This window comes from Streptosporangium fragile, assembly GCF_039534445.1.
GTDB classification, from domain to species: Bacteria; Actinomycetota; Actinomycetes; order Streptosporangiales; family Streptosporangiaceae; genus Streptosporangium; species Streptosporangium fragile.
The window spans coordinates 55,836-111,837 of the sequence record NZ_BAAAVI010000025.1; the positions used below are offsets into that span (position 1 = coordinate 55,836).

General features: G+C 72.6%; 52 protein-coding genes and 1 pseudogene. 20 read left to right on the forward strand and 33 right to left on the reverse strand.

Translation table 11 applies throughout. From position 1 onward, the window contains the following. Positions 1–445: 445 nt before the first annotated feature. From ABD841_RS18560 to ABD841_RS18575, 4 genes are all read left to right on the forward strand, one after another. A complete protein-coding gene (locus ABD841_RS18560; RefSeq protein WP_344973067.1) occupies positions 446–1,192 on the forward strand; it encodes an IclR family transcriptional regulator in 747 nt (248 codons plus the stop codon). Between the two features lie 192 nt (positions 1,193–1,384). Continuing rightward, complete coding sequence (locus ABD841_RS18565) at positions 1,385–2,563, forward strand: 4-hydroxybenzoate 3-monooxygenase (RefSeq protein ID WP_344973069.1); 1,179 nt, start codon at positions 1,385–1,387, stop codon at positions 2,561–2,563. Further along, positions 2,556–3,233: a protocatechuate 3,4-dioxygenase subunit beta gene (gene pcaH, locus ABD841_RS18570; protein ID WP_344973071.1), complete on the forward strand. Its 678-nt coding sequence runs from the start codon at positions 2,556–2,558 to the stop codon at positions 3,231–3,233. Before ABD841_RS18565 ends, pcaH begins: the two co-directional genes overlap by 8 nt. After that, positions 3,233–3,673, forward strand: coding sequence for a peptidase associated/transthyretin-like domain-containing protein (locus ABD841_RS18575; RefSeq protein WP_425582002.1), 441 nt, complete (start codon positions 3,233–3,235; stop codon positions 3,671–3,673). Before pcaH ends, ABD841_RS18575 begins: the two co-directional genes overlap by 1 nt. An 88-nt stretch (positions 3,674–3,761) precedes the next feature. On the opposite strand, the gene ABD841_RS18580 is transcribed toward ABD841_RS18575, so the two are convergent. From ABD841_RS18580 to ABD841_RS18590, 3 genes are all read right to left on the reverse strand, one after another. Beyond that, positions 3,762–4,949: a sensor histidine kinase gene (locus tag ABD841_RS18580; RefSeq protein WP_344973074.1), complete on the reverse strand. Its 1,188-nt coding sequence runs from the start codon at positions 4,947–4,949 to the stop codon at positions 3,762–3,764. Positions 4,950–5,032: 83 nt separating this feature from the next. Next, positions 5,033–6,013 carry an aldo/keto reductase gene (locus ABD841_RS18585; protein WP_344973076.1) on the reverse strand — a complete coding sequence of 327 codons (981 nt, stop codon included), beginning with the start codon at positions 6,011–6,013 and terminating at the stop codon, positions 5,033–5,035. Next, positions 6,010–6,372 (reverse strand): MerR family transcriptional regulator, encoded by a 363-nt coding sequence (locus ABD841_RS18590; protein ID WP_344973078.1) that lies wholly within the window; start codon positions 6,370–6,372, stop codon positions 6,010–6,012. Before ABD841_RS18590 ends, ABD841_RS18585 begins: the two co-directional genes overlap by 4 nt. 238 nt (positions 6,373–6,610) lie before the next feature. Here ABD841_RS18590 and ABD841_RS18595 point away from each other — a divergent pair, with 238 nt between their 5' ends. Then, the gene (locus ABD841_RS18595) at positions 6,611–7,309 is read left to right on the forward strand and encodes a DUF998 domain-containing protein (protein WP_344973080.1); all 699 of its coding nucleotides are present in this window, start codon (positions 6,611–6,613) and stop codon (positions 7,307–7,309) included. Between the two features lie 111 nt (positions 7,310–7,420). Continuing rightward, the gene (locus tag ABD841_RS18600) at positions 7,421–8,857 is read left to right on the forward strand and encodes a WGR domain-containing protein (protein WP_344973082.1); all 1,437 of its coding nucleotides are present in this window, start codon (positions 7,421–7,423) and stop codon (positions 8,855–8,857) included. Positions 8,858–8,930: 73 nt separating this feature from the next. On the opposite strand, the gene ABD841_RS18605 is transcribed toward ABD841_RS18600, so the two are convergent. Next, entirely contained in the window at positions 8,931–11,276 is a 2,346-nt protein-coding gene (locus ABD841_RS18605) for a Tex family protein (protein ID WP_344973084.1), read from the reverse strand. Positions 11,277–11,504: 228 nt separating this feature from the next. Here ABD841_RS18605 and ABD841_RS18610 point away from each other — a divergent pair, with 228 nt between their 5' ends. Next, entirely contained in the window at positions 11,505–12,413 is a 909-nt protein-coding gene (locus tag ABD841_RS18610; RefSeq protein ID WP_344973085.1) for a hypothetical protein, read from the forward strand. Positions 12,414–12,586: 173 nt separating this feature from the next. Then, positions 12,587–14,629 carry a protein kinase domain-containing protein gene (locus tag ABD841_RS18615; protein WP_344973087.1) on the forward strand — a complete coding sequence of 681 codons (2,043 nt, stop codon included), beginning with the start codon at positions 12,587–12,589 and terminating at the stop codon, positions 14,627–14,629. A 14-nt stretch (positions 14,630–14,643) separates the two neighbouring features. Here the strand turns inward: ABD841_RS18615 and ABD841_RS18620 are convergent, their stop codons facing one another. Together ABD841_RS18620 and ABD841_RS18625 are read right to left on the reverse strand one after the other, a co-directional pair. After that, entirely contained in the window at positions 14,644–16,404 is a 1,761-nt protein-coding gene (locus ABD841_RS18620; RefSeq protein WP_344973089.1) for a sialidase family protein, read from the reverse strand. A gap of 125 nt (positions 16,405–16,529) precedes the next feature. Further along, positions 16,530–17,678, reverse strand: a complete 1,149-nt coding sequence (locus tag ABD841_RS18625) for a CobW family GTP-binding protein (RefSeq protein ID WP_344973091.1) — start codon at positions 17,676–17,678, stop codon at positions 16,530–16,532. 83 nt (positions 17,679–17,761) lie between these two features. On the opposite strand from ABD841_RS18625, the gene rpmG reads away from it, so the two are divergent. Beyond that, complete coding sequence (gene rpmG, locus ABD841_RS18630; protein ID WP_344973092.1) at positions 17,762–17,926, forward strand: 50S ribosomal protein L33; 165 nt, start codon at positions 17,762–17,764, stop codon at positions 17,924–17,926. 3 nt (positions 17,927–17,929) lie between these two features. Continuing rightward, entirely contained in the window at positions 17,930–18,175 is a 246-nt protein-coding gene (locus ABD841_RS18635) for a type B 50S ribosomal protein L31 (RefSeq protein WP_344973094.1), read from the forward strand. 96 nt (positions 18,176–18,271) lie between these two features. On the opposite strand, the gene ABD841_RS18640 is transcribed toward ABD841_RS18635, so the two are convergent. From ABD841_RS18640 to ABD841_RS18650, 3 genes are all read right to left on the reverse strand, one after another. Then, complete coding sequence (locus tag ABD841_RS18640) at positions 18,272–18,826, reverse strand: cellulose binding domain-containing protein (protein ID WP_344973096.1); 555 nt, start codon at positions 18,824–18,826, stop codon at positions 18,272–18,274. Between the two features lie 87 nt (positions 18,827–18,913). Next, positions 18,914–19,957, reverse strand: a complete 1,044-nt coding sequence (locus ABD841_RS18645) for a lytic polysaccharide monooxygenase auxiliary activity family 9 protein (protein WP_344973098.1) — start codon at positions 19,955–19,957, stop codon at positions 18,914–18,916. Positions 19,958–20,471: 514 nt separating this feature from the next. Beyond that, positions 20,472–20,984, reverse strand: a complete 513-nt coding sequence (locus ABD841_RS18650; protein WP_344973100.1) for a GNAT family N-acetyltransferase — start codon at positions 20,982–20,984, stop codon at positions 20,472–20,474. 155 nt (positions 20,985–21,139) lie between these two features. Here ABD841_RS18650 and ABD841_RS18655 point away from each other — a divergent pair, with 155 nt between their 5' ends. Continuing rightward, positions 21,140–21,358, forward strand: a complete 219-nt coding sequence (locus tag ABD841_RS18655; protein WP_344973101.1) for an EF-hand domain-containing protein — start codon at positions 21,140–21,142, stop codon at positions 21,356–21,358. Positions 21,359–21,368: 10 nt separating this feature from the next. On the opposite strand, the gene ABD841_RS18660 is transcribed toward ABD841_RS18655, so the two are convergent. Then, a complete protein-coding gene (locus ABD841_RS18660; protein ID WP_344973103.1) occupies positions 21,369–21,845 on the reverse strand; it encodes a SpoIIE family protein phosphatase in 477 nt (158 codons plus the stop codon). Positions 21,846–22,103: 258 nt separating this feature from the next. Here ABD841_RS18660 and ABD841_RS40865 point away from each other — a divergent pair. Next, positions 22,104–22,343: pseudogene (locus ABD841_RS40865) on the forward strand (STAS domain-containing protein); the annotation flags it as partial. A gap of 68 nt (positions 22,344–22,411) precedes the next feature. On the opposite strand, the gene ABD841_RS18665 reads toward ABD841_RS40865, so the two are convergent. From ABD841_RS18665 to ABD841_RS18675, 3 genes are all read right to left on the reverse strand, one after another. Beyond that, on the reverse strand, positions 22,412–22,777 hold the full coding sequence (locus tag ABD841_RS18665; RefSeq protein WP_344973105.1) for an STAS domain-containing protein: 366 nt from the start codon (positions 22,775–22,777) through the stop codon (positions 22,412–22,414). Between the two features lie 149 nt (positions 22,778–22,926). Continuing rightward, positions 22,927–23,679 (reverse strand): hypothetical protein, encoded by a 753-nt coding sequence (locus tag ABD841_RS18670; RefSeq protein WP_344973107.1) that lies wholly within the window; start codon positions 23,677–23,679, stop codon positions 22,927–22,929. Positions 23,680–23,684: 5 nt separating this feature from the next. Beyond that, positions 23,685–25,268 carry an FAD-dependent oxidoreductase gene (locus ABD841_RS18675; protein ID WP_344973109.1) on the reverse strand — a complete coding sequence of 528 codons (1,584 nt, stop codon included), beginning with the start codon at positions 25,266–25,268 and terminating at the stop codon, positions 23,685–23,687. A 219-nt stretch (positions 25,269–25,487) separates the two neighbouring features. Between ABD841_RS18675 and ABD841_RS18680 the strand changes: the two genes are divergently transcribed. Continuing rightward, positions 25,488–25,970: a DUF6789 family protein gene (locus tag ABD841_RS18680; protein WP_344973111.1), complete on the forward strand. Its 483-nt coding sequence runs from the start codon at positions 25,488–25,490 to the stop codon at positions 25,968–25,970. Between the two features lie 48 nt (positions 25,971–26,018). On the opposite strand, the gene ABD841_RS18685 is transcribed toward ABD841_RS18680, so the two are convergent. Then, entirely contained in the window at positions 26,019–26,429 is a 411-nt protein-coding gene (locus ABD841_RS18685) for an isoamylase early set domain-containing protein (RefSeq protein WP_344973113.1), read from the reverse strand. Positions 26,430–26,741: 312 nt separating this feature from the next. On the opposite strand from ABD841_RS18685, the gene ABD841_RS18690 reads away from it, so the two are divergent. Continuing rightward, positions 26,742–27,371, forward strand: a complete 630-nt coding sequence (locus ABD841_RS18690; protein WP_344973115.1) for a nucleoside/nucleotide kinase family protein — start codon at positions 26,742–26,744, stop codon at positions 27,369–27,371. A gap of 187 nt (positions 27,372–27,558) precedes the next feature. Here ABD841_RS18690 and ABD841_RS18695 read toward each other — a convergent pair whose 3' ends face one another. From ABD841_RS18695 to ABD841_RS18750, 12 genes are all read right to left on the reverse strand, one after another. Further along, entirely contained in the window at positions 27,559–27,831 is a 273-nt protein-coding gene (locus ABD841_RS18695; RefSeq protein WP_344973117.1) for a hypothetical protein, read from the reverse strand. Between the two features lie 250 nt (positions 27,832–28,081). Then, complete coding sequence (locus tag ABD841_RS18700; protein ID WP_344973119.1) at positions 28,082–28,291, reverse strand: hypothetical protein; 210 nt, start codon at positions 28,289–28,291, stop codon at positions 28,082–28,084. Between the two features lie 126 nt (positions 28,292–28,417). Further along, entirely contained in the window at positions 28,418–28,930 is a 513-nt protein-coding gene (locus tag ABD841_RS18705) for a PepSY domain-containing protein (protein ID WP_344973121.1), read from the reverse strand. A 272-nt stretch (positions 28,931–29,202) separates the two neighbouring features. After that, positions 29,203–30,183: a sugar kinase gene (locus ABD841_RS18710; protein ID WP_344973123.1), complete on the reverse strand. Its 981-nt coding sequence runs from the start codon at positions 30,181–30,183 to the stop codon at positions 29,203–29,205. Positions 30,184–30,209: 26 nt separating this feature from the next. Continuing rightward, positions 30,210–30,866, reverse strand: a complete 657-nt coding sequence (locus ABD841_RS18715) for a bifunctional 4-hydroxy-2-oxoglutarate aldolase/2-dehydro-3-deoxy-phosphogluconate aldolase (protein ID WP_344973125.1) — start codon at positions 30,864–30,866, stop codon at positions 30,210–30,212. Positions 30,867–30,868: 2 nt separating this feature from the next. Next, entirely contained in the window at positions 30,869–32,014 is a 1,146-nt protein-coding gene (gene dgoD / locus ABD841_RS18720; protein WP_344973127.1) for a galactonate dehydratase, read from the reverse strand. Further along, positions 32,011–32,724 (reverse strand): FadR/GntR family transcriptional regulator, encoded by a 714-nt coding sequence (locus tag ABD841_RS18725; RefSeq protein WP_344973129.1) that lies wholly within the window; start codon positions 32,722–32,724, stop codon positions 32,011–32,013. Before ABD841_RS18725 ends, dgoD begins: the two co-directional genes overlap by 4 nt. Further along, positions 32,721–33,557, reverse strand: coding sequence for an SDR family NAD(P)-dependent oxidoreductase (locus ABD841_RS18730; protein ID WP_425582003.1), 837 nt, complete (start codon positions 33,555–33,557; stop codon positions 32,721–32,723). The genes ABD841_RS18725 and ABD841_RS18730 overlap by 4 nt, the downstream gene beginning before the upstream one ends. Further along, positions 33,554–35,587: a beta-galactosidase gene (locus ABD841_RS18735; protein WP_344973131.1), complete on the reverse strand. Its 2,034-nt coding sequence runs from the start codon at positions 35,585–35,587 to the stop codon at positions 33,554–33,556. Before ABD841_RS18735 ends, ABD841_RS18730 begins: the two co-directional genes overlap by 4 nt. Continuing rightward, positions 35,584–36,429 (reverse strand): carbohydrate ABC transporter permease, encoded by an 846-nt coding sequence (locus tag ABD841_RS18740; RefSeq protein ID WP_344973133.1) that lies wholly within the window; start codon positions 36,427–36,429, stop codon positions 35,584–35,586. The genes ABD841_RS18735 and ABD841_RS18740 overlap by 4 nt, the downstream gene beginning before the upstream one ends. Continuing rightward, positions 36,423–37,370: a carbohydrate ABC transporter permease gene (locus ABD841_RS18745; RefSeq protein ID WP_344973135.1), complete on the reverse strand. Its 948-nt coding sequence runs from the start codon at positions 37,368–37,370 to the stop codon at positions 36,423–36,425. Before ABD841_RS18745 ends, ABD841_RS18740 begins: the two co-directional genes overlap by 7 nt. A gap of 11 nt (positions 37,371–37,381) precedes the next feature. Then, on the reverse strand, positions 37,382–38,728 hold the full coding sequence (locus tag ABD841_RS18750) for an ABC transporter substrate-binding protein (protein WP_344973137.1): 1,347 nt from the start codon (positions 38,726–38,728) through the stop codon (positions 37,382–37,384). A 323-nt stretch (positions 38,729–39,051) separates the two neighbouring features. Here ABD841_RS18750 and ABD841_RS18755 point away from each other — a divergent pair, with 323 nt between their 5' ends. Further along, a complete protein-coding gene (locus ABD841_RS18755; RefSeq protein WP_344973139.1) occupies positions 39,052–40,545 on the forward strand; it encodes an Nramp family divalent metal transporter in 1,494 nt (497 codons plus the stop codon). Positions 40,546–40,592: 47 nt separating this feature from the next. On the opposite strand, the gene ABD841_RS18760 is transcribed toward ABD841_RS18755, so the two are convergent. Further along, positions 40,593–41,579: an alpha/beta fold hydrolase gene (locus ABD841_RS18760; protein WP_344973141.1), complete on the reverse strand. Its 987-nt coding sequence runs from the start codon at positions 41,577–41,579 to the stop codon at positions 40,593–40,595. A gap of 466 nt (positions 41,580–42,045) precedes the next feature. Here ABD841_RS18760 and ABD841_RS18765 point away from each other — a divergent pair, with 466 nt between their 5' ends. Next, on the forward strand, positions 42,046–42,918 hold the full coding sequence (locus ABD841_RS18765) for a helix-turn-helix domain-containing protein (RefSeq protein WP_344973176.1): 873 nt from the start codon (positions 42,046–42,048) through the stop codon (positions 42,916–42,918). Positions 42,919–43,197: 279 nt separating this feature from the next. Here ABD841_RS18765 and ABD841_RS18770 read toward each other — a convergent pair whose 3' ends face one another. After that, the gene (locus tag ABD841_RS18770) at positions 43,198–43,815 is read right to left on the reverse strand and encodes a TetR/AcrR family transcriptional regulator C-terminal domain-containing protein (protein ID WP_344973143.1); all 618 of its coding nucleotides are present in this window, start codon (positions 43,813–43,815) and stop codon (positions 43,198–43,200) included. Between the two features lie 75 nt (positions 43,816–43,890). Between ABD841_RS18770 and ABD841_RS18775 the strand changes: the two genes are divergently transcribed. Beyond that, a complete protein-coding gene (locus ABD841_RS18775) occupies positions 43,891–45,423 on the forward strand; it encodes an FAD-dependent monooxygenase (RefSeq protein ID WP_344973145.1) in 1,533 nt (510 codons plus the stop codon). Positions 45,424–45,659: 236 nt separating this feature from the next. Then, complete coding sequence (locus ABD841_RS18780) at positions 45,660–46,064, forward strand: RidA family protein (protein WP_344973147.1); 405 nt, start codon at positions 45,660–45,662, stop codon at positions 46,062–46,064. A gap of 27 nt (positions 46,065–46,091) precedes the next feature. Here the strand turns inward: ABD841_RS18780 and ABD841_RS18785 are convergent, their stop codons facing one another. Then, a complete protein-coding gene (locus ABD841_RS18785) occupies positions 46,092–46,724 on the reverse strand; it encodes a helix-turn-helix domain-containing protein (protein WP_344973149.1) in 633 nt (210 codons plus the stop codon). Between the two features lie 226 nt (positions 46,725–46,950). On the opposite strand from ABD841_RS18785, the gene ABD841_RS18790 reads away from it, so the two are divergent. Then, positions 46,951–47,757, forward strand: a complete 807-nt coding sequence (locus tag ABD841_RS18790; protein WP_344973151.1) for a class II aldolase/adducin family protein — start codon at positions 46,951–46,953, stop codon at positions 47,755–47,757. 225 nt (positions 47,758–47,982) lie between these two features. On the opposite strand, the gene ABD841_RS18795 is transcribed toward ABD841_RS18790, so the two are convergent. The 3 genes from ABD841_RS18795 to ABD841_RS18805 form a co-directional block, all read right to left on the reverse strand. Continuing rightward, positions 47,983–48,369 (reverse strand): DUF779 domain-containing protein, encoded by a 387-nt coding sequence (locus tag ABD841_RS18795; RefSeq protein WP_344973153.1) that lies wholly within the window; start codon positions 48,367–48,369, stop codon positions 47,983–47,985. A gap of 203 nt (positions 48,370–48,572) precedes the next feature. Next, positions 48,573–50,090, reverse strand: a complete 1,518-nt coding sequence (adh, locus tag ABD841_RS18800; protein ID WP_344973155.1) for an aldehyde dehydrogenase — start codon at positions 50,088–50,090, stop codon at positions 48,573–48,575. A 206-nt stretch (positions 50,091–50,296) separates the two neighbouring features. After that, on the reverse strand, positions 50,297–51,613 hold the full coding sequence (locus ABD841_RS18805; RefSeq protein WP_344973157.1) for a GAF domain-containing protein: 1,317 nt from the start codon (positions 51,611–51,613) through the stop codon (positions 50,297–50,299). A gap of 449 nt (positions 51,614–52,062) precedes the next feature. On the opposite strand from ABD841_RS18805, the gene ABD841_RS18810 reads away from it, so the two are divergent. Then, positions 52,063–54,093 (forward strand): hypothetical protein, encoded by a 2,031-nt coding sequence (locus tag ABD841_RS18810; protein ID WP_344973159.1) that lies wholly within the window; start codon positions 52,063–52,065, stop codon positions 54,091–54,093. 60 nt (positions 54,094–54,153) lie between these two features. Here ABD841_RS18810 and ABD841_RS18815 read toward each other — a convergent pair whose 3' ends face one another. Continuing rightward, complete coding sequence (locus ABD841_RS18815; RefSeq protein ID WP_344973161.1) at positions 54,154–55,476, reverse strand: carotenoid oxygenase family protein; 1,323 nt, start codon at positions 55,474–55,476, stop codon at positions 54,154–54,156. Positions 55,477–56,002 lie beyond the last annotated feature (526 nt).

The window sequence follows — 56,002 nt, forward strand, 5'->3', positions numbered from 1 at the left end:
GACCACGATCATGTCCAGCAGGATCTCGTTGTGGTTGAGGCTCAGACCGCGTTCCATGAGGTTCTCCCTGGGAAGCGGATCCGCGTGAGATGCGGAACCGGTTGGTTCGGACATGGCCATGCTGATTTCTCAATCTTGTGAAGCAATTGAGGCTATTTGTGACAGTCAATGGCGGCCCTTGCCGGTGCCGAGGGCGGCGTTGACGTCGTCAAGGACGGTCACGCAAAAATCGGTTCGACAGTTTCCCGTATATCGATCCGCCGATAACCGTCAAACAGTTCACAAGTGGCTCACAGGCGGCTCGCAAAACCGCTGGCCATCCTTGACCGAGGCCTTCGTACCCGGCATCGCCCGGTTGCGGGCGTGCGAGAGACACCATCCTGCGGATCCGAAGTCTCCGCCCTACTTGAGATCCGGACCTCGGACAAGCTCTAGGCTGGGACGGGTGAGGGCGCCCACGGTCACCGGGAAGGTCATGGCCATCCTGGGTGCCTTCCTGCCGGGAGACGTGCGACTGACGCTGACCGAGATCTGCCGCCGCGCCGAGCTGCCCCCCGCCACCGGCCACCGGCTCGTCGGAGAGCTGGTCGAGGGCGGGTTCCTGGAGCGGCTCCCCGGGGGGTCGTACCGGGTCGGGATGCGTCTGTGGCAGATCGGTGCCCAGGCGGCCGAGCCGCGGGAACTGCGTGAGCTCGCCCTGCCGTACATGGAGGACCTCTACGCCGCCACCCGGGAGAACGTGCAGCTCGCGGTCCTCCGCGGCGACCGGGCGCTGTATGTGGAGCGGTTGCGCGGGCCCACGTCCGTGCCGATCGTCTCGCGCGTGGCGGGGGAGCTGCCGCTGCACGCCACCGGGGTGGGCAAGGTTCTGCTGGCCTTCGCCGACCACGAGACCGTGGAGCGGGTGCTCGCCAAGGAGCTGCCCTCGTACACGCCGAACACGGTGGTCGATCCGGCGCGGCTCCGCGCCGAGCTGGCGGAGGTCCGCCGGACCGGCGTCGCCTGCACGCAGGAGGAGATGTCGGTGGGCACCTGCTCGGTCGCGGTGCCGGTACGGGGACGTGACGGCCGGGTGGCGGCGGCGCTGTCGCTGGTGGCCTGGCGGCACAACGCCGACCTGCGGCGGCTGGCGCCCGCCGTGCTCACCGCGGCCAGCGCCCTCTCCCGCGACCTCGCCGCGAGTCTGCGCTGATCTCCTGCGGCCCCACCGCGAGCCCTCACCGGTCGTCCCGCCCTCCGCGTCCTCCCGCCGGCTGTCCCGCGGTCTCGCCGGTTCCTTCTCCGGCCCTTCCGCGACCCTGCGCCGACCAACGCCGGAGCTGGACTTTTCCGCTGAACGGAAGATAGTGGCGCGGACGGGACGGCGGTGCGGAATGCTCGGTGCATGCGAACTCAGGTCGGGATCATCGGCGCCGGACCCGCCGGGCTACTCCTGTCTCACCTCCTTCACCTGCGCGGCATCGATTCAGTGGTCGTGGAGTCGCGCAGCAGGGAGTACGTCGAGCGGCGTGTGCGTGCCGGTGTGCTGGAACAGGGCACCGTGGACGTGCTCAACGAGGCGGGCGTCGGCGACCGCATGCGCAAGGAAGGGCTGCCGCACCACGGCATCGAGCTCCGGTACGGCGGGGCCGCGCACCGCATCCCCTTCGAGAAGCTCGTCCCGGGGCGGGCCATCACCGTCTACGGGCAGCAGGAGGTCGTCAAGGACCTCATCGCCCGGAGGCTGGCCGACGGAGGGAAGATCCTCTTCGACGTCCCGGACGTCGCGCTGCACTCGCCGGAGAAGGATCCCTACCTGACCTTCCAGGGCGAGCGCCTCGACTGCGACGTCATCGCCGGGTGCGACGGTTTCCACGGCGTCTCCCGGGCGTCGATCCCGGAGGGCGTGCTGAAGATCTTCCAGCGCGACTACCCGTTCGCCTGGCTGGGCATCCTCGCCCGGGTCCCCCCGTCGGCCGAGGAATTGATCTACGCCCACAACGACCGGGGCTTCGCGCTGCACAGCATGCGCTCCCCGGAGATCAGCCGCTTCTACCTCCAGGTCCCCCCGGACACCTCGCTCGACGACTGGCCGGACGAGCGGATCTGGGCCGAGCTCCGGGCCCGCCTGGAAACCGTCCCGGGGTTCACGCTGACCGAAGGGCCGATCGTCGGCAGGGACCTGTCGGCGATGCGGTCCTTCGTCGCCGAGCCCATGCGCCACGGCAACCTCTACCTCGCCGGGGACGCCGCCCACATCGTGCCGCCCACCGGCGCCAAGGGGCTCAACCTGGCCGTCGCCGACGTCCGGCTGCTCACCGCGGCCCTGGCGGAGTACTACGAGACGGGCTCCACCGCGCTGCTGGACGCCTACTCCGACAGCTGCCTCAAGCGGGTCTGGCGCGCCCAGCACTTCTCGTGGTGGATGACCACGCTGCTGCACACGTTCGACGCCGACGACGCCTACGGGCGGCGCCTGCAGATCTCCCACCTCGATTACGTCACCTCCTCGGAGGCCGCCGCGACCACGCTGGCGGAGAACTACGTCGGCCTGCCCTTCGACTTCGGAGCACCCCGTGACTGAAGATCCGCACCCGCACCACCTCACCCCGGCCTACACCAGCACGATCCTGCGCGCGCCCGCGCAGCCGCCGGTACGGCCCGCCCTCGACCCGGAGGCGGCCGAGCTGCTCGACCCGGTCTACGGACACCAGCCGGTCGGGCCGCTGGACCACGACCTGACCAGGCAGCACGCCGCTGAGCCGATCGGCGAGCGGATCATCGTCACCGGCCGGATCGTCGACAGCCGGGGGCGGGCCGTGCCCAACACCCTGGTGGAGATCTGGCAGGCCAACGCCACCGGCCGGTACGCCCACCCGCTCGACCAGCACCCGGCCCCGCTCGACCCCAACTTCACCGGCTTCGGCCGATGCCTGACCGACGCCGAGGGCCGCTACCGGTTCGTCACGATCAAGCCGGGCGCCTACCCCTGGCGCAACCACCCCAACGCCTGGCGGCCGGCGCACATCCACTTCTCGGTGTTCGGCACCGCCTTCACCCAGCGGCTGGTCACCCAGATGTACTTCCCGGGAGATCCGCTGTTCGCCTACGACCCGATCTTCCAGTCGATTCCGGACCCCAAGCACCGCGAGCGGCTCGTCGCCGCCTTCGACCTGGACGTCACCGAGCCGGAGTGGGCGCTCGGCTACCGGTGGGACGTCGTGCTGGGCGCCACCCCCTTCGAGGAGGAATGATGCTGACCCCGTCGCAGACCGTGGGCCCGTTCTTCGGGCACGCCCTGCCGTTCGCCGAGGGGCCCTTCGCGGTGCCCGAGGACCACCCGGACGCGATCGAGCTGCACGGCCGGGTGCTGGACGGCGCGGGCGAGCCGGTGCCCGACGCGCTGCTGGAGATCTGCCAGCCGGGACTGTTCGGTCGCTGCCCGACCGAGGCCGACGGCTCCTACCGCTTCCGCACGGCCAGGCCGGAGACCTACATCCCCCTGCTGGTCTTCGCCCGCGGCCTGCTCAAGCCGGTCTGGACCCGGGTCTACCTCACCGAGGACGCCCCGCTGCCCGCCGAGGTGGACCCGGCCCGCCGGGGCACGCTGGTCGCCTCGCCCACCGGGGAGCGGTCCTACCGTTTCGACGTCCGGCTCCAGGGTGACGGCGAGACGGTGTTCTTCGCCTTCTGACCGGTCGCCCTCTCCGGCCCGCCGCTCCTCCCACCGGCCGCGGCGCGCTCTCCCCGAGGGGTGACCATGCCGCCTCTCCGAGGGGCGGTCATACCGCGGCCTCCCCGGACCCCCGTCTCACCGCCGTCCCCCCGAAGAACCGCGTTCCCAGCGGGAGCGTCGCCCGTACGGCGTAGCCGCCGCCGGGCAGCGGGCCGGTGGCGAGCCGGCCGTGGAAGAGCGCCACCCGCTCGCGCATGCCGACCAGGCCGTGCCCGGCGCCCTCGGCGCGGGTACGGCCGTCGCGGGAGCCCTCGTCGACGACCTCGAGGAAGAGCGAGTGCGGCCGGTGGGAGACGGTCACCGCGGCGCGTGTGGGCCCGGCGTGCCGGAGCGTGTTGGCCAGCGCCTCCTGAATGATCCGGTACGCCGACAGTTCCAGCCCGGGCGGGATCGGGCCGGGCTCGCCCTCGACCGTCAGTTCCACGTCGAGTCCGGCGTCGCGGACCTGCTCCACCAGGTCCTCCAGGCGGGCCAGGCTGGGTTGCGGGGCCAGCCCGTCCTCGTCGGAGTCGGCGCGGAGCAGACCGACCACGCGGCGGAGCTCCTCGACCGCCTCCCGCCCGGCCTCCTCCACCACGACCAGGGTCTCCCGCTCGGTGAGCTGGTCGGGACGGAGCATCAGCCGGGCCGCGCCGGTCTGCATGACCATGACGCTGACGCTGTGGGCGACCATGTCGTGGAGTTCGCGGGCGATCCGGGTCCGCTCCTCGGTCACCGCCTCGCGGGCGAGCAACTCACCGTGCTTGCGGGCCTGGACCGCGATCTGCCGGTTCCGGTGCACCGAGAAACCGGCGCCCGCGGAGATGGAGACCATCCCCATGACAACCGCCACGTCCCCGAGTCCGGCGGGCGGCGCGGTGGTGAACATCATCGACCCGATGAACAGCGCCGTCGCCGCGAGCCCGGCCACGGTCCTGGGATCTCGCGGCGGAAGCTCGCTGACCAGGGTGAACAGCAGGACGAGCTGGGTGTAGAACTGCCAGGCGAATGAGACCCCGCCGACGTACGCGAAGCTCGCCGCACTCACCAGCGAGTAGACGACCAGGACGGTGAAAGGGGCGCGGCGCCGGAGCAGCACCAGGCCCGCGGTGGCGGTGGCGGCCACCAGCCACCACAGCGGCTGCCCCCGATCGGGGACCATCGTGCGCCCACCGAGTTCCTCGGCGAACGCGAATGCGGCCATGACGGCCGCGATCAGCCAATCGACGGGGGCCGGAGGTGGGCGCATGTTCATGGCGCGACGGTGTGGCGGCAGATCATGACGCGAGGGTAGAGGAGGCCGGGGGTCGTGAAATCCCCCGCTAGGGGGATCGTGACTCACTTCTCGACAGGTGACATGTCAAGGTACCGGTCGCCCTGGGCCGCCCCGGCGGGCACGGCCGCGTCGAGCGCGGCGAGCTGCTCGGAGGTCAGCGTGATGTCGGCCGCCGCGGCGTTCTCCTCCAGGTAGCGCAGCCGCTTGGTGCCCGGGATGGGGATGACGTCCTCGCCCCGGGACAGCAGCCAGGCCAGCGAGAGCTGGGCCGGGGTGCAGCCCACCTCGTCGGCGATCTTCCGGACCTTCGCGACGAGCGCCTCGTTGGCCGCCCCGCTCTCCCCGGTGAAACGGGGGAGGCGCTTGCGGAAGTCGTCGTCGGGCAACTGCTCGGCCGGGGGCAGCGTGCCGCCGAGCAGCCCGCGGCTGATCGGTGAGTACGCCACCAGCGCGATGCCCAGCTCCCGGGCGGCCGGCAGGATCTCCTCCTCCAGGCCGCGGGTGAACAGGGAGTACTCGCTCTGCAGGGCGGAGATCGGGTGCGTGGCGTGCGCCCTGCGCAGCGTCTCCGCGCTCACCTCCGACAGGCCGATCCGGCCGACCTTCCCCGCGGCGACCAGTTCGGCCATCGCGCCGACGGTCTCCTCGATGGGCACCGTCGTGTCACGGCGGTGCAGGTAGTACAGGTCGATGTGGTCCACGCCGAGCCTGCGCAGGGAGGCGTCGGCCGCCCTGCGCACGTACTCGGGGCTGCCGTCGATCCTGCGGACGGCCGGGTCCTCGGTCCTGACGATGCCGAACTTGGTGGCCAGCACCACCTCGTCCCGGCGGCCGGAGATCGCCCGGCCGACCAGTTCCTCGTTGTGACCGCTGCCATACATGTCGGCGGTGTCGAGGAAGTCCACCCCGAGGTCGAGCGCGCGGTGGATCACCGCGATCGACTCGGCCTCGTCGGCCCGGCCGTAGAACTCCGACATCCCCATGCAGCCGAGCCCGATGGCCGATACCTCCGGGCCTCCCCGGCCGAGACGGCGCTTGTTCATACGTGCTCCTGTGTCTTGTATAGGTCGATCTTGTAGTCGAGGACCTCCAGGTCCCCGGTCAGCTGCGCGATCTGCGCCCTCACCCGCTCGCGATGGGTCTCGAGCATCCGCCGCCGCTCGGCGACGGTCTCCGGGCCCTGCCTGCGCAGCTCGGCGTACCGGCACATGTCGGCGATCGGCATGCCGGTCGCGCGCAGCTTGGTGAGGAAGTCGAGCCAGTCCAGGTCCGGCGCCGTGTAGCTGCGGTGCCCGCCGGCGTCCCGCCCGACCTCGTGGATGAGCCCGATGCGTTCGTAGTAGCGCAGCGTGTGCGCGCTCAGCCCCGATTTCCGGGAGGCCTCCTGGATGGTCATCCCCATGCACACCACCTTGCTCCTTAGAGCGTGCTCGAAGTCAAGCCGGGTCCGTCCCCGGGGCCCGTCCCTGATGGGGCCAGCCCTACTCCCGGCGGTCGCCGCGCAGCTCACGGGCATGGCGCGGGCCGCATCCCCGGAGGGTGGGCACCACTTTGCCCCGAGGTCCCTCCGGGGTCGATCAGGGGGTGGCCGGGGGCCGTCTCCGATGTCCCGAAACCTTGATCGTCGCCATCGTTGAGCCATGGGACGTCAGGCGCTCACGGGAACCAGGATGATCTTCGGTGGCTACGCGGCGATCGGCGCCGGGGCCGCCGCCATGCTCGGGCTGCACGTGGCCACCGGCCTCGACCCGGTGCACACCGTGATCAGCGAGTACGCCTTCGAGACGGACGGCTGGCTGCTGCCCCTCTCGCTCACCCTCTTCGCCACCGCCGCGACGGTCATCGCCGCCCTGCTGGCCCGGCGTCGCGAGGACCGCGGGGCCGCCCTGCTGGTCGGGCTCTGGGGCGTGTGCATGCTGCTGATCGGAGCCTTCCCGACCGACGCGCCCGGCGTGCCGCTGTCGATGTCCGGGGGCATCCACCGGTACGCCGCGTTCGTGGCCTTCCTGGCGATGCCGATCGCCGGACTGCTGGTGGCCAGGAGGCACGCGAGCAACCCGTACGCCCGGCCGGTGCGGTTGCTCAGCCTGGCCGCGCTGGGGGTGCTGGTCCTGGTGGTGCTGCCGTACGTGGTGCGGATGCTCGGGGTCGAGCTGGGCAACGACGACATCCCGGCGGGGGTGACGCAGCGGCTGGTGGTGGGCTTCGAGGTCGCGGTGCTGGCCATGACGGGCCTGGTGGTCGGGGCCAGGGGCGAGGCCGTCCCGCCGGCCGCCCCGGACCGGCGGTACGACCACATCCGCGACGACGTGCTCCCGGCCCTGCGGGAGGCGGGCTGAGCGAGGCCCGGCTCCACCGGATGCTCGTCGAGAATCCGTGTCGCTACTTTTCGTGATTTGTCACCTGTATGCCATACGCTCCCGGAAACTCGATCAACGGAGAGGTGGGGCATGACCGCGCGGAGCACGTACCTGGAGCTGTCCGAGGACGGCGGGAGCTCGCACAAGTTCTACGAGGTCGTGCTCGACGGGACCGAGGTGACGATCAGGTACGGCCGGATCGGCGAATCCGGTCAGACCAAGGTCTCGGCCTTCGCCAGCGAGGCCAAGGCCGAGGCCGCCGCGGCGAAGAAGATCAGCGAGAAGGTCCGCAAGGGGTACGCCCCCGCGGTCCAGGGCGTGCGCCAGCGCCGCGCCGTCACCCGGCGCAGCGTGCAGAGCAGCCGTTCCACCGCCCGCCAGGCGCCGGTGCTCTGGCGCTTCGCCAGCGGCGCGGCGGCGTTCGGCATCTTCGTCGACGCCGAGCGCTGCTGGGTCGGCAACCAGAACGGGGACGTCTACACCGTCACCCACGGCGGCACCGTCACCGGCCGCTTCCGGCTGCCCGACGGCGTCAAGTGCATCGTCGCCGACGACTTCTGGATCTACGCGGGCGCCGACGACGGCAAGGTCTACGACCTCAGCGGCAAGGTCCCCCGGGTGGCGTACGAGATCGCCGAGGACGTCGACATCTACTGGCTCGACATCCACGACGGCGTGCTGGGCGTCTCCGACCGGGCCGGCCGGATCACCACCATCGACCACGAGGACGAGTTCCAGTGGGCGCGCAAGGGCCGGGGCGACTCGGCGTGGATGGTCCGCTGCGACGGCGACGCGGTCTACCACGGCCACTCCACCGGGGTGGCCCGCTACGACGCGGCCGACGGCACCCCGGTCTGGGAGAAGGCCGTCGACGGCGCGGTGCTGTTCGGCTGGCAGGAGGCCGACTCGGTCTACGCCGGGACCTCGCGCAGCACCGTGCACCGCCTGCGCAAGTCGGACGGCCTGACCGAGGCCGTCTACCGCTGCGACGCCACCGTCTTCTCCTGCGCCACCGCCCCCGGCGGCCGCTACGTCTTCGCCGGTGACAACCACTCCTCGGTCTACTGCTTCGACCAGAGCGGCGAGCGCCTGTGGAAGCTGGCCACCGGCTGCGGCTCGGCCTTCTCCATGCAGTACCTCGACGACCGCCTCTACATCGTGACCACCGACGGCACCCTGGCCTGCATCGACGCCACCGAGGCGGCGATCAGGGCGGCCCAGGAGGGCACCGTCCCCCAGCCGGTCGACGTCAAGGCGTCCGCCGGCCTCGCCACGGTGGAGGCGACCGCCGCGCTGGAGACCGTGGCGCTCGACGAGGCCCCCGGCTCCGGCGTGGTCGTGGAGTGCTTCCCGGATGGAGGGCGGCTGCGGGTGCGGGTGGTCAGCGAGGGCTACGACCCGCTGCGGAACGTGCAGTTCCCCAAGAACGTGCGCGAGGCCGGGGCCCGCTACCTCGTGGAGGGCGTCCGCTTCTCCGAGAGCGGCGGCTTCTACCGCGCGTACGGCGACATCAAGCGCCTGCGCTGATCCACCGGGTCACGGTTCGGCGGGACGGCCGCCCCGGCGTCACACGCCGGGGACGGCCGTACGGCGCCGGGGTCTACCGCTTGCCGCCGGAGCCGTCGAGGCCGGCCCGGCGCAGAGCCTCGGCCATGGCGCCGCCGGGAGCGGCGCGGTCCTGACGGCGGTTGTCGCCCCGGCCCTGCCGGTCGCCCCGGCCTCGCTGGCCGTTGCCGCCGTCGCGCCGCCCGCCGCCACCCTGCTGGTCACGCGGGGCGCGCTGGCCCGAGGGCCTGGCGTCGTCGTCCAGGCGGAGGGTGAGCGAGATGCGCTTGCGCGGGATGTCGACGTCCAGCACCTTCACCCGGACGATGTCACCGGGCTTGACCACCTCGCGCGGATCCCTGACGAAGGTGTGCGAGAGCGCCGAGACGTGGACCAGGCCGTCCTGGTGCACGCCGACGTCGACGAACGCGCCGAAGGCGGCGACGTTGGTGACCACGCCCTCCAGCAGCATGCCGGGCTTCAGGTCGGAGATCTTCTCCACGCCCTCCTTGAAGGTGGCGGTCTTGAACGCCGGGCGGGGGTCGCGGCCGGGCTTCTCCAGCTCGGACAGGATGTCGGTGACGGTCGGCAGGCCGAAGGTGTCGTCGACGAAGTCCTGCGGGCGGAGGCCGCGCAGCACCGTGCCGTTGCCGATGAGGGCGGAGAGGTCGCCGCCGGTGCGCTCCAGGATCCGCCGTACCACGGGGTAGGCCTCCGGGTGCACGCTGGAGGCGTCGAGCGGGTCGTCGCCGCCGCGGATGCGCAGGAAGCCCGCGCACTGCTCGAAGGCCTTCGGGCCGAGCCTGGGCACGTCCTTCAGCGCCTTGCGGGAGCGGAACGGGCCGTTGGCGTCGCGGTGCTGGACGATGTTCTCGGCGAGCCCCGCGCCGATGCCCGACACCCGGGTGAGCAACGGGGCGGAGGCGGTGTTGACGTCGACGCCGACCGCGTTCACGCAGTCTTCCACCACCGCGTCGAGCGAGCGGGAGAGCTTGGCCTCGGCCAGGTCGTGCTGGTACTGGCCGACGCCGATCGACTTGGGATCGATCTTGACCAGCTCGGCCAGCGGGTCCTGGAGCCGGCGGGCGATCGAGACGGCGCCGCGCAGCGACACGTCCATGCCCGGCAGCTCCTGCGCGGCGTAGGCGGAGGCGGAGTAGACCGAGGCCCCGGCCTCCGACACCATGACCTTGGTCAGCCCGGGGACCAGCTTCACCAGTTCGGCGGCGAGCTTGTCGGTCTCCCGCGACGCGGTGCCGTTGCCGACCGAGACGAGCTCCACGTTGTGCTTTCTGGCCAGCGCGGCGAGGGTCGCCAGCGACTGGTCCCACTGGCGGCGCGGCTCGTGGGGGTAGATCGTGTCGGTGGCCAGCACCTTGCCGGTCGCGTCGACCACCGCGACCTTCACGCCGGTACGCAGGCCCGGGTCGAGACCCATGGTCGCGCGACTGCCGGCGGGCGCGGCGAGCAGCAGGTCGCGCAGGTTGGCGGCGAACACGCGCACGGCCTCGTCCTCGGCGGCCTGCCACATGCGCATGCGCAGGTCGATGCCGAGGTGGACGAGGATGCGGGTGCGCCAGGCCCAGCGGACCGTGTCGGCCAGCCACGCGTCGGCGGGCCGTCCCTGGTCGGAGATGCCGAAGCGGTGGGCGATGCGCCCCTCGTACGTGCCGGTGGGCTCCGGCTCGGGCTCCAGGGTGAGGGCGAGGACCTCCTCCTTCTCACCGCGGAACATCGCCAGGATCCGGTGCGAGGGCAGCTTGGTGAACGGCTCGGCGAAGTCGAAGTAGTCGGAGAACTTGGCGCCCTCCTCCTCCTTGCCCTCGCGGACCTTGGCGACCAGACGGCCCCGCGACCACATCCGCTCGCGCAGCTCGCCGACCAGGTCGGCGTCCTCGCCGAACCGCTCGACCAGGATCGCGCGGGCCCCGTCCAGCGCGGCGGCGGCGTCGGGCACCCCCTCGCCGACGAACGCCGCGGCGGCCGCCTGCGGGTCGATCGACGGGTCGCCGAGCAGGCCGTCGGCGAGGGGTTCGAGGCCGGCCTCCCGGGCGATCTGCGCCTTGGTCCGCCGCTTGGGCTTGTAGGGCAGGTAGATGTCCTCCAGGCGGGCCTTGGAGTCGGCCGCGAGGATCTGGGCCTCCAGGGCGTCGTCGAGTTTGCCCTGGCCGCGGATCGACTCCAGGATCGCGGTGCGCCGCTCCTCCAGCTCCCGCAGGTAGCGCAGCCGCTCCTCGAGCGTGCGCAGCTGCGTGTCGTCCAGCATGCCGGTGGCTTCCTTGCGGTAGCGGGCGATGAACGGCACGGTCGCCCCGCCGTCGAGCAGTTCCACCGCCGCCTGTACCTGCCGCTCGCGCACACCCAGCTCGTCGGCGATCCGCTGATGAATAGACGTGGTCACGATCTCTCTTCCTCTGTGATGGCGGTCCCAAGCTACCGCGTCACCCCCTCGCCGGACCGGAGAGCCGGGAGTACGGACACCCGGTTACCGGGACGACAAAGAGCGCGTAATCCCGATGCAACCGGTGCGCAAGCGACCGGGGGTTACCTGTCGGCGTCGCGAACGGGCGCCGAGCAGGCGCCGGGCGAACAGGCCTCAGGCGGACGGGCTTCGAGAAAGGGAACGGCGATGGGACGGAAGTTCAAGCTCGGTGTGGTCGTGGCGGGGGTGGGCGTCGTCATCGAACTCGCCGGGGTCCTGGGCATGGCGACGATCTGGCCGTTTCCCTGGTGGGGGACCCCGATGCTGGTGGCGGGGGGGATCACCATGGCCGCGGGGATCGTCATGGCGACGGCGATCACCCAGGCCGACATGGTCCGCGGCATGATGTCGGGTCTCGACGCCGGGCAGCCGGGCGGCGGCTTCGGTGGCAGAACGGGCGGCGGCTCCGGCGGTAAGGCGGGCGGCGGTCTGTTCGCCATGGTCAACGACATGGTGCGGGGCAACGACGACCTCCTCGACGGCGGCGTCCCCGCGACCGCCGTGGTGGTCTCCATGCGCGACACCGGCATGACCGTCAACGACATGCCGATGGTCGCCTTCGAGCTGGAGGTCCGCGGCGAGGGCACGGCTCCCTACCGCGTCCCGCACCGCGAAACCCTGCCCCGGCTCCTCGTCGGGGCCGTGCTGCCCGGCACGTTGCTCGCCGTCATGGTCGACCCGGTGAACCCGAACCGGCTCACCGTCGACTGGGGCGCCTTCCCCGACCAGGCCGGACCGCGGGCCACCGAGTACCTGTCCGCCGCGGACCTGATCGCGAGGGGGCTGCCGGGCACCGCCACGGTCGAGGGCACCTTCTCCACCGACGGCATGACCGCGGAGAACGGCGACCCGATCATCGGGTTCGCGCTGCGGGTGACCCCGGGCACCGGGGGTGCGCCGTACCAGGTCAGGATCGGCCACCGGGTGCCCCCGGCGCACCTGCACCGCGCGGTGCCCGGTACCCGCCTGCCCGTCAGGATCGCCCCCGAGGACCCCGAGAAGGTCGCCGTCGACTGGGACGCCGCCGCTGCCGCCGACCTGCGCGGCTCCGTCTGATCGCGGCAGCCCGCGGGGTCCGTCGGCGGGGGTGTCCCCACAGGTGCCCCACAAGTACGTTTCCAGTGATCCACAAGCCCGTTGGTGTTCTGTGGTCCCATGAGTTTCATCGAGTCTCGCGCGGACGGTCCGTGCGTCCGGCGGCCCGGAACGCCCCTTTCCGGAGCGTCACGGTGACGGGGGAGGCCGGGCCCTGGCCGCTGCCCCAGGGAACGCCGGACCGGCTCGGTGAGCACCGGCTGCTCGCTCTGCTCGATCAGGACGGCCACGGGACCGTCTATCTGGCCGAGAACGCCGCCGGTGAGCGGGTGGCGCTCACCGTCCTGAACGTCAGCCTGCCGAACGACTGGCAGGCGCAGGAACGTTTCGTGCAGGAGATCGAGGCAGCCCGGTGGGTTGCCCTGCCCGGGACGGCCCGGGTGATCTCCGCGACGGTCGTCGACGGCTTCCCCGTCATCGCCGGTGAACTGGTCAAAGGGGAGTCCCTGCGACGGATCGTGACGCGGGGTGGCCCGTTCCAGGGCGAGGGCCTGATCCGGCTGGCCGCCGAGACGATCACCATACTGGCCGGTATGCACGGGGTGGGGGTCGTCCACGGGAACTTCGGGCCGGACAGGGTCCTGTTCGGGCCCGACGGGCCGAAGGTGACCGAGTTCTGCGTCGCCCGAGCCTTGGCCGCGACCGGGGTCGCGGGGCCGGCCGGCGTCCCCGGGTTCATGTCGCCCGAGCAGGTCGCCGGTTTCCCGGCGGGACCGGCCGCCGACGTGTTCGGCTGGGCGGCGACCATGGTGTTCGCCGCCACCGGGGTGACCTTCCCCGGTGGCGGCGCCGGTCCGGCGGGTGCCGGGTGGGCGGGGCAAACCGGTCCCGACCTGTCCGGACTTCCCGAGCCGCTGCGTGGGTGGCTGCCGGCCTGCCTGGACGGTGATCCGGCACGCCGTCCCACCGCGAACGACGTGATGCTCGCCCTGCCGCAGGCCGCCCACGGACACCCGGCCCCGGTCGCCCGTCCGCCGTTCGGTCCGCACGGCGGGCCGGCCGATCACCCGCCGTTCGCTCCACCGGGGGCGGCACCCCGGCGCAGCCGGTGGCCGTGGGTGGCAGGGGTGGCCGGTGCCCTTGTCCTGGCGCTCTCCGCGACGATCGCCGTGAACGTCCTCAACGGTGAGGAAGCCGCCGAGGGAACCCGCAGGAACGTGACGGCCGGGACGACCGCCACCCCGGCCGTGACTCCCGCCACGGCTCCCGCCTCTCCCGGGCCCGACTTCGGCACGCCCCTGTGGACGTCCCGGGTGAGTGACCCGTGGGTGGCCTCGGTGGCGGTCTCCACAGCGGGTGGCGCGCCACTCGTGGCCACCGGCGGAGACAAGGGCACCGTGGACGTGTTCAGGCTGGACAACGGCGCGACCGCGGTCTCGCCCATCAAGAAGGCGCACAAGGGCAGGATCGCCGGACTGGCCGCCACCGTTCACAACGGCCGCTCCCTCCTGGTGTCCGGCGGCGAGGACCAGACCGTACGCCGGTGGGACCTCGCCACGGGCAACCCCGTCGGCGAGCCCGCCAAGAGCGAGTACCAGATCTTCAAGGTCGGGGCGCTGGAACTGAGCGGCAGGCAGATCGTCGCGGTCGAGTCCGGCGACGACTCGCTGCTGGACCTGGACGGGTCCGGCCTCGCCCCCCTGCCCATCGATCCGTCGCGCTGCTCGGGTCCCGCGAAGTACGGCGCGCTGGACGGCCGCCTGATCAAGGTGTGCATCGACAACGACTTCACCCTCGGGGTGTGGGACGTCAGGGAGGACAAGCGCATCGGAGAAACAGGCCAGGGACACGGGACCCACTCCACGGACCTGGCGCTGGGAACGGTGGGCGGACGACCGGTGATCGCGACAAGCGGTGAGGACGGCACGGTGCGCCGCTGGGACCTGGCCACCGGGAAGCCCGTGGGCGAGCCCATCGCCGCGGGGCCCACGGACACCACCTCCAGCGGCGTCGCCGTGACCCGGCTGGCGGGGCGTCCCGTCATCGTCTCCTACGCCAACTATCCCGACTCCAGCATCCGCGTATGGGACTGGGAGACGGGCGACCCCGTCGGCACTCCCATCCCCCTCCAGTTCACCGGCACGGCGATGGAGGTGGTGGAGAGCGGCGGCAAGGTGATCGTGGTGCTCGGCAGCGCCGACGGCATGGTCGGTGCGTGGAACCTGGGGGCGCCGTAGCGGATCCGGTGATCTCAAAGTGTCACCGGAGTCCGGGGGAGCGTGCCGAAGGTCGGGGTCAACCTGGTCCACTCCAGGGTGGCCCCGGCGGCGTTCCCGCCCGGGGTGCCGGTCACCCAGTGCGTGACCTGGGGCTTCTCCCGGCTGTCCGGGACGACCCAGGTCACCCCGGTGTCGGCGCCGTCACGGAACAGGCGGGCCGTCCCGGCGCTGTCGACCCGCACCTTCCAGGTCGCGAGCCGCCCGGCCGCGTCCAGCGAGTAGACCTTCTCCCAGACGCGGGAGCCCTTGCGCATCGTCCAGACCCCGCTCCGCTGCACCGTCAGCATGAGCCGCCGGGCGCCGTTGGCGACCTTCGCGCCGAGGCAGACGCCGTTGCCGGTACGCGGGTCGAGGGCGCTGTCGTCGTCCACCCGGCCCCGGAACTCCAGCGTGAAGTCGCATCCCCGGGCCGGGTCGAGCGCGAAGGACGCCCGGGACGCCTCGGTGCCGGTGCTGCGCAGACGCAGCCCGTCGGCGGCCGCCCGCGCCCCGCCGGCCAGGGTCCAGCCCGGCGCCGGGCCGGCGCCCGGGGTCCAGTCGCCGGCGGCGAGGGGGGCGTCGTCCATCGGCCGGGTGATGTCCAGCCGGGCGACCCTGATGTTGGTCTGGTTGTGCTCCCAGACGACGAAGAAGCGTCCGGGCGCGTACTCGTCGGCGCTGGCGTAGACGTCCCACCCGCGGGCGGCGCCGCCGGTCAGCCGGGCGCCGTCGGCCAGGAGCCGGCCCGGCTCCCAGGGCTCACCGGGCCGCCTGACCTTGTAGTACAGGACCTCCCGGTACTGGTCGGGCTTGCTCGCGGAGGGGCCGGTGAACGGCCCGGCCAGCGTGTTGAAGATCGCCAGATGGCGTCCGGCCGAGTCCCGCGTGAAGAACGTCTTGACGTAGTAGTTGGGCAGGTCCTCGTCCAGTGTCAGCCGCGACCAGGTCAGCCCGGCATCGGTGCTGGTCGCCGTGGCGCAGTGGGCCGCGCCCGCGCGGTAGCGGGCGTCGCGCTCCGCCGCGGAGGTGCCGCCGGTCAGGTCCAGCGTGCGGGTCACCATCACGAGCGTGCCGGGGTCGTCCCGGGAGAGCGCGATCTGCGGTTCCTCCACCGCCACACCCGGCGGGTTCTCCGCGAGCCCGCCGGAGGTCCAGGTCACCAGGTCGGCCGAGCGCAGCACGCCCGCCCGGGTCGTGCCGCCCGCCTGCCGCCAGTACGGGACGAGCCAGCGCCCGTCCAGGCGTAGTGGCCTGCCGGCGACGACCACGCCCCGGCCGTTGTCCGGTACGTCCACGGTGACGGGGAAGTCGGCCCACGTACGGCCGCCGTCGGTGCTCCTGCGGACCACCAGCGAGGTGGGGAATCCGTCGACGCCGCCCTCGCGGTCGCGGTCCCGCTCGACCGGGATCAGGCCGAGCAGCGCGTACAGTGTGCCCGCGTCGTTGAGGAAGATCACGTAGTGGTAGCGCCGGGTGGCGGTGGCCTTGGCGAGCGTGCCCACCGTCCAGGTCCGGCCCCCGTCGTCCGACCGGGCGAACATGATCGAGCCCTGGTCCGTCGGCGTCGGGTCGCGCGCGTCGCGGACCCCGGCCCGCCAGCCGACCACCAGCCGCCGCTCGTCGAGGGCGACGATGTCGGGGACCCGGTTGCCCTCGTGGGCGAGTTCCCCGTCGGGACCGGTGTCGACCGCGCCGTAGACGGTGACGGGCGGGCTGACGTCCGGTCCGACGATGTCGGTGTGCGGCCAGGTCATGGAGGACAGCGAACAGGCGGGGGGTGGCCGGGAGGTTGCCGGCGGGTGACTCCCGGGCGACCGTCGCCCCGCGCCCGCCTGTACGCCCTGGCCGGGGCCTTGCCGGCGCGGGACGCGGCGGGAGCTCAAGCGGTCTTCTTCAGGTCGAGGACGGCGGCGAACGGGTCGTCGTACCGGCTCCAGGCGTCGGAGCCGGCGACCGCCTCCTCCGGGGTGAGCAGGCAGGAGTCGAGCAGGGCGTGGACGCGGTCGCGGTCGAGGCCCGGGCCGGTGAAGACGAGATGCTGGACCCGGTCACCCACGATCGGCGACCAGTCGAGGGCGGCGGCCAGGCGGCGCGCGGGGGAGACCGTCTCCCAGGCGGCCTCCGGCAGCGCGGCCAGCCAGGGACCGGCGTCCTCGATCGAGACGATGCCGGCGACGGCGTCCCAGGCCAGCATGCTCCGGTACCGGGTGGCCAGCCAGAAGCGGCCCCGGCTGCGGACCGACCCGGTGACGAGCTCGTCCACGGCCTCGAACAGGCGGCCCGGGTGCAGCGGGCGGAGCCTGTGCCAGACGACGGTGTCGATCTCCCCGGTGCGAGAGTCGCAGGGCAGCAGGGCGGTGGCCGGGTCGACCCGGGCGGCGAGCTCGTGCACGCACAGCCCCGGACCGGTGACGTCGGGCAGGACCCCGTGGGCCGGCGCGATCTCGGTGGTCGGCGCCAGGTGGCCGAGCACCGCCCGGGACAGCTCGATGTCCTCCTCGTCGCCCTCACCGGTGTGCAGCACCAGCCCGGTGGCGTACTCGATCTGCCGGGCCAGCACCTCGGCCAGGTAGCGCTCGTCACCCGGGGCCGCCCGCCGCTCCGTCCCGGCGAGCTTGTCGCCCCGGCAGATGTCGACCGGCATGTGCTCGGCGGCCAGGGCCGTCAGCACGGCGGTCAGCCGCAGCACGCCGTCGGCCCCCTCGACGTCCAGCGCCTCGGCCACCGAGCGGGGCTCCACCGAATCCCACAGATCGGCGATCAGCAGCGGGGCCGCCGCGTGCCGGAGCAGCTCCGGCACCAGATCCTCGCGGACCGTGCAGGTCACGCACCCGTGCGCCAACTGGACGTCCGCGCGTTCGAGCACGTCCGAGGCGTCGCGGACGACGCGCTCGGCGCGGCCACGGGTGATCCCGCGGAGGTCGTGGTGGATGGCGACGGCTCCGGGGTGGTCCCGCAGGAGCCGGTCGACGACGGCGACGCGGGCCTGGGCGTGCAGGCCCGCCACAAGGACGACAGGGGTGGACACGGGACCTCCCGGCGGGAATGGTTCAGCAATGAAAACGGTTATCAGCATCATCGCACGGCACGTCAACCAGAGAGGAGCCGGCGTTGGCCAGAAACGAGGCGCGCCCCGTGATCAAGCTGCGGTCCACCGCGGGCACCGGCTACACCTACGTGACCCGGAAGAACCGGCGTAACGACCCCGACCGGCTCACCCTCAGCAAGTACGACCCGATCATCCGCAAGTACGTCTCGTTCCGAGAGGACCGATAAGCCATGAAGAAGGGCATCCACCCCGAGTACCGCCCGGTCGTCTTCCGCGACCCGGGCGCCGGCTTCGCCTTCCTCACCCGTTCGACCGTCACGAGCACCAGGACGATCGAGTGGGAGGACGGCAACGTCTACCCCGTGGTCGACGTCGACGTCTCCTCGGCGAGCCACCCCTTCTACACCGGACGCAGCCGCGTCCTCGACACGGCCGGTCGCGTCGAGCGCTTCAAGCAGCGCTACGGGAACCGCTGACATCCGCTCACTCCCGGCTCACCCGGGTCGCGCCGGTCCGCGGCGACCGCGTCGCACACCGTCCGCCCGGGTCCCGGGATCCGGGCGGACGGTGTGTCAGCCGCAGCGGACCTCGGTGAAGTCCGGTGGGGTGCGGGCGGCGCCGACGAATCCGATGTCGGAGACGGCCGCCCCCGCGGGCAGGGAGGGCTTCTCGGCGGGCGCGTGGATCATCCCGACGGGCCCGCTCTGCATGGGTGTGCCGTTCCACGCCTGGGTGATGGTCGTTCCGAGCGGCATCATCCACTGGATGTACCAGTCACGCATCGGCTGCCCGGTGCGGTTGGTGATGGTCGCCGCGCCGCGGTAGCCGCCCGGCCACGACTCCACCACGGTGACCGTGGCCAGGCGCGGGGCGAGCGCGACGCCCCGGTGCGCGGGCGAGCCCGCCGGAGACGTCGCACCCGCGGCCCGGGCCGCGGGGGACACGCCGCCTCCGGCGGCCGGGGAGGTCGCGGCCGGGGCGGCGTGACGCGCGGCCGGGGAGGACGCGTGGGCCGCGGTGTGCCCGCTGCCCGGGGTGCGGGCGACGCAGGCCGCCGCGACCAGGGCCAGCGCCGCGCCGAGCGAGACGAGACCCAGAAGCGGCGCGATCTTCCTGGTGAGCGGCACGGGGATCCTTCCGTACGGTTCGGGGGTCCGCGCCGGCGGTCCCCGCGGTTGGCCGGTGGGTGCGCGGGGACCGCCTTCCGCGCCCTGCTACGGACTGGTGCAGGTCACGGTCGGGGTACCGCTGGTGCCCGACCCGGTGAAGCCGAAGGTGGTCGAGCCTCCGGGTGCGATGGTGCGGTTCCAGTCGGCGTTCCTGGCCGTCACCGTCGATCCCGAGACGGTGTGGGTGGCGTTCCAGAGGCTGTTGAGGCCGCTGCCGTCGGCGAGTGTCCACTTCGCCGTCCAGCCGTTGATGCCGGAGGAGCCCGAGTTGGTCACGGTCACCTCACCCTGGAACCCGCCCGACCAGGAGCTGACGACTTTGTAGGCGGCGGTGCATCCGGCGACCGGCGTGGAGGACGGCGTCACGGTCGGGGTGACCGTCGGGTCGGGCGTGGGACCGGGCCGGCCGACGCCGGTCACCTCGCCGTTGCCGCCGTCGAAGACGACGTCGGAGCAGTTGTAGAACGTCTCGTTGGAGTCGGAGCGCTTCCACACCGAGTAGATGATGTGGCGGCCCGACTTGCCAGAGGGCAGCGTGGCGTTCCAGTAGTAGTGGGCGTCGTTGGTGCCCGGGGAGCCGACGCTTGGCGGGTGGTCGGCCGTGTGGAAGGGTTCGGACTCCAGGTCGTCCCAGGTGAGCGCCTGGTTGGGGTTCCAGCCGTCCTTGGTGATGTACAGGTAGAACCAGCCCGGGTGGGCGGCCCACTTGTTGTACTTGAACTGGATGGACGCGCCCGCGGTCAGATGCGTCACCGGCCAGTCGGCGTGCGGGAGATCGAACCCGCTGTAGCCGGGGTTGCCGCCGCTGCACGCCTGGCCGTCGGGGATGAAGCCCCGGGTGCGCCCGGCCCCGTCGGACCGCAGCACGCCGAACCAGTTGTACAGCGAGTTGGCGCCGCTCCGGGCCACCGCCGCCGAGCACGCCGGGTTGATGGGGACGATGTTCCCCTGCGGCGAGAGGCCGTCCTGCCAGCAGAAGAAGGTCCGGCTGCCGGGCACCATCATGGCGCCGTGCGCCGAGGCCGACTGCGGGACGAGGACGAGTGCGAGCAGCGCGGTCAGGAACGCGGTCACACCGGCGACAGCCATACTTCGCCATTTGCTCACGGAATTACCCTCCCTGTCGGGGGATGACGAATCGTTGATCAATGGCGGTGAGGCGCTCACGCGAGACGGACTTTAGATCGGCCCCGCCGGGGTGTAAACGACGGGCTTTCCCCACGCTGCCGTTGCGGGGCGTCGGCGCAGTTCGGAAGGGTTGGGGGCGAGGGCCGGAGAATGAAAGGTTCATGGTTCCAGGCCGTCGTGACATCCGCGCGGAGGGAATGGGAACGGGCCGCGGGATCGCGTGGAAAGAAGAAGGGGGCGGGGGCGCACGGAAAGAAGAAAGGGGCGGGGCGCGCGGAAAGCGGGAGCGGGCCGCGGGATCGCGGGGAAAGAGAAAAGGGAATGCGCCGCGGCGTCACGCGGAAAGCGGGGAGGCCGTTCCGGGCGGTGGCCGGAACGGCCTTCCCCGGAGTCTCGCGCGCCGGCGATCCGCGGGGTGAGGCATCACGTGCCCGCGTCCCGCCGCGCGGGCGCGGCCCGGTGCGGGCTCAACGCCTCATCGCGTGCTCCTCGTGCCCTCCGTGCTCTCCGCGCTCCCGGCGGTGGCGGCCAGTCTCTCCAGTGCCGGGCCCGTGATCCGGTACGGGATCCACTCGTCGAGCGGTCCCGCGCCGAGCGAGTGGTAGAACTCGATGGCCGGCGTGTTCCAGTCGAGGACCGCCCACTCCAGCCGGCCGTAGCCGCGTTCCACGCAGATGCGGGCCAGTTCGGCGAGCAGTTCCCTGCCGTACCCGCGCCCGCGGTGGTCGGGGTGGACGAAGAGGTCCTCCAGGTGGATCCCGTGTCTGCCGAGCCAGGTCGAGTAGGTCAGGAACCACAGCGCGAACCCCGCGACGTCCTCCCCGTCGGCGGCGATGTGACAGAACACCGCGGGGGAGTCGCCGAACAGCGCCTCGTGGAGCATCTCGGCGGTGGTCTCGACCTTGTCCAGCGACTTCTCGTACTCCGCCAGGCTGCGGATCATGTCGACGATCGCCGGGACGTCGGCCGGCGTTGCGGGGCGAATCATGGTCGCAGTCTAGGCACCCGGATCGGATGGGCCGCGCCAGCAAAGCGGACGATTGCCAGCAAAACCCTATATATGGGGTTGTGTAGCCGTATGAGGGGCTACTCCCGTAAGTTGGCTGCTGATCGAGTACGGAATGTCCAGGAAGGCGGATCACCATGTCGACAGAGCCCACCGGCGAGCGGCTGACGGAGCTCAGGCAGGAATTCGCCGCCATCGACACCGACGGAGACGGCTACATCACCGAGAGGGAACTCGGCGAACGCTTCCCCGGCCTGCCCGCCGAGGCCATCGGATCGCTCAACCGCGACGGAGACTCCGACGGCGACGGCCGGTTCTCCTTCGAGGAGTTCGTCCGCCTCGTCGCCCGCGACTGACGTCCGGGTTTCAGACGCGGGCGAAACCGAGCAGGGCCACGTTGTCGCGGTTCTCCCTTTTGTCGACCGGCGTGAGCAACGACTCCAGCAGGGCGTCGAGTTTGAGGCCGGCACCGCGCGAGACCTCCTTGCGGAGCCTGTCCATGCCGCTCAGGATGTCCAGCGACCGGTTCTCCACGATCCCGTCGGTGTACAGCAGCAGCCGGTCGCCCCGGGCCAGCCGGGTCTCCCCGATGGGGAAGACCGTGGTCGGCACGGCGCCGATCAGCGGGGCGAGCGCGCCGCTGAGGAAGTCGGCCTCGCCGCGGACGCCGGTTTCGCCCGGAAAACCTGTCTCGCCGGGAATGCCGGTTTCGCCCGGAACGCCTCGCCTGTCTCGCGTACCCGGTCGAGGAGCGGGCGGAGGACGTCCCACGTCTCGGCCCAGTTCTCCGCGGCGGGCCGGCCAAGCGCCGTCGGATGCTTGGCGCCGATGGTGGGGATGCACGGTCGTTGTAGAGGGCGACGTACTCCGGCCCCCAGAACGGGGTGATCCGGGGGCGGGACGGCAGGGCGATGTCGAGAGCGCCTCGCAACGCCCCGGGCCGGCGCTCCATCGGCCCGAGCGGGGTTCCTCCCCGGTCGAGGTCGCGGATCCGCTGCCCCATCTCGCCCCCGTTCAGGGGGCTGACCTGCTGCATTTCGCTCCCGATCTGTCGGGTAATGTGACGATACCTGGTCGCTCGGCAGTCCCCGTGGTAAGGACATGGCCATTCACCTGGAGAGAAGGACGGACCCTGACGGCTCCCGTGTGCTCATCCCCGTCGGGGAGCTCGACCGTGACGCGGGGGAGTCGCTGACCGCCGCGGTGGGCGAGGACCTCGCCGGCTCTCCCCGCCGGCTGGTCATCCGGATGACCCACGTGCCGTTCTGCGACTCGTCCGGGATCGTCTCCCTCCTCGACGCGCACGCGGACGCCCGGCGACAGGGCGTGGAACCCGTCCTCACCGATGTCGGCCGCCACCCGGGGAAGGGACGCGGGGGTGGGAAGGAGCGTGCGGGGACGGGGAGAGGCTATCGGGAGGCCGAGATGCTCCCGCTGGAGGCCGTGCGGCCGTCGGAGACCTGGCGGATCGACTCCTCGACGGTGAGGTCGATGGGGAACGCCTCCCGCAGCCGGGTCAGATCCAGCAGCCGGCCGAGGAAACCGTGGACACCGGCCAGGCGGAGCCATCCTTTCCGTTCGTAGGCGCGCCGCAGACTCGTCAGCAGTACCCAGATGCCCGTGGAGTCACAGAATCCCAGCTTCGCCGTGTCGATGATCAGGCAGGTGTGGCCGTGTTCCATCAGCTCGGCGAGTTTCTCTTCCAACCGGGGCGCTGAGGACTTGTCCAGATCGCCGAGAAGAGTTACGACGGAGAAGTGTGGATGTGCGTCCACGGTGACGGAAAGTCGAGTCATATTGCCCCACTGTCTGCGGCTGCTGGAGACAGCGCCCTGTCGGGAGCCGCGCGTGGACGGATGCCACTACCCCTACCGTACGCCCGTCGTTCGTGACAGTTCAACGCCTGGACGCCCGGCACCGCCTGTCAGGGCGCCGGGAGGCGCACCCCGGCGCCCTGTTCCGAGCGCGGTCTCCCGCCGGGGGAGGGCCTGTCCCGCGCGGCCCTGCCGTCCCGTGAACCCGCGTACGCACCGGCCCGTGCCGCCCGCAGCCACCGGTACGGTCCCAGCGCGGGATGCCCGTTGAGGACGGGGTCGTACCCCCGGGGCTCACCGGTCTCGCACGGCAGGGGAGTGCGCACGACGAGCCGTGCCAGCGGGTGCCTGCGGGCTCCGTCGACGCCGAGGACGAACTCCAGCGGCCTGCCCGTCACGGACGCCACCAGGGAGTCGAGGTCCGCCGGGATCCTCCGGCCGCGCTCGGCCGGGACCGCGAGGAGCCGCAGCGGCCCGTCCGGGTGGTCGTAGGAGAGCAGCGTCGAGTACACCGGCGAGGAGAATCCGGTGCTCGGGAACGGCATCCACCTCGGCCAGAGGGTCGTGGACAGCAGCAGGTCGAGGTCGCCGCCCGCGCCGCCCCCGCCCGGCAGCCGCACGGCCAGGCCGAGCACGTCGGGCAGTGACCGCGTCAGCGAGACCGCCCGCGAGAACCGGACCAGCGCCTCCCGCTCGCCCGGGGCGTCCAGGACGGGCACCCCGAGGCGGGGGTGGTCCACCACGCGGAGCGTGGCGGCGAAGGAGACGCCGTCCTTGTGCAGCGCCCGGCCTTCCCGGATCCGCGCGATCCGGTACGCTGCGGAGCGCGCGATCCGTGCCGTGTCCGGCCGTCCGAAGCCCATGGCCGTCACCCTTCCGACTGTTCCCGGTTCCCCGTGTCGGCCGGGCCCGCCGCGCTCTCGTCCGCCCCCGGTTCCCCGTCCGCGTCGGCGCTGAGACGTCTGAGGGGGTCGACGGCGGGTCCTTGCAGCACGGAGCCGTCGACGTCGAACCGGGAGCCGTGGCAGGGGCACTCCCAGGTGCGTTCGGCGTCGTTGAAGCCCACGATGCACCCCAGGTGGGTGCAGACCGCCGAGACCGCGTGGATCTCACCGCTCTCGTCACGGTAGACGGCGGAGCGCTGACCGCCCACCTTGAGGACCGCGCCCTGCCCCGGCCCGAGGTCGGCCACGGTGCCGACCGGCCCCGAGCCCAGCCGGTCGCCCACGAAGTGCCGGGCGACGGACGCCTGGAGCTTCAGCATCGGGCCCGCCTCCCGCAGCGGGTGCAGCCGCCGGGGGTCGTAGAGCCCGCTCCACGGCCGGTCCTCCCCGCCGATCAGGGCGGCCAGCAGCAGGCCCGACATGACCCCGTTGCTCATGCCCCACCCGCCGAACCCGGTGGCCACGTAGGCGTGCCGGGCACCGGGGTGCAGCGGCCCCACGAAGGGCAGCCGGTCGGTGGTGTCGTTGTCCTGGGCCGCCCACCGGTACGCGATCCGGTCGGCGCCGAACCGCTCGGCGGCCCACGCCTCCAGACGCGCGAAGCGCTCGCCGGCCCCGCCGCTGCCGGGCTTGAACGACTCGCCGGTGACGATCAGCAGGCGGCGCCCGTCGTCGTACGGTGCCGTGCGGACCGAGCGGATGCCCTGCTCGGTGGTGATGAACATGCCGCCCGGGTCGCGCTCCGCCGGGATCGGCGCGGCGACGACCAGTTCGCGGTGGACCTCCATCCGGGCGAACAGCAGGGCACGGTCGAACACCGGGTAGTGCGTGGCGACCACCACGTCCCGGGCCGTGACGGTCGCCCCGTCGGCCGTGGTCAGCCGGCACGGCGTGCCCTCGTCGAGCTTGACCACGCGGCTGCGCTCGTAGACGAGCGCCCCGCGGGCGGTCATGGCCTCCAGGAGCCCCAGCAGGTACTTGCGTGGGTGGAACTGGGCCTGCCCCTCCACGCGGACCGCCCCGGCGACGGGGAACGGCAGTGGGGAGCCGGTGACGAACGAGGCTGTCAGGCCCGCCTCGCGTGCGGCCTCCGCCTCCGCGCGGACCTTCTCGGCGGTCTCGTCGCTCTCGGCGTAGGTGAAGGCGGGCACCGGTTCGAGGTCGCAGTCGACGCCGAGTTCGGCGGCGGTCCGCGCGACGTGCTCGGCGGCCTCCTGCTGCGACCGGGCGTACAGCCGCGCGGCCTCCGCGCCCGCCGACGAGCTCAGCCGCGCGTAGACCAGGGTGTGCAGCGACGACAGCTTGGCCGTGGTGTGGCCGGTCACGCCCGCGGCGACGCGGTCGGCCTCCAGCACCGCCACCGACCGGCCCGCCCTGGTCAGTTCCCAGGCCGTGCTCAGCCCGGCGATCCCGCCGCCGACGACGGCGACGTCCACCTCCACGTTCCCGGCGAGCACCGGGTACGGCCGACCCGGAGCGGTTTCCAGCCAGAAGGAGTGCATCGTCATGGGTGAGGCCCTTCCTGGCCCGGGTGCTCGCGGTCCGGGCCGTCTCGGTGAGGTGCGGCGTCCTCTCCGCAGGTCTGGGAATCGCCATACCCTGACCTCGGCGCTGAAACGGCTGGTCGCCCACCGAAAGCGACAAAGGTGTTCATTTCCATGCATAGCGCCGTTTGTCGGTTGGTGGTGCGGGCACGCGGGAAGCAGGGGAACCACGAGGGGGCGACGATGGCACATGATCTTGTGAGGGGCGCCGCGGGCGGCGTGCTCGCCACCGCCGTGATGAGCGTGGTGATGCTCGCCGGGAGCCGCGCGGGCCTGATGCGGGACCAGCCGCCCAAGCGGATCGCCCGCGCGTTCCTCCCCGGCCACAAGCACCGCCCCAAACGGGGCGAGGGAGTGCTGGGTGCGATCACCCACTTCGGTTTCGGCGCGGCCTGCGGTTCCCTGCTCGCCCTGGCCTCCGGGAGGCGCCGCGTCCCGGTGACGCTCGGCGTGGCCTACGGGCTGGCGATCTGGGCCGTCAGCTACCAGGGCTGGGTGCCGGGCCTGGGCATCCTGCCGCCGATCTCCCGTGACCGGCCGGGGCGTCCCGCGGTGATGGCCGCCGGTCACGTGGTGTACGGAACGGTGCTCGCCCTGGCGGTGAACCGCCTGGGCGGTGGACCGGGAGAACGGCAGGGAACGGGGGGAGGCCGTCCCGGTGAGTGATGATCGGAGACGGCGGAGATCTCCGCCCCGCGAGCGGGACGCCCGTCGCTACGAGGCCGCCACCGGGGCCGCGACCGACGAGCCGTTCGCGAGCGCCTGTCGCGCGGGCTTCTTGACGGTGCGCTTCGCCGCGGGCTTGGCCGGAACGCCCTGCTCCTTCATCGAGTTCATCGAGCCGATCGGGTTGAGCCGGCCGCCGTGCTCGTCGTGGTGGTCGGCGTCGGCGTCGTCGAACCACACGCCGCCGTCCGCGAGGTAGCGGAAGCGGATGGGCTGCTGCGCGGGTACGGTGAGGCTCACCTGGTAGGTGCCGTCCTCCTTGCGCTGCATCGGATGGGCGTAGGGGTCCCAGCCGTTGAAGTCGCCCACCACCGACACCGCACCGTGGACGTCGCCCTCCGGGATCGTGAACGTGAGCTTTACCTGCCCGTTCTTGGTGGGCTTACCGCGCTTGATCACTGAAGTCCTCCTGACATCGCTGTCCGCCGTGCGTAATTCGCCGTGATCTTGTTTGCGGGAAGACGTGAAGGCCACGCCAGCTCCCCGAGCGTGCCCTCAGGGAGGGAGCACGAGCGGGAGATCGACGCTCGGTCACGGCCGAGTCGTCGATCCACATGGTTGGTTACCGCGCGTAGCCATCGGACAACCCGGACAGAGCGATATTTGATCGGCATCACGTGTGATCTTGACCGTGGCATGGCGGTGACCCGGCCGGTGACCGGGCCGACCCGCACGAAACGGACATCAGCCGGCGTCGGCCAGGATGGTGGGGTGGACGTACAGCCGATCTCCCCGTCCTCGCTGGTCGAGGAACTCGCCGACCGGGTGGCCGCGGCCCCCCGCGACTCCCGGGTGCGCGTCGCCCTCGACGGGGCGCCGGCGGCGCGGCCGGGCGACCTCGCGGACGCGCTGACCGGCCCGCTCCGCCTGCGCGGCCGCGAGGTGCTCCGGGTCTCCGCCGACGACTTCCTGCGCCCGGCGTCGCTCCGCTTCGAGTTCGGCCGGACCGATCCGGACAACTTCTACACCGACTGGTACGACTACGGGGGCCTGGTCCGCGAGGTCCTGGCCCCGCTCGATCCCGGCGGGCCGGGAAAGGTGCTGCCCACGCTGTGGGACAGCGTCGCCGACCGGGCCACCCGGGCGCCGTACGTCACCCTGCCGCCGGGCGGGGTGCTGCTGCTGGACGGCCCCCTGCTGCTGGGCCGGGGGCTGCCGTTCGAGGTGACCGTGCACCTGTGGCTCTCGCCCGGCGCGCTCGCCCGGCGGACCCCCGAGGAGCGGCGGTGGACGCTGCCCGCCTACGCGCGCTACGAGGAGGAGGCGGACCCGGTGCGCTCCGCCGACGTGGTCGTCCGCGTCGACGACCCCCGGCGCCCGGCGCTGGTCACCCGGGTCTGACCCCGCCCCGGCCCCCGTCCCGCCGGCCTTCCGGATCTCCTCCCGGTCTCCCGAGGGTCTTCTCGCACCCCGGGATCTCCCGTGGTACGCCGGGCCCGTGGACGCCGGAACGGGGTGGGGCCGGGACGACGAGGCGGGGCGCGTCCTCCCCGGACGCGCCCCGCCTCGCGGTCGTTCGATCGTGGTGCTACACGCCGGCGCGCGAAGGCATCCTGGTCTCGGCGTACGTACCGGTCGTCTCGCGCTCCATCATCGGGCGCATCTCCTCGCGGGCCTCCTCGATCCGCAGGGCGACGCCCATCGCGAAGAAGGTGGGCGCCCACTCGCCGACGAAGATTCCCCATCGGTCGGCCCGGTCCAGGCCCGCTTTCTCGGTCGTCGCCGACGTCAGCCATGAGGCGAACGACAGGCCGATCGAGGCGACTCCGGCGACGTACATCATTCCGGACTTCACGCCCATTTTGTGAAGCATGCTGATCATTTCATCCCCCTGATGGTGGTTCGCTGTTATGGTTACCCCGAGAAGGCCCATATAACCGAACACGCCACATTGAGGGTCATAGCTCACCAATCAGGATGAAACGCCCAGACGGGTAGGTTCTGCGGCCGTTGCTCGCGACGCGCCCGCTGCCCGGGACGTGGAGGCACGCCGGTGCCCGGACCGGAGGCGCGGTGCCGTCGGGGAGGCCTGCCGGCCGGCCCGTGTCCGCTCACTCGTTCAGGCGCTTGATCAGATCCTCGCGGCGGGCCTCCAGCCCGAGAAGAAGGGCCTGCTCCTCGTCGGCCTGGTTGATCAGCATCGATCGCTCGGCGGCGTCGCTCGGCCCCAGGTCTCCCACCTGGCGGCGCAGCTCGGCCACCTCGGAGCGGAGCCTCTCGATGTCTTCCTCGACCTCGCGCAGTTCATCCTTAACGCTCATTCGCTGACCATACCCCCGCTTCCGGTGCAATCACGGGACGTGCGACAGGTCATGCCCGGGCACGCCCTCGTTCCCCCGGGGCCGGTGGGTCGACGTCCTGCTCGCCCGACCGGACGAGGTTCGAGCTCAGTCGTCGCCCTGGTCGTCCGAGTCATTCTGGTCGTCCGCGTCGTCCCGCGCGTCCGAGCTGTTCTGGCCCGGGGTGTTCTGGCCTGAGTCGTTCTGGTCGTCCGCGTCGTCCTGTGCGCCGGAGTCGTCCTGGCCGTTCTGGTCGTCCGCGTCGTCAGAGCCGGTGTCGTCGGCCCGGTCGCCCGCGGTCTCGGTCTCCCGGTCCTGCTCCAGGATCGCGCCGGTGGTCGCGTCGATGTCCAGGTCGTGCTCGACGTCGCCCTGGCGCAGCTCGATCTCCCAGCTGGCGGGGGCCTCGTCGCCGTCGAACTCCGCCTTGACGAGCCGGGCGCCGGGGATCTTGTCCTGCGCGATCTTGATGGCCGCGTCGCGCTGAACCTTGACGTCGGCCTCACTGACTTCGGGGGTCGGGGTGGGGGTCATCTCCCCGGCGAAGGCCGCCGCGCCGCCGCCGCCGACGACGGCGAGGAGACCGATGGTGGCAAGGGTGAGTTTCGTGGTTTTCCGCATGTTCCGAGCGTGCCGGGCACCCCGTTAGAGCCGCGCTGCGAGAACCCTAAAGGAAGGTTAAGCCCCCCGGGGCAAGCCGTGGAGCGGTTCCCGGCTCCCCACCGCACGCGTCACGCCACGGCGTACGGCCCCGTACACCCCTGTGCGCGACCTCGCGCGACAACGTGCCGCGACCCCGTACGGCCCCGGGCGGGGCGTGCCGCGGCCCGGCACGCCCCCGTAGGCTCCCGTGCGCGACCTCGCGCGGCGGCGTGCCGAGGCGGCGCGCCGCCTCAGCGAACGGTCTCGCCCGCCGCGAGCGAGAGCAGGCCGAGCTCCTCCCGGGACGGGAGGCCGTGCCAGTCGCCGTGGGTGGCCACCGCGAACGCGCCCAGGGTGACGCCGCGCTCCAGGCGGCCGGCCGGCGGCAGGCCCTCCAGCAGGCCGGACAGGTATCCGGCGACGAACGCGTCCCCCGCGCCGACGGTGCTCCTCACCGGGACCCGGCGGGCGGGCAGCGCGGCGTGCTCTCCGCCCGCCCAGACCTCGGCCCCCGCCGCCCCGTGCTTGACGACCACCTCGCCCACCCCCGCGTCCAGCGCGCCCGCGGCGCCGCCGGGGGCGACGATCGGCAGCTCGTCGTGGGAGGCGATCAGCACGTCCACGTACGGCAGCAGCCGGCCGAGCACGGCCGACGCCTCGGCGGTGTCCCACAGCCGGGCACGGTGGTTGACGTCGAGGCACACGCGCGCGCCGAGCTCGCGGGCCCGCCGCACGGCGTGTTCGACCGCCGCCCTCGGCTCGGGGCCGAGAGCCGGGGTGATTCCGGTGACGTGCAGGATTCTTGGGGGCCCGCCGGCCGCCAGCGCGGCCGTCACGTCGGCGGTGCCCAGCATCGACCCGGCCGAGCCCGACCGGTAGTAGTGGACGCGCGCGACGTCGCCGATCCGGTTCTCCTGGATGAGCAGGCCCGTCGGCCGCTCCGGGTCGATCCGGACCGAACTCACGTCGACGGCCTCGGCCCGCAGCGTGCGCAGCACCAGGGCGCCGAGCTCGTCGGCCCCGACCACGCCCGCCCAGCGCGCGGTGTGGCCGAGCCTGGCCAGGCCGATCGCGACGTTCGCCTCGGCGCCCGCGATCGACAGCGCGAGGTCGCCGCCGAGGCGGAGCGGTCCGGAGCCGTGCAGGGAGGCCATCGTCTCGCCCAGGGTCAGGACGTCCGTCGTGGTCTCGCCGCCGGTCGGGGTTCCACCGTTCCGGGGACCGCCGGTCATGTCCCGGCCGTCTCCCGGGCCGCCGGTCAAGGCTTGACCGCTTCGAGGAAGGCGCGGGCGCGGTCGCGCAGGGCGGCCAGGTCGCCGCCGTGCGGGGCGTCCCCGACGAGGGGCGAGCCGACGCCGACGGCGACGGCCCCGGCGTCGAGGTAGGGCCCGACCTGGTCGGCCCGCACCCCGCCGACCGGTACGAGCGGCACGGCGGGGAAGGGATCGCGCAGCGCCGACAGGTAGCCGGGCCCGCCGGCCGAAGCCGGGAAGATCTTGACCGCGGTCGCCCCCACGGTCACCGCGTGCCACACCTCGGTCGGCGTCATCGCGCCGACGAGGGTGGGGACGCCGAGCTCGACGGCGCGGAGCGCCCCGTCGCCCATGGCCGGGGTGACCGCGAAGCCCGCGCCCGCCGCGACGGCGGCGTCCGCGTCGGCCGTGGTCAGCACGGTCCCGGCGCCGAGGACCACGCCGGTACCGAGCTCGGCGCGGACCCGGGCGATGACGTCGAGGGCTCCGGCGCCGGTGAGTGAGACCTCCAGGACGTCGACGCCCTCCTCGACGAGCGCGCACGCCGTGCGGAACGACGCCTCGGGGTCGCGTCCCCGGATGATGGCCAGCAACCTCCGGGTTCGGAGCAGGTCGAGAAAATCGGCCGGGGCCATCTGGCCGGCCCCGTCAAGGATGTCCATGATCACCACTCTGCCATCGAGCCGTCGTCGTGCCGCCACAGGGGGTTGCGCCACGCGTGGGGGTTGCGGTCCGCCTTCCGCACGGCCTGCTCGTCCACCGTGACCCCGAGGCCGGGCAGCGGCGTGCGGTGGGCGTGCCCCCGGGTGAAGGCGAACGGAGCCGGGTCGAGGACGTAGTCGAGCAGCTCCGCGCCCTCGTTGTAGTGGATGCCCACGCTCTGCTCCTGGATGAGGAAGTTGGGGGTGGCGAAGGCGACCTGGAGGCTGGCGGCCAGCGCGATCGGCCCGAGCGGGCAGTGCGGCGCGAGCTGCACGTCGAACGCCTCGGCGAGCGCGGCGATCCGCCGCACCTCCGAGATGCCGCCCGCGTGCGAGAGGTCGGGCTGGGCCACGGCGAGCCCGGCGTTCAGCGCGGGCAGGAAGTCCGAGCGGGAGTACAGGCGCTCGCCGAGCGCGATGGGCACCTCGGTCGACGCGGTCAGCTCACCGAGCCGGTGCAGGTACTCCGGCGCCAGCGGTTCCTCCACGAACATCGGGTGCAGGCCGGCCACCGCCGCGATGACCCGCCGCGCGCTGGCCGTCCCGGCGCGCCCGTGCAGGTCGATCGCGAAGTCGCGGGCGGGGCCGAGCACCGACCTGGCGATCTCGGCGCGCTCGACGACGGAGGCCAGCTCGGTGGCGGGGATCGACCGGGACATCAGCCCGGAGCCGTTCATCTTGACCGCGGTGAACCCGGCCTCGACCTGCTCCTGGATCGCCTCGCGCAGCTCGCCGGGGTCGTCGCCGCCGACCCACGCGTACACCCGGACGCGGTCCCTGACCGGCCCGCCCAGCAGCGCGTGCACGGGCGCCCCGTAGTGCTTGCCGGCGATGTCCCACAGCGCCTGGTCGAGCCCGGCGACCGCGCTGGACAGCACGGGGCCGCCCCGGTAGAAGCCGCCCTTGGTCAGCACCTGCCAGTGGTCCTCGATCCGCAGCGGGTCCTGACCGAGAAGGTATTCACTCAGGACGTCCACCGCGGCCCGCACGACCTCGGCCCGGCCCTCGACGACCGGCTCACCCCACCCGACGACACCGTCGTCGGTCTCCACCCGGCAGAACAGCCAGCGCGGCGGGACGAGGAACGTCTCGATCCTGGTGATCTTCACTCCGCCTCCAGGTGCAGGCGCTCGACGTCGCTCCACGCCTTGGCCAGCAGCTCGCGCATGGCCGCCTCGGCGGCGGCGGCGTCGCCCGTCCGGATGGCGTCGAGCACCGCCCGGTGGCTGGGCACCGGGTCGTCGCTGTCGTGGGAACCGTGGACCAGCCGGTCGCGCCCGGCGAGCCCGGCCCCCATCACGACCTCCATGCGGACCAGCAGCTCGTTGCCGCCCGCCGCGAGCAGTGCGCGGTGGAAGCGCAGGTCCGCCTCGACGACGGCGGCCGGCTCGCCCGCCTCGCCGGCCTCCGCCATCCGGGCGAGCGCCGCCTGCAGCTCCTCCAGCTGCTCGGGGGTGCGGCGCAGCGCGGCCAGGCTGGCGACCGGCGGCTCGACGATGGACCGCAGCTCGTGCAGGTCGCGCAGGAAGCCGTGGTCGGGGCGGCCGGCGAACTTCCACCGGATCACGTCGCCGTCGAGCAGGTTCCAGTCGGAGCGCGGGCGCACGTAGGTGCCCAGTTTGGGGCGGGCCGCGATGAGGCCCTTGGCGGTGAGCACCTTCATCGCCTCGCGCAGCGCGGTCGAGCTCACCCCGAGCCTCTCCTGCAGGGCGACGACGTCGAGGCTGTCGCCCTCCCTGCACTCACCACTGAAGATCATCGCGGCGATCGCCTCGACGGTCTGCCCGTGGAGGCCCCGCCCGCTGTACACCGCCATCATGCCGAGTCCTTCACTACGCTCCATCCGCCGTCGACGACCAGCGACGCCCCCGTGACGAACGAGGCCTCGGGCGAGGCCAGGAAGGCGATGGCCGCGGCGACCTCGTCGGGTGAGCCGAACCTGCGCAGTACGGTCGCCCTGACGCTGTCGGCCCGGCCCTGCTCGTCCACCCGGTCCCAGGCCGGAGTCATGACCGGCCCCGGGATGACGCAGTTGACGCGTGCGGCGGGGCCGTACTCCACCGCGAGCTGCCGGGTCAGTGCCGTCAGGCCGCCCTTGGCGGCCGCGTAGGCCGGGTGCCCCGGGAGGCCGACGAGGGCGTGCACCGATGAGGTGATTACCATGGCGCCGCCGGTGCGAGCAAGATCGGGTAGCAGCCGGCGGGCCGCGAGGAAGGTCCCGGTGAGGCTGACGCCGATCTGCCGGTTCCACGACTCCAGCGAGGTCTCGTGCGCGGGCGCCACGTCGACGGTGTACGCGTTGCTGACGATCACGTCGACCGGACCCCATCCGGCGACGCGGTCCCAGGTGTCCTCCCGGGAGACGTCCCCCGGCAGGAAGTCCGCCCGGCCCCCGGCCGCGCGCAGCTCCGCCGCCAGCGCCTCCCCGGCCTCGGACACGTCGACGACCAGCACCGCCGCGCCCTCCGCCGCCAGCCGCCGGGCGGTCGCCGCGCCGATCCCGGACGCGCCCCCGGTCACCACGGCGGTCCTGCCGACGAAGCGGCCCGCCGCGGCCCGGTCGCGGGCCTGGGCGTCCGCCCGGCCCGCCCCGGTCGCGCCGGTGTGTTCGCCGGTCCGCACCGGACCGGCTCCCCCGTCGGGATGGTTCACCGTGACCCCTCCCGGCGGATCACCGCGACGTCGTGGGGCGCCAGGTCGACCTCGGCGGCCCGTACGGGCCGGTCACCGTGGTTGAGCAGGAACAGGAACCGCCGGCCGTCCTCGGCGACCCGCACCACGGCCTCGACCCCGTCGGGCAGTCCGGCCAGGACCGGGGAGACCCCGGCCAGCGCGAGCGTGTCGCGGACCAGCTCCCGCATGGTCTCCTCGTCGGGGCGGGTGCCCAGGTAGGTCGCGGTGCCCGCGCCGAAGGCGTGCCGGGTGACCGCGGGGAGCCCGGCCAGCGGGCCGTCACCGTAGCGGGCCAGTTCGCTCGCGCCCTCCGGCACGATGTGGTCGGCCCACAGGTCCGCCGACCCGCCGAGGCCGCCGGACCCGCCGGGCCCTCCGTCGCCCCCGGTGCCCTCCTCGCCCCCCGGCCCGCCGGGGACGAGCGTGACGCGCTCGCCCTCGTTCAGCGGCCAGAACTCCTCGACCCGCAGGCCGAGCGGCTCGCGCAGCGCCCCCGGGTAGCCGCCGAGGCGGATGCGGTCGCACTCGTCGGCGATTCCGCTGAAGAACGAGACCAGCAGGTGCCCGCCGGCCCGGACGTACTCGCGGAGGTTGTCCGCGGCGGCGTCGGAGCACAGGTAGAGGTTGGGCACGACCACGAGCCGGTAGCCCGACAGATCGGCCGTGGGCGGCACCACGTCGACGGTGACGTTCTCCCGCCACAGCGGTGTGTAGTGCGCGCGCAGCCGCTCGGGCAGCTTCAGCTCCCCGGGCCGGGCGTCCAGCTCCAGGGCCCACCAGTTCGACCAGTCGTGCACGATCGCGACGTCCGCGTGGATCCGCGAACCCGTCACATCGCGCAGGTCGCCGAGCTCGGCGCCCAGCGCGGAGACCTCGCGGAAGATCCGGTTGTCGGTCCCGCCGTGGGAGACGATCGCCGAGTGGAACTTCTCGGCGCCGCCCCGGGAGGCGCGCCACTGGAAGTACATGACCGCGTCGGCGCCCCGCGCCAGCGCCTGGTGGCTCCAGAGCCGGTTGAGGCCGGCGTGCTTGGGCCGGTTCGGCGGCCGGTAGCTGATCGCGCCGGTCGCGCTCTCCATCATCAGGTACGGCTGCCCGCCGCGCAGCGAGCGCATCAGGTCGTGGAAGAGGGCGGCGTCGATGTGGGCCCGGGGGTCCTTCGGCTCGGGGTAGATGTCGAGCGCCACGATGTCGAAGTCCTCGGCCCAGGAGAAGTAGTCGACCGACCGCCACAGGCCCATGATGTTGGTCGTCACCGGGACGTCCGGGGTCAGCTCCAGCAGCGCCTCGCGTTCGGCCCGGTAGCAGGCGAGCAGGGCGTCGGAGCTGAAGCGCCGGAAGTCGAGCTCCTGGGCCGGGTTGGTCAGCGTCGGGGCCGTCCGGGGCGGGTGCACCTCGGCCCAGTCGGTGACGCGCTGGCTCCAGAAGGTCGTCGACCAGGCGGCGTTCAGCGCGTCGAGGTCGCCGTACCGCTCGCGCAGCCAGCGCCGGAAGTCCTCCGCCGACACCTCGCAGTAGCACTCGTCCAGGTGGCAGCCGTACTCGTTGCCGACGTGCCACAGCGCCAGGGCCGGGTGCGCGCCGTACCGGACGGCGAGTCGCCGGGCGAGCGCCACGGCGGCGTCGCGGTAGACGGGGGAGCTGGGGCAGTAGTGCTGGCGCGAGCCCGGCCAGAGCGTGACCCCGTCGCGGGTGACCGGCAGGGTCTCCGGGTGCAGCCGGGGCATCCACGCCGGGGGAGAGGCGGTGCCGGTCGCGAGCGAGACCGCGATCCCGGCCTCGCCGAGCAGGTCCATGACCTCGTCGAGCCAGGTGAAGTCGTACTCGCCGGGGGAGGGCTCGACCGTGCCCCAGGAGAAGATGCCGAGGGTGACGATGGTGACCCCGGCCTCGCGCATGAGGCGCACGTCCTCGCGCCAGACCTCGGGCGCCCACTGTTCGGGGTTGTAGTCGGCGCCGAAGCCGAGGCCGTCGAGCCGGTCGTAGAGGTGGGTGATCCTGGTGTTCAACCCTTGACGCTCCCTGCGGTCAGCCCCGCGCGCCAGAAGCGCTGCAACGAGGCCATGGTGAGGACGAGGAGGAGTGCGGACACGGCGGCGCCGGTGACCGTGAGTTCGTAGAACGCCGGGTCGCGGAAGGTCTGCGAGTTCCACTGCGCCAGACCCAGCGTCACCGGGTAGAGCCGCTGGTCGGAGAGCATCACCAGGGGCAGGAAGTAGTTGTTCCAGACGCCGATGAACTGGAACAGGAAGATCGTGACCAGCGCCGGGCTCATGATCTTGAGGGCGATCCGGAAGAAGATGCGGTACTCCCCGGCGCCGTCCAGCCGCGCCGACTCCAGCAGCGCGTCGGGGATGGCGGCGTTGGCGTGGATGCGCGCCAGGTACACCCCGAAGGGGCTGACCACGCTGGGCAGCAGCACCGACCAGAAGGTGCCGGTGATGCCCACCTGGCTGAAGATGAGGTACGTCGGCAGGGCCAGCACGGTGGCCGGTACGAGCACCCCGGCGAGCACCAGGTTGAACAGCGCCTCCCGGCCGGGGAACGGGTATTTGGCCATCGCGTACCCGGCGCCGGCGGAGAGCAGGGTGGCGATCAGGGCGCCCGCGCCCGCGTACAGGAAGCTGTTGAGGATCCACCGGCCGAACAGGCCGTCCTCGGTGCCGAACAGGTTGGAGAGGTTGGCGCCGAGCTGCGGGTCGGGCGACCACAGGCCGAAGGTGCCGAACAGGTCGGCCGAGCTCTTCGTGGCGGCGATCAGCACCCAGGCGACCGGGAGCAGGAAGTAGACGGCGGCGGCTCCCAGCAGGGCCAGGACCACGACGGTGGAGGGGCGGATCCGCCTCACCATGCCCGGTTCCCCTTCCTGTTGACGAGGCGGAGGAACCCGAACGAGATCACGAATGACATGATCGCAATCAGTGTCGCCTCCGCGGACGCGAGGTGGATGTTGCTCTGCGCGAAGGCCTGGTTGTAGGCGGCCAGGTTCGGCGTGTAGTCGCTGTTGATCGCCGTGGTGAGCGGTTTGAGGACCAGCGGCTCGACGAAGAGCTGGAGGGTGCCGATCAGGGTGAACACCGTGATCAGGACGAGCGGGGCGCGCACCAGCGGGACCTTGACGTGCCAGGCGATCCGCAGCTCGCTCGCGCCGTCCACCCGGGCCGCCTCGTACAGCTCCTGCGGGATCGCCTGGAGCCCGGCGATGAGGACGAGCATGTTGTAGCCCGCGAACTGCCAGGTGGAGATGTTGGCGATGGCCAGCAGTACCGTGTCGGGGCCGAGGAAGTCGTGCGGCAGGCCCACCGCCGCCAGCACGTCGATCAGCGGGCTGGTCTGCGGCACGTACAGGAACCCCCACAGCAGCGAGGCGATCACGCCGGGCACGCCGTACGGGAGGAAGAACGAGACCCGGAAGAACGCCCGGAAGCGTGCCTGCGCGGAGTCGAGGAGCAGGGCCAGCGCCAGCGCGCAGACCACCATGACCGGTACTTCGATCAGGCTGAACAGCAGCACCCTGCCGACGCTGCCGACGAAGGCCGGCGAGGTCAGCGCGGTGACGTAGTTGTCCAGTCCGGCGAAGTCCAGGGTCGGCTCGGTCAGGCCGAGACCGCTGCTGGTGAGCTTGAAGAAGCTCTGGTAGACCGCGTAGCCGATCGGCGCCAGGAAGAACAGCGCGAAGGCCACGAAGAACGGTGCGACGAAGACCGCGACGTGCGACCGGGAGCGGCGGGGATGCCGCGGACGCCCGTGGTCCGCCCCCGTCCCGGCCCTGGGCTTCTCTCTCTGCAGCACCCCCGCCATCGTCAGCCTCCCGCCACCACGTTGAGGCCCTTGGCCTTGAGCTGCTCGACCATCGCCTGCTGGGTCTTGGTGAAGGCGTCCGCGAGCGTGCCCTCACCCTGTACCGCCGCCTTGGCGTTGTCGGTGACGGAGGCGTAGAGGGCGTCGCTGACCGGGGGCCAGCGCCAGTCGCTGCTGACGGCCGCGTCGGCCTCCTTGAAGACGTCCCAGATGTTCTGTCCGCCGTAGAAGGGGAAGACGGTGTCGTCCTTCTGCAGGTTGGTGATCTGGCCGGTGTCCTTGATCGACGGCCAGCCGTACCCGGCCGAGAGCAGGATGTTGACGCTCTGCGGGTCGCTGTTGAGCCAGACCGCGAAGGTCGTGGCCTCGGCGGGGTGCTTGGTGCCCTTCAGCACGGCCGAGGCGGAGCCGCCGCCCCAGCTGGCCGAGGTGAACGCGGTGGCGCCGGGCCACTGCGGGATCGGGGCGACCGCCCACTTGCCGGAGGTCTTCGGGGCGTTGCCGCGGATGATCGCGTCGCCCCAGGAGCCACCGATCCAGCCGACGATGCCGCCGGTCTGCAGGTCCTTGTACCAGGCGTTCGACATGTCCGCCTCGGTCTTGACCAGCTTCTCGTCGAGCATCTTCTGCCAGAAGTCGGCCACCTTGCGGGTGTCGGGGTTGTCGATCGTCACCTTCCAGGCGTCGCCCTCGGTGGTGAACCACTCCTGCCCGGCCTGCTGGGCGAGCGCGATCATCCAGGGTGCCTGGTTGGCGGCGAAGGTCGAGATGTAGGCGTCCTCGTCCTTCTCGCGGATGGTCTTGGCCGCGGCGGCGAAGTCGTCCCAGGTCTTGGGGGCCTCGATGCCCCACTTGTCGAACAGGTCCTTGCGGTAGTAGAAGCCCATCGGCCCGCTGGCCTGCGGGATGGCGTAGACCTTGCCGCCGAAGACGCCGGTCTGCCACTGCCAGTCGACGAACTTCGAGGCGTGCGGCCCGGCGTACTGCGTGATGTCCTCCAGCGCGCCGTTGACCAGGAAGGAGGGCAGGGAGTCGTAGCCGACCTGCGCCACGTCGGGGGCGTTGCCCGCCTTGACGCCCGCGAGCATCTTGGCGTAGCCCCCGTCGGGGCCGGCCGTGACGGTCTCCAGCTGGACCTTGATGCCGGGGTGGGCGGCGTTGAAGGCGTCGACGGCCTTCTGGATGTTGGGCACCCAGGACCAGAACTTCAGGGTGACCGGGTTGGCCGGGTCACCCGCCGCCGGACCCGAGGCCGGTCCGGCGGCGGGCTCACCGGCCGGGCCGCCGCCGCAGGCCGCGGTCAGGCCCATCGCCACGACGGTGGCGGCCGCGGCCGCCAGCCGCGTCACCCTTGGAATCTTCGATCCCATGCTGAGACTCCCTGTGAACGGAAAGGGGGTGCCCGGCGGACAGTTCCGGGCGATGCCGTGCAGACCTGCAGGATCCGATTACCGGGGGAGATTAGTCGTATTTTATTAATAATACAAGGGCGTTTCCAGGTCGTTACCTTACGTAACGCATGCCGGTTGACCTGCGGACGATCATCGCCGGGGTCACCCGCGGAGCCTCCCCACGGTGCCCGGGAGGGGCTTCCCCGCCGCGGGGCTTGCCGATGCGCGCCCGGAGGGTCACTGTCGGATTGAGGGGGTTTCACACACCCTGGAGGGTCGCCATGACTGAGGTCGCCCGCTCCCGTCAGCTCGGAGTCAGCCGCCCGGAGCTCGCCGTCACGGACCTGCCCGAGCCCGAGGAGGTCTTCAAGATCTCCCGGCTCGGCCCGAAGGAGCTGTTCAAATACGTCGTCGGCCCGAGCCTCATCGCGCTCGGCATCTCGATCGGCAGCGGCGAGTGGCTGCTGGGGCCGCAGGCCGTCGGCCAGTACGGATTCGTCGGGGTCGGCTGGGTCATCCTGATCTCGGCCGTCCTGCAGACGTTCTACAACGTCGAGTGCTCCCGCTACGTCGTGGCCACCGGCGAGGTGCCGGTGGTCGGCTGGGGGCGGGTGCCGCCCGGGTTCCGGCTCTGGGTGCCGTTCTCGGTCTTCGTCGTCATCTTCGCCTTCATCGCCGGAGGCTGGGCCGCCTCCGCGGGGCAGGGCGTCTACGCGCTCGTGCACGGCGAGGTCGCCCCCGCCGGGGCCGAGGAGCCGCGGCTGTGGGCGATCGCCCTGCTCGTGCTCGTCTTCGCCATCACCGCCTCCGCCCGGCGGATCAGCCGGACCCTGGAACTGGCGAACTGGATCATGGTCGGCACGATCCTGGTCGCGCTGCTGCTCATCGACCTGTTCGTGGTGCCGTTCGAGATCTGGTGGGACGCGATCCGCGGCTTCGTCACCCCCGCCGCGCCGCCCGCCGGGATCACCGCGACCCAGCTCGGCGCGCTGGCCGGGTTCACCGCCCTGGCCTCCGGGCTGAACTGGTACGTCATGGGCCACTACCGGGACAAGGGCTACGGCATGGGCTACCGCACCGGCTTCATCGCCGGCCTGCGCGGGCCCAGGAGGGAACTCCTGGAGACCGGCGTGACCTTCCCCGACGACCGGGTGAACGCCGGCCGCTGGCGTCGGTGGTACCGCCTGCTCCTGGTCGACATGTGGGGCGTCTTCTTCGTCGGGGCCATCCTCGGCATGCTGCTGCCCACCATCCTGATGGCCAGGGCCGTCGAGCTGTCCGGTCAGCGGCCGACCCAGGCGAACGTGCCGACGTTCGTCGCGAGCGCCCTGGGCGACCAGTACGGCCGGGCGATGTTCGTCATCGCGCTGATCCTCGGGGTGCTGATCCTCTTCTCCACCCAGCTCGGCATCTTCGAGGCGATGGTCCGGGTGACGACCGACGCCTCCCACGCCACCAGCCCCCGGCTGCGGACGCTCATCGAGGGCGACCCGCGCCGGTTCTACTACCCGTTCATGCTCGTCCTGCTGGTGGTCATCGCCGTCGTCCTGCACCTGGCGCTGCCGGTGAGCCTGGTGCAGTGGTCCGCCAACATGTCCAACTTCGGGGCGCTGATCTACCCGTTCCTGCTCATGTACCTCAACTCCAGGCTGCCCCGGCCGGCCCGGCCCCACTGGTGGCACTACCTGGTCCTGGTGCTGAACTTCCTGTTCTTCGGGTTCTTCTTCGTCAACTTCATCGCCGACTTCGTCGGCGACCCGCTGGTGACGTTCTGACGGCGGCGCCGATCTTGGCCACCGGACCCCGGCGGCCGGACGGCGCGTCACGGCCGGTCGGCGGCGGCCACCTCCGCGATGGCGCCGATCACCAGCTCCGGCTCGGCCAGGTGGATGTAGTGCCGGTCGGTCCCGGCGACCACGTAGCGCCCGCGGCTGGACATCCGGGCGAGGCCCGCGTAGTACTCACCGGACGGCTCACCGCTGGTGCCGATCACCACGGCGGGCGTCCGGCCCCACGCCCCGGGCCGCTCGGCGGCGCGGACCAGCTCGGTGCTGGCCGGGAAGGACGACGCCTCATCGGCCGCCGTCCCCATCGAGCCGGGGCCGTAGACGACCGGGGCGTGCTTCGTCACCAGGGCGGGGGAGTCGGCCACCGCCAGCTCCTCGCCGAACAGCCGCGTCAGGCCGATCCGGGCGGCGACCTGGTACAGGCGCATCTGCCCGACGATGACCGGGGTCAGGCCGTCGATCTCCCGGGCCACCCGCTCCGACGCCTCGGTGGCGTCCACCAGCACCAGCCCGGCGACCTGGCCGGGATGGCGGTCGGCGAGCATCCGGACGACGTGACCCCCGTAGGAGTGGCCGACCAGCACGAACGGCCCGGTCTCCCCGGAGCGCTCCAGCAGCGTGTGGAGCTCCTCGGCGGCCCGCCCGGCGTCCCGGGGGCCGGGCCCGGCCTCGCTCCAGCCGTACCCGGCCCTGTCGTAGGAGCAGGACCGCAGCGACCGGCGGGCGAGCGCGGTCTGCACGTCGTCCCAGGTGGCCCCGGCCTCGCCCCAGCCGGCGTCCAGGATCACGGTCGGCCCGCCCGAGCCGACGCAGCGCAGGTGGAGCCGGTGACCGCCGACGTCCACGAGCCGGCCGGGGGCCGGGTGCCGGTCGGCGTCGCCGCTCGCCGCGAACGTCTCCGCCCCGTAACCGGCTCCGGCCAGGACGAGCAGCGCCACCGCCGCCCAGCCCAGCACCCGCCCCACCGCGCGCAGCCATCTCCGCCACCCGCGCCGTTCCCGTCCGGATCGGGCCTTCCCCATGTGTCCTCGCTTCCCGCGTGATCCCGGTGGCGTTTCGTGTCGGCCCGCGGCCGCTCCGCCACCGGTCAGCGTCCCAGCGCACCGGCCGCGCGCGTATCGGCTCTTCGGCCGACCGCGCCGGTCCGAAGGATGCGACCGCCGCCTCCCGCGTTCCGACCCCGGGATGATCCCCTCCTCCCGGCGTATCGGGCCGCGGCCTCGCCGGGCGGTCCGTCCGTCGCGTGCCCCGGCCGGACCGGACCCCTGGGCGGATCACTTTTCGGACACGTATTCCCTGCCGGGAACCCGCCCTGAAAGGGCGGTTTCTGGGGTTGTGCACTTGCGAATGCACATGCACAGGTGGGGGCCCGCCGACGGGAGACCGTCACACCCGCCGGATATGTGAAACTGGTACGTCGCGTGAAAGGTACGACAGGGAGCCGGTGTGGCGAGACAGAGTGCCGAACAGGGCGGGGAACAGGGTGGGATTCTCACCTATCCGGGTGGCGGGGGCCCCACTGTCCTGCGCATTCTGCTGGGCGCCCAGTTGCGGCGGCTCCGTACGGCCAAGGGCATCTCCCGGGAGGAGGCCGGTTACGCCATCCGCGCCTCGCACGCCAAGATCAGCCGTCTGGAGCTCGGGCGGGTCGGTTTCAAAGAACGCGATGTCGCCGACCTGCTGACCCTGTACGGGGTGACCGATATCGAGGAAAGGGCGCCGTTCCTGGCGCTGGCCCGCCAGGCGAACGCCCCCGGGTGGTGGCACAAGTACAGTGACGTGCTCCCCAGCTGGTTCGGGGTCTACGTCGGGCTCGAAGAGGCCGCCTCGGTCGTGCGGACCTACGAGGTGCAGTTCATCCCCGGGCTTCTGCAGAGCCCCGAATACGCGCGGGCCGTCATCATGCTCGTGCACGGCTCCGCGTCCCCGCACGAGGTCGAGCGCCGCGTCGCGCTCCGGATGGCCCGCCAGGAGCGGCTGACCCGGCCGGACGCGCCGACGCTGTGGGCGGTGATGGACGAGGCCGTGCTGCGCCGCCCCATCGGCGGGCCGCGGGTGCTGCGCGGCCAGATCGACCACCTGCTCAAGGTCACCGAGCTGCCCAACGTCAAGCTGCAGATCATGCCGTTCGAGCGGGGCGGCCACGCCGCCGCGGGCGGGCCGTTCTCCATCCTGCGCTTCCCCGAGCGCGACCTGCCCGACGTGGTCTACATGGAGCAGCTCACCAGCGCCCTCTACCTGGACAAGCTGGAGGAGACCGACCACTACATGCAGGTCATGGACCGCCTGTGCGTCCAGGCGTACTCGGTCGCCGACAGCAAGACGTTCCTGCGGGACCTTCGCGGGGAGCTGGCGGACTGACACCGGTGCCGGCCGGTCCGCGGCGGATGTCCGCCGGTCCGCCGCCACCACCGTCGCCGCCGTCGCCGCCACCGCCCCTGCCCCGGCTCCCCCCCCCGGGCCCTTCCCCGACCATCCATGCCCCCCCCACCCCCGCGCCCCGCCCGCCCACCGACGCCACCCCGCCCCCCGGCCCCCCCCCCCCCCCCGCGCCGCCGTCGCCGCCACCGTCGCCGCCGGCCGGGGCCGTCGGCGGCCGGTCACCGGGCGCCCGCCCGCGGTGACCGGCGGGCCGGCGCCTCATCCGGGGCCGGCGAGCGTGGCCGCCCGCAGCGACCCGATGATCAGATCGAGGCCGTAGTCGTGGCGCTCCTCGAACGTGCCGCCTGACAGGTGGCCGAGTACCCGCGTCAGCGCGGGATGCGCGCCAGGGGAGACCGCCTCGCCCAGGGCGTCCCCGAGCTCGGGCGCACCCTGCTCCTCCTGGGTCAGCCCCAGCGTGAAGTACACGATGACCCAGCACGCCCACGCGGCGTCCCTTTCCGGCAGCCCGCCCGCCAGCAGGCAGGCGACCATCGCCTCGGCGACGCGCAGGGTGTGCTCCTCGGCCGCGTAGGTGCCCACGACGATCCGCGCGCCGTCGCGGTGGGCCAGCAGCGCCCCGCGGTAACGGCGGGCGATCTCGCGCACCCGCTCCTCCCACCCCTCCGGCAGGTCCTCCAGCGACAGGCCGGCCAGGACGGCGTCGGCCATCAGCTCCAGTAACCGCGCCTTGGTCTTCACGTGCCAGGAGACCGTGTTGAGCCGCACCCCGAGCCGCTCGGCGACCGCCCGCAGGCTCACCGCGTCGGCGCCCCCGTCGTCCAGCAGGCCGAGCGCCGCCTCCACGATCTCGGCCTGGCGTCGAGTGATCACCATGCTCCGCCCCCTTGCGTTTTGGTCACTGACCAAGTGTACTGGTCGCCATTGTTGGTCACCGACCAAGGAGGGGTCGTGGAACAGGTCATCATCGTCGGGGCGGGGCCGACCGGGCTCTGGGCGGCGTGCGAGCTGCGCAGGGCCGGGGTGCCCGTGCTGCTCCTGGAACGCCGGACGGAGCGCAGCCCGCACTCCAAGGCGCTGACGGTGCACCCGCGCACGATCGAGGTGCTGGCGATGCGAGGGCTGGAGAAGGTGTTCCTCGACGAGGGGATCAAGATTCCGACCGGTCATTTCGGCGGGCTGGAGCACCGCCTGGACTTCCGGCCGCTCGACACGTCGTACCCCTTCACGCTCTTCTACCCGCAGGCGCGCACCGAGGAGATCCTCCAGGAGCACGCCGCCGAGCTGGGAGTCCGGATCCGCCGGGGGCACACCGTGACCGGCCTCCGGCAGGACGAGACCTCGGTGAGCCTGGAGGTGACCGGCCCCGACGGGCCCTACGCCGAGCGGGCGGAGTACGTCGTCGGCTGCGACGGGGCCGGCAGCACGGTACGCCAGGCCGCCGGCATCGCCTTCCCCGGCAGCGACGCCACGCTCTTCGGCTTCCTCGGTGACGTCCGTCTCGACGCCCCGCCGCCGCCCGGCTTCAGCCGGCACGGTGCCGAGGGCGCGGTGATGATCGTGCCGCTGCCGGGTGGGATGCAGCGTTTCGTCGGAATGGACCCGGCCCGGCAGGACGTCGCCGGCACGGAGCTGACCTTCGAGGAGTTCCGGGGGACGGTGATCCGCCTCACCGGTGAGGACTTCGGGATGCGCGACCCGGTCTGGCTCTCCCGCTTCGGCAACGCCACCCGGCAGGCGGTCGAGTACCGCAGGGGGCGCGTCCTGCTCGCCGGGGACGCCGCGCACATGCACTTCCCCACCGGCGGGGTGGGGCTCAACGTGGGTGTGCAGGACGCGATGAACCTGGGCTGGAAGCTGGCCGCGGAGATCCAGGGGCGGGCACCGCACGGCCTGCTGGACACCTACCACGCCGAGCGGCACCCGGTGGGCGCCGCGCTGCTGGAGAGCAGCCTCGCGCAGACCGCGATCATCTCCGCGTTCTCCCCCGCGGGGCTGGGCCTCCGCTCGCTCCTCAGCCGTCTCGTCGCCGCCCATCCCGAGCTCTCCCTCGACCTCGCCGGGCGGCTGTCCGCGCTCGACGTCGCCTACCCGTCCGCCGACCCGTCGGCCCACCCCCTGACCGGTGCCAGGGTTCCGGACCTGTACCTGGTGGGAGACCCCGATGTCCGCGTGTACGACCTGCTGCGCGCGGGTCGCCCTCTGCTGCTCGACCTCTCCGGCGCCGCGCGCGCCGGGGGCGGCCCCGCCGGGGGAACGTCGGCGGCGGTCGGCGAGCGGGCGCGCTCCCTCGGCGTCGAGTTCCGCTCCGGTGTCCCGGCCGGGACACCGAGGCCCGGGTGGCCGACGGCCGGAGCCGTGCTGATCCGCCCCGACGGCCACGTGTGGTGGGCGGGCGAGGAGCCGCCGGACGCCGCACCCGGCACGGCCGCGCTGGAGGCGCTGTCCACGCTGTGCGCCCCGCCGGCGCCCGGTGCGGCCTGACCCCGCCCGTCCGGAGCCCTGCCCGGAGCCCCGTCCGGAGTTCTGTCCGGGGCCCTGCCCGGAGTTCTGTCCGGAGTTCTGTCCGGAGTTCTGTTCGGGGCCCTGTTCGGGGGCCCTGTCCGGGAGCCTGTTCGGGGGTCCGTCCGGGCGGCCGCACTCAGGCGGCCCACCCGAGCCGCCTCGTCCCAGAGATCCGACCGCGGCGGAGAAGCCCGGTCGCAGTAAGGAGATCCGCTGTGCCCGTCACCCGTGTCAACCCCGGCGGCGTCCACGCGCTGCCCCAGCTCATCACCCAGGTGGTCACCGCCGAGCCGCACCGGATCGCGTACGTCTCCGGGCAGGTGGCCTGGGACGAGAACGGCGAGCCGGTCGGCAGGGGAGACCACGCCGCGCAGATCGCGCAGATCGCCCGCAACCTGGACGCCTGCCTCGCGTCGGTCGGCGCCACCCGCGCCGACGTCGTGAAGGAGACCATCTACGTGGTCGACTACTCGCCCGACCTGCTGCCCGCCATCATCGGCGCGCTGCGCGAAGGCGTGACGGCCCCGCCGGCGAGCACGCTCGTGGCCGTGCCCGCGCTCTTCTCGCCGGACTTCCTGATCGAAGTGGAGGTCGTCGCCGCGGTCCCCGGCCGTGCGTGAGAGGAGATCTTCGTCGCCTTGCGGTCGTCAGCGGTCCGGGGCGGCGGGGCGCCGAGCCGTCGCCGCCGGTCCGGCCGCCCGGCGCGCGGGCGGCATCGGGTGGTGCGCGGGCGCGGGTGCCGCCGTCGACACGATCAGCACCGTGGCCGTGCCGCCGCCGTCGTTGGCCAGGCTGTGCGGGCGGCCGGAGTCGAAGTGGACGGCGTCGCCCTCCTCCAGGAGGATGGGCTCGCCGTCCAGGACGAACCGGGCACTGCCCGAGAGCACGTGCAGCCACTCCTCGCCCGCGTGCCGGGCCTCCTCGGACTGCCTGCCCGGCGGAAGCTCCACGCGCATCACGGACACGCCCGCCTGGGGGCCGCTCAGCACCGTGTAGCGTCCGTCCGGCCCCTGGTGCGCCGTCGCGTCGGCGGCGCGCAGCAGGTGGTAGTCGCCGCCGCGGCGCTCTTCGACCAGCTCGCTGACCGAGACGCCGTAGACCCTGGCGAGCTGGAGCAGGGTGCCGACGGACGGCTGGCGCTCGCCCTTCTCCAAGCGCGACAGGTGGGGGGCGGACAGCCCGGTCTGCTCGGCGAGCGCGTTCAGCGTCATGCCGCTGCGGACACGCAGCTCCCGCAGCCGCCGGGCGACCAGGAGGTCGATGTCGGACCCGTTCTCCATGGGGCGCAGGTTACACGCCTGTGAGGCAACGGCCATTGCTCGTGGGGCGGCTTCCTCCCCGTTCTCCCCTTCCGGACACACTGTCTTTTGCCTATAAGACAATTTATATTGCCTTATAGGTTGTCCACTCCGGAGTGGCGCGGCCTCGGGCACGCGACACGACGGACAGGCAGTCGACGTCCCTCCCAGGGCTGAAACCCCGGGCCGCTACGCTCAAGGAGATTCGATGAAGACCAGTGCCGAGATCCGCGAGACCGGCCCGGAGCCCGCCGAGGAACTGGACCTCCCCGCGCTGCCGGAGCAGGCGGGCTCGGTCGCCGAGGAGCGGCTGCACCGCAAGAGGCAACTCGCCGCCGCCTTCCGGATCTTCGCCCGGTACGGTTACGACGAGGGCATCGCCGGCCACATCACGGCACGCGACCCGGAGTTTCCCGGCCGGTTCTGGGTCAACCCGTACGCGGTCCACTTCTCCCGGATCCGGGTCAGCGACCTGCTCCTGCTCGACGAGCGCGGCCACGTCGTCGAGGGCGGTCGCCGTACCAACAAGGCCGCGTTCTGGATCCACTCCTCGATCCACGACGCCCGTCCGGACGTGACCGCCGTGGCCCACGCCCACACCGTCCACGGCCGCGCGTTCGCCTCCCTCGGCCGGCCGCTCGACCCGATCATCCAGGAGGCGTGCGCGTTCTACGACGACCACGTGGTCTTCGACGAGTACAAGGGCCTGGTGCTGGAGCGGGCCGAGGGCCGCCGCATCGCCGCCCGTCTGGGTGACCGCCGCGCGGCCATCCTCCGCCACCACGGCCTGCTCACCGTCGGCCGCTCCGTCGAGGAGGCCACCTGGTGGTTCATCGCCATGGAGCGCGCCTGCCAGATGCAGCTCCTGGCCGACGCCGCCGGGCGGCCCCGCATCATGAGCCGGGAGGAGGCGGTGCTGGCGCACCGCCAGTTCGGCAACGCCAACATGGCCCGCCACAACTTCCGGCTCCTGGCCGACCTGGTCTTCGAGCAGGAGCCCGACGTCCTCGACTGACGGCGCGGGCGCCGGGGCCTGCCGGCGGCGGGCGTCCCGGGACGCCGGACGAACCGCACGGGAAACCCGGTGGCGAGCTGCACCCGGGGGCCCACCGGGTCGCCCCGGCCCCGCCCCGGCGCCCGCCGGGTGCGGCGGCGGAGCCGGACCGGTCGTGGAGCGTCTCGTGGCCGCGGGCGTGGCCACCGCCTCAAGACACTCCACGTGTCCCAGGGGACGCCCGCCTCAGACGTCGGCCTCGGTGGGCAGGGGAGGCTCGTCGAGGAGGCGCAGCGCCTCCTCGTCGGTGAACACCCGGGAGCGGATGAGGAAGCGCACCCCCTCGGGCGCCTCCAGGGAGAACCCGCTGCCCCGGCCGGGGACGACGTCCACGGTCAGGTGGGTGTGCCGCCAGTAGGCGTACTGGGAAGCGCTGATCCAGAAGGGGGTGTCCAGGGCCACCACGCCCAGGAGCACGTCCGCCGCGCCGACCCGGAACTCGCCCCTCGGATAGCACATGGGCGCGCTGCCGTCGCAGCAGCCGCCCGACTGGTGGAACATCAGCGGGCCGTGCCGCCGCCGGAGCCGGTCCAGCAGCTCCTCGGCGGCGGGGCCGAGCCGCACCCGCTCCACGCGGAGCGGGTGCGCCCGCGTCTTCTCGGACGTCTCCGTTTCTCCGTGCGCCTGCGTCTTCGAAGACGTCTGCGTTTCCCCGTGCCCGTGCGTCTTCGCGGGGATTCGCTTCTCTCCACGCGTCTGCGTCTGCGTCTGCGTTTCCGCGGGCGCGGGCGCGGGCGGGTGCGGCTCGCCGGTGGAGCTCGGCTCCGTCCGATGCATCAGAAGAAGCCGAGCTTCTTGGGCGAGTAGCTGACCAGGAGGTTCTTGGTCTGCTGGTAGTGGTCCAGCATCATCCGGTGGTTCTCGCGGCCGATGCCCGACTGCTTGTAGCCGCCGAACGCGGCGTGGGCCGGGTAGGCGTGGTAGCAGTTGGTCCACACGCGCCCGGCCTTGATGGCCCGGCCGAACCGGTAGGCGGTGTTCCCGTCGCGGGTCCACACCCCGGCGCCCAGGCCGTACAGGGTGTCGTTGGCGATCTTCAGGGCCTCGTCCTCCGAGTCGAAGGTCGTCACCGAGACGACCGGCCCGAAGATCTCCTCCTGGAAGATCCGCATGTCGTTGGTGCCCCGGAAAACCGTCGGCTCGATGTAGTAGCCGCCCTCGAAGCCCGGGACCGTGCGCGGGCCGCCCCCGGTGAGCAGCTCGGCGCCCTCCTGCCGGCCGATGTCGATGTAGGAGAGGATCTTCTCGTACTGGTCGTTGCTCGCCTGGGCCCCGATCATGGTGGCCGGGTCCAGCGGGTTGCCGCCGACGATGGCCCTGGTCCGCTCCAGCGCCCGGCCCATGAACTCCTCGTAGATGGACGAATGGATCAGGGCCCGCGACGGGCACGTGCACACCTCGCCCTGGTTCAGGGCGAACATCACGAAGCCCTCGACGGCCTTGTCCAGGAAGTCGTCATCGGCGGCCACGACGTCGGGCAGGAAGATGTTGGGGCTCTTTCCGCCCAGCTCCAGCGTGACCGGGATGATGTTCTCGGACGCGTACTGCATGATCAGCCGTCCGGTGGTGGTCTCCCCGGTGAAGGCCACCTTGGCCACGCGCGGGCTGGAGGCCAGCGGGCGCCCGGCCTCCGCGCCGAACCCGTTGACGACGTTGACCACGCCCGGCGGGAGCAGGTCGGCGATCAGCTCCACCAGCAGCAGGATGCTGGCCGGGGTCTGCTCGGCGGGCTTGAGGACGACGCAGTTGCCGGCCGCCAGGGCGGGCGCGAGCTTCCACACCGCCATCAGGATCGGGAAGTTCCACGGGATGATCTGGCCCACCACGCCGAGCGGCTCGTGGAAGTGGTAGGCCACGGTGTCGTCGTCCAGCTGGCTGATGCCGCCCTCCTGGGAGCGGACGGCCGCGGCGAAGTAGCGGAAGTGGTCGACGGCGAGCGGCAGGTCCGCGGCGAGCGTCTCGCGTACCGGCTTGCCGTTCTCCCAGGTCTCGGCGACGGCGAGCCGTTCGAGGTTCTCCTCGATGCGGTCGGCGATCCGGTTGAGGATGTTCGCCCGCTGGGCCGGCGACGTGCGTCCCCAGGCGTCGGCCGCGTTGTGGGCGGCGTCCAGCGCCAGCTCGACGTCGGCGGCGGTGGAGCGCGCCACCCTGGTGAAGACCTGCCCGGTGACCGGGCTGAGGTTGTCGAAGTAGGCGCCGTCGACGGGGGGCACCCACTCGCCGCCGATGAAGTTGTCGTACTGGGAGGCGTAGCCGACGATGCCGCCTTCGGTGCCGGGCGCTGCGTAAACCATGGTTTCGCTCTCCTTCACATGGTCGTAACACGGCCAACGATGAAGGGGTGAGGTTGGCGGAAGGTTGGCGTCCCCGGCGGAAGGTCGGCGTCCCCGGCGGAAGGCCGGCATTCCGCGCGTGACCGGCCGCGGTGGGCTCGCGTTCCGGCGCGCGGAGCCGGCGCCGGTGCTCCGCGCGTGACCGGCCGGCCCTCCGGCCGGCCGGATCAGTCGTCGCGCGCCGTGTGGTAGCGGGCCAGCGCCACCGCCCGGCGGGGGTCGTCGGGCGCGAGGATCGCCAGGGCCCGCTCATGCACCTGGAGGTCGTACGGGTGCAGCTCGCCGAGGCGGAGCACCGGTCCGGGACCGCCCCAGCGGAGCACGGCCTCGCGCACGGCGACCTCGATGTGCTCGCGCCAGGTCCGGATCCCGGGCGCGTCCGACCACGGCAGCAGCGGGCCGCCGTAGCGCCGGGCCGCCTCCTCGACGCGGCCCGCGCGGAGCTCGGCGAGCACCTCGACGGCGTCGCAGCCGACCGGCTCGGTCAGCTCGTAGCGCCGCGTGGCCAGCGCGCCCGCCAGGGCCCGCCGCAGATGGGAGACCTCGGCCTTGAGGGTGGCCGGGGTGACGTGCCGCTCGCCGTACAGCTCGTCCCGGAGCCGCTCGGGGGACATGCCGCGCCCGCCGTGTCCGCCGGAGCCCTCGCACCCTTCGAGGGCGAGCAGCGTGAGGATCTCCAGCTGACGCGGGCGCAGCCGCACGGGGACTCCGTCACGGGTCAGCTCCGCCTCGCCGAGTGCGCGCAGCCGCAGGCCGGAGCCGCTCGAACCGGGCGGGGCCGGGCCGCCCGCGCCGAGCGGACCGGGGCCGCCGATGGGCGGCGGGCCGGCGGGGACGCCGGGAAGCGCGGGGCCCAGCCGCTCGGCCAGCCGGTCCTCGATGGCGCCGACCAGGGTGCGCAGCGCGGGCATGGCCAGCGGGTGCGAGCGCTCCCAGGTGCTCGACAGGTCGAGGACGCCCAGGATCCGGCCGCCGGGAGCCCGGATCGGGGCGCAGTAGCAGACCCACCCGTGCAGTGCCCGCACCAGGTGCTCGGCGGAGAACACCCGGGTCGGGCGGCCGGTGCGCAGCGCGAGGGAGAGCGCGTTGGTGCCCATCGCCTGCTCGTCCCAGCGGCCTCCGGGGGCGAAGTTCACCGCCTCGGCCCGGCGCCGCATGACCCGGCCGCCGCAGGTCCACATGATGGTGCCGGTCTCGTCGGTGACCGCCGCGATGAAGCCGCCGTCGTCGGCGATGGCGCGCAACTCCCCGGCGACCGCGGCCAGGGGTTCGCGCAGCGGCGAGTGCCGCCAGCGGTGACGGGCCTCCCCGGCCTCGGGCGCGCTGCCCTGCTCGGGCCGGACCGTCGCGATCGACCTGCTCCAGGAGTCGACGATCTCCTCCCGGAGCGGCCCGTGCGCACGCGGGTGCCCGCCTTCGAGCCAGCGTGCCCACTCCAGCTCCAGGCGGGTACGGTGCCGACGCAGTGTCTGGCTTCCTTCCATGGGCCTGCCTCAAAACCCGGGAACGGTTACCGTGATGATGCCTCACCACGCGCTGTGACGCACCCCCTCCGCGCGGCGCACCGGCGCCGCGTCCCGGCGGCGACCCCGGGCGGCGCCGGACACCGCGGTGAGGGGAGCGGCCGGATGGTCCGCCGTCCGGGCGGTGCGTTTCCGCGATCCGCCGCCGCGGCGGACGCGTTCGTGATCTGATGGCTTCTCCCCCGACCACCAGGAGACCGCTGTGTCCATTTTCCCGGCACATGTCACGCGCCACCACCTCCTGGACGCCGCCGGCGGCCTCCACCGCGGCTCCGGACGCGGCCCCGCCGGCGGGCCACGCGCCCTCCACCACGGGGCCCGGGTGCCCGCCGAGCGCCTCACCTGACCACTTCCGCCGCGGCTCGTCCCGGCGGCGAGCCGTGTTTTCGCATACCTGGACGACGCATCCCATGCCCTCGAACACGAACCGCCTCTACCAAGCGGTCCTCCGCGACAGGACCGCCCCGATCTCCCTCCGGCTCCGCCGTACCTTCGGAGAATGGCTCGTCACCAAGGGCCTCCCCGCCCCTTCGGCGGGCAAGCCGTCGCAGGCGTCCGAGGCGGACGGCGTCAGGGTCCGCATGGACCGCGGGAACGGCTGCGGCCGCTACGTCCTGGATGAAGACCGCGGGAGGGGGGTGTTGCGCACACAGGTCACCTACGCGGAGTCGGTGCCGGGGATGACCGGCTGGGTCGTCGTCCGGGTCGAGGAGAACGGTGAGACCGGTGCCGGGCACGCCCCCGGCTTCGTCCAGGCCTACCTGCGGACCGCGCAGATCACCGACGGGGCGGTGCACCTGACGGACGAGGCCGACACGATCGACGAGGACCACGTCCACCTGCTGATCCGCACGCTCTCCGAGCCGGGCCGCCGGGTGCCGGTGGTGGTCGTCTCGGTGGATCCCGGGGACGCGCAGGCCGCCAGGACGAGGGCCGACCGCCTGGCCGGCGCGATCGCCGGAGCCGGCCTGGTCGTGCGCTTCGCCGACCTGCGCGCCCAGCGGTGCTTCAACGAGGCGGTGGGCGCGGAGCTCGGCGTGTTCGGCGGGGGCGTCCGCACCTACGTGGCGCCCTTCGACCCCGCCGCCGAGGGTTACCCATACCGGCACCGCACGACAGGCGGGCCGATGATCCGCAAGCAGGGTGGCGAGGCCCTCGACCTGGTGGTGGACGGCGCCATCGGTGAGACCGCGCGGCGTCCCCTGCCCGACGAGGTCGAGCGCACCTACCAGGTCGTCTCCAGGATCCTGGCGGGCAGGGCCCGGCCGGGCGACATCGTCGAGGCGGCCAGGCCGAGGCCGGCGCCGACCGGCACGCGCCTCGGCGCGGAACTGCGCCGCTGGATGCTGGCGAGGAACGGGAACCCCGGGGCCGTGACCGGCCCTCCCGCAGCCCCGGAGACCGAGGAGACCCCGGAGGCCCGGGAGGCCCGGGAGGCCCGGGAGGCCCGGGAGATCGCGGATACCGCCTCCGCCTCGACCGCCCCGGTGCCGGAACCGGGGCCCGCCACGACCGCACCGTCCGCGCAGCCCGGCGTCGAGGCGGGCCGGCTCGCCCGGGCGGTCGCCGACGTCGTCACCAGGGACCTGCGGGGAGAGATCGAGACGGCGCTCGACCTCGCGGCGTCGGCGGCGGGAAGCGGTTCGGAGAGCCGGGAGATCCTGCGCCGGATACACACCCTCGGCGCGCACGTCGCCGCGCTGCGCGACCTGGTCGCCGTACGGCACGCCGGTGGTGGGCCGCCGGCCCCGGCGGGGGAGGGCGGGGACGACCGGTCCGCCGGGCGGCCCGATCTGCTCCGCACCGAGCACGAGGTGCTCCAGCAGGAGTACGCCGAGGCCGTCGCGGGCGCCCGCAAGCTGGAGGAGCGCGTCCGCTGGCTGGAGGCCAGGCTGGCCGAGGCCGGTCAGCCCGTCTTCGGTCTGCCCGCCGGCGAACCGGCCTTCGAGCCGACGAGCCTCATGGACACCCTGGGCATGGCCCGGGAGACGCTCGCGCACGTGGAGATCGGCGACACGGACGCGGAGGCCGCGAAACTCGATCTCGCCTACCCCGTGCTCGCGCGGGTCTGGGCCGCCAAGACCTGGGACGCCCTGCGGGCGTTGGACGCGTTCGCCCGAGCCAGGTCCGCGGGCGGGTTCGCCGGGGGCTTCTACGAGTGGTGCAGGAGCGCCGCCGGGCTGGCGATCCCCGCGGGCATGGTCGCCATGAGCGAATCCCGGACCGTCACCACCAACGGAAAGTACAGCACGAAGCGGACCTTCACCGTCCCCGAGGAGGTCCACCCCTCGGGGAAGGTCCTGATGGAAGCCCACATCAAAATCCGGAAAGGCGGCTGTCCCGCCCCGCGGATCCACTTCCACGACGACTCGGGCGGCCGGACCGGCAAGATCTGGGTCGGCCACGTGGGCGACCATCTGCCCAACACCCAGACCAACTGACCCGCCCCACCGGGCCGGGGATCCCGGCTCCCCTCGGCGCGGGCCGGGCCCGGGGCCGGGTCAGGTGTCCGGGATCCAGGACCCGTGGAAACCGGCGGGGACGCGCCGCGGCAGCCGTACCGAGGCCACCGGGGACAGGCCGGCGGCGTCGAGGACCAGCAGCTCGGAGCCGACCCCCGGCCCGCCGGTGACGACGGACAGCAGCCAGCCCCCGTCCTCGTCCCGTGCCTGCCCGTCGGGGACGAACACCGCCTCGCCCGGCATGCGGTCCGGGCCGACCCCGTGGACGGTGCTCGCCCCGGTCCGCAGGTCGTACTTGACGATCGCCTCGGGGGAGACCGCGTACAGGTAGCGGTTGCGGTCACCGGTGCGGCGGTCGTTCAGCGTGGGGAACTCCACGTCGAGGTCGTCGAGCCGCTCCTCACGCGCCCCGGAACCGGGGGTCAGCACGTACCGGTGCAGCCGGGCCACCCCCTTCGCGGCCGCCGCGGCGGCGGGGTCGGCGCTGCCGCCGATCCTCTCCCAGAGGGCGGTGAACGCCGCGGGGGTGTAGCGGACGGCGTCGAGCACGACGCGGCCGGCGGGGTCCTCGTGGGCGTTGGCCGTGTGGAAGACGTAGCACGGGTCGATGTCGAACCAGGTCACCCCGGTCTCGCCGGTGCGCGGCATGATCCCCAGGCGCGCGCCGTGGCGGTCGTCCCACCGGTACGGCATGTCACCCCCGGCGGCGAGCCCCAGGTCGAACACGACGGGCAGGTCCAGCCAGACGACGTGCCCGGCGGTGATGGCGAAGTCGTGCATCATCGTCGGGCCGGGCACCGGGACCTCCCGGCTCTCCACCAGCTTCCCGTCCGCCGACAGGCGGTGGTAGGTGAGGTACGGCGGCCGGAAACCGTACCCGAAGAACAGCAACTCGCCGGTGACCGGGTCGCGTTTGGGGTGGGCCGTCATGGCGGTGGTGAGCAGCCCGCCGAAGTCGCACGGGCCGACCGTCTCCAGTCCGGGGGTGAGCTCGTACGGCAGGCCGCTCTCGACCAGCGCGAGGATCCGGTCGCCGTGCGGGACGACGTGGGTGTTGGCGGGCACCGCGGCCAGGTCCACGGAGAGGTCGTCGCGGACGAACGGCGCCCCGTCGGTGAACGCGCTGGTCCGCACCCACCGGTTGCGGTACCACTCGGCGCGGCCGTCGCGCAGCCGCACCCCGTGCACCATCCCGGGGCCGGTGAACCAGTGGCCGGGGTCCCGCCCGGGAAGCGGGTTGGGGCCGTTGCGGAAGTAGCGGCCGGTGAGCGCCGGTGGCAGGGCCCCGCTCACCGGCAGGTCGAAGGCGTCGATCTCGTCGGGTACCGGGGCCAGGAACCCCCGCAGGTAGAACGGGGTCATGGTGGGACACCTCCCGTCAGGGCCGGGACGACGCGAAACGCCGGGCGATCCTCTTCCGGGAGAGAGGGGTCTTCCACACCTCGCGCGGCGTGGCGGACGTCGATCCCGCTGACGATCGAGAACGCGATCCAGGGCGCCGGACCGTATATGTGGAACACATCCTGCCTCCTCGCCCCACCGTGGCACGCGGACGCCGGAGACCTCCACTTCTCGCGCACCAAACACCGGGCAAGATCTGGTGGCGGCCCGGGACCACGGGTGCCGTGGGCAAAGATCTACCGAAGGGGTCCGGGTGGCACGACTTTCCCCGATGATCACTGTGAGTAGTGTGACGACCGCACATGGAAACGGTGCGCGGGCCGGGAACGCCGCTCGGTGAGCGTTTGCCCCATGGTCTCTCCACGGGTCGGTGATGGGCGGCCACGCGCTCTCGTCCGGTCATGACCGCCGGCCGCGGGGGCCGGGCGGGCGTGTTCTCCCCGGGGCTTTCCGGCGCGGAATCTCATGGAGATCGTTTTGAGAGGCA

What these genes read in the sequence shown, in the direction of transcription:
- ABD841_RS18610 (WP_344973085.1), top strand. Translation starts at nt 11,505, where the DNA reads ATGGGACGGAAGTTCAAGCTCGGTGTGGTCGTGGCGGGGGTGGGCGTC.
- ABD841_RS18600 (WP_344973082.1), top strand. Translation starts at nt 7,421, where the DNA reads ATGACCGCGCGGAGCACGTACCTGGAGCTGTCCGAGGACGGCGGGAGC.
- ABD841_RS18565 (WP_344973069.1), top strand. Translation starts at nt 1,385, where the DNA reads ATGCGAACTCAGGTCGGGATCATCGGCGCCGGACCCGCCGGGCTACTC.
- ABD841_RS18650 (WP_344973100.1), bottom strand. Translation starts at nt 20,984, where the DNA reads ATGATTCGCCCCGCAACGCCGGCCGACGTCCCGGCGATCGTCGACATG.
- ABD841_RS18700 (WP_344973119.1), bottom strand. Translation starts at nt 28,291, where the DNA reads ATGAGCGTTAAGGATGAACTGCGCGAGGTCGAGGAAGACATCGAGAGG.
- ABD841_RS18655 (WP_344973101.1), top strand. Translation starts at nt 21,140, where the DNA reads ATGTCGACAGAGCCCACCGGCGAGCGGCTGACGGAGCTCAGGCAGGAA.
- ABD841_RS18585 (WP_344973076.1), bottom strand. Translation starts at nt 6,013, where the DNA reads ATGAACAAGCGCCGTCTCGGCCGGGGAGGCCCGGAGGTATCGGCCATC.
- ABD841_RS18760 (WP_344973141.1), bottom strand. Translation starts at nt 41,579, where the DNA reads ATGGGGAAGGCCCGATCCGGACGGGAACGGCGCGGGTGGCGGAGATGG.
- ABD841_RS18725 (WP_344973129.1), bottom strand. Translation starts at nt 32,724, where the DNA reads ATGATGGCGGTGTACAGCGGGCGGGGCCTCCACGGGCAGACCGTCGAG.
- ABD841_RS18620 (WP_344973089.1), bottom strand. Translation starts at nt 16,404, where the DNA reads ATGACCTGGCCGCACACCGACATCGTCGGACCGGACGTCAGCCCGCCC.
- ABD841_RS18680 (WP_344973111.1), top strand. Translation starts at nt 25,488, where the DNA reads ATGGCACATGATCTTGTGAGGGGCGCCGCGGGCGGCGTGCTCGCCACC.
- ABD841_RS18595 (WP_344973080.1), top strand. Translation starts at nt 6,611, where the DNA reads ATGGGACGTCAGGCGCTCACGGGAACCAGGATGATCTTCGGTGGCTAC.
- ABD841_RS18705 (WP_344973121.1), bottom strand. Translation starts at nt 28,930, where the DNA reads ATGCGGAAAACCACGAAACTCACCCTTGCCACCATCGGTCTCCTCGCC.
- ABD841_RS18645 (WP_344973098.1), bottom strand. Translation starts at nt 19,957, where the DNA reads ATGGCTGTCGCCGGTGTGACCGCGTTCCTGACCGCGCTGCTCGCACTC.
- ABD841_RS18755 (WP_344973139.1), top strand. Translation starts at nt 39,052, where the DNA reads ATGACTGAGGTCGCCCGCTCCCGTCAGCTCGGAGTCAGCCGCCCGGAG.
- ABD841_RS18810 (WP_344973159.1), top strand. Translation starts at nt 52,063, where the DNA reads ATGCCCTCGAACACGAACCGCCTCTACCAAGCGGTCCTCCGCGACAGG.
- ABD841_RS18675 (WP_344973109.1), bottom strand. Translation starts at nt 25,268, where the DNA reads ATGACGATGCACTCCTTCTGGCTGGAAACCGCTCCGGGTCGGCCGTAC.
- ABD841_RS18635 (WP_344973094.1), top strand. Translation starts at nt 17,930, where the DNA reads ATGAAGAAGGGCATCCACCCCGAGTACCGCCCGGTCGTCTTCCGCGAC.
- ABD841_RS18580 (WP_344973074.1), bottom strand. Translation starts at nt 4,949, where the DNA reads ATGAACATGCGCCCACCTCCGGCCCCCGTCGATTGGCTGATCGCGGCC.
- ABD841_RS18715 (WP_344973125.1), bottom strand. Translation starts at nt 30,866, where the DNA reads ATGGACATCCTTGACGGGGCCGGCCAGATGGCCCCGGCCGATTTTCTC.
- ABD841_RS18770 (WP_344973143.1), bottom strand. Translation starts at nt 43,815, where the DNA reads ATGGTGATCACTCGACGCCAGGCCGAGATCGTGGAGGCGGCGCTCGGC.
- ABD841_RS18695 (WP_344973117.1), bottom strand. Translation starts at nt 27,831, where the DNA reads ATGGGCGTGAAGTCCGGAATGATGTACGTCGCCGGAGTCGCCTCGATC.
- ABD841_RS18590 (WP_344973078.1), bottom strand. Translation starts at nt 6,372, where the DNA reads ATGGGGATGACCATCCAGGAGGCCTCCCGGAAATCGGGGCTGAGCGCG.
- adh (WP_344973155.1), bottom strand. Translation starts at nt 50,090, where the DNA reads ATGGTTTACGCAGCGCCCGGCACCGAAGGCGGCATCGTCGGCTACGCC.
- ABD841_RS18790 (WP_344973151.1), top strand. Translation starts at nt 46,951, where the DNA reads ATGAAGACCAGTGCCGAGATCCGCGAGACCGGCCCGGAGCCCGCCGAG.
- ABD841_RS18710 (WP_344973123.1), bottom strand. Translation starts at nt 30,183, where the DNA reads ATGACCGGCGGTCCCCGGAACGGTGGAACCCCGACCGGCGGCGAGACC.
- ABD841_RS18575 (WP_425582002.1), top strand. Translation starts at nt 3,233, where the DNA reads ATGCTGACCCCGTCGCAGACCGTGGGCCCGTTCTTCGGGCACGCCCTG.
- ABD841_RS18670 (WP_344973107.1), bottom strand. Translation starts at nt 23,679, where the DNA reads ATGGGCTTCGGACGGCCGGACACGGCACGGATCGCGCGCTCCGCAGCG.
- ABD841_RS18785 (WP_344973149.1), bottom strand. Translation starts at nt 46,724, where the DNA reads ATGGAGAACGGGTCCGACATCGACCTCCTGGTCGCCCGGCGGCTGCGG.
- ABD841_RS18805 (WP_344973157.1), bottom strand. Translation starts at nt 51,613, where the DNA reads ATGGAAGGAAGCCAGACACTGCGTCGGCACCGTACCCGCCTGGAGCTG.
- ABD841_RS18815 (WP_344973161.1), bottom strand. Translation starts at nt 55,476, where the DNA reads ATGACCCCGTTCTACCTGCGGGGGTTCCTGGCCCCGGTACCCGACGAG.
- ABD841_RS18740 (WP_344973133.1), bottom strand. Translation starts at nt 36,429, where the DNA reads ATGGTGAGGCGGATCCGCCCCTCCACCGTCGTGGTCCTGGCCCTGCTG.